This window comes from Paraburkholderia sp. 2C, assembly GCF_054589215.1.
Window position 1 is genome coordinate 1 of record NZ_BAAILL010000015.1, and the last position, 47,490, is coordinate 47,490.

Genomic DNA, 47,490 nt, shown 5'->3' on the forward strand with positions numbered 1-47,490 from the left:
GATGCCTGCTGCCATCGCTTCTTCCACTGCGTACTGGATCAACGGCTTGTCGACGATCGGCAGCATTTCCTTCGGGCTTGCCTTGGTTGCCGGGAGGAACCGTGTGCCAAGACCTGCCACTGGAAAGACTGCTTTTGTAACTTTGAGCATTCGATTACCCCTGGTAATGGACTGACCGGTGCGGTAACCGGCCTTGCCGTGGTGCGAACCGACCCGTCGATGCGGCGCTTGTGGCGCCGCGTCTGTCAGGCCGGCAGGCGCGTCAGCTGCGCTGTCAGCTTGCTGATAGTGGTCTGGTATTCTGCCAGCCTTTTCTGCTCCTGCTCAACCACGGCGGCCGGCGCTTTCGCGACAAAACTCTCGTTTTGGAGCTTCGCGTTACATTTCGATACTTCTGCGTTCAATCTCGCAATCTCTTTTGACAGGCGCTCGCGTTCGGCGGCGACATCGATCTCCACCTTCAGCACGAGCTTGTCAGTTCCTACGATAGCAATTGGCGCGCCATGCGCTTCCTGGTCCAGTTGCGCCTCGTCGTCGATGATGCGTACCTCGGACAGACGCGCGAGCGCCTGCACGTAGGGCGCGAACGTTTTGAGGCGCGCGGCGTTGCCGGTGGCGAGCAGCGGCACCTTCGTGGCCGGCGACAGGTTCATCTCGCCGCGCAGGTTGCGGCACGCGTCGATCGCGGCCTTCAGATCGGCTGCCCACTGTTCGGCGGACTCGTCGATCTTCTTTGCCTCCGTAACCGGATACGGCTGCACCATGATCGATGCTTCGCCTTCGGCCATGCCGGCGGGGTAGGCGTCGGTGAGCGGCGCCACTTTTTGCCACAGCGCTTCGGTGATGAACGGAACGATCGGGTGCAGCAGACGCAGCACTGCCTCGAGCACACGCAACAGCGTGCGGCGCGTGGCGCGCTGCTGTTCGGGCGTGCCGGTCTGCAACTGCACCTTCGCGAGCTCGAGGTACCAGTCACAGTATTCGTCCCAGACGAACTTATATAGGGCATTCGCCACATTGTCGAAACGATAGTCGGCAAAGCCCTTCGCGACATCGGCCTCGACCCGCTGCAGCAGCGATACGATCCAGCGGTCCGCCTGCGAGAAATCCGTATAGCCGCCGGGGCCGCAATCGCCGGGCTGGCATGCGCCCGGCTTGCTGAAACCGCAATCGTGGCCTTCGCAGTTCATCAGCACGAAGCGCGTGGCGTTCCACAGCTTGTTGCAGAAGTTGCGGTAGCCTTCGCAGCGCGCGAGGTCGAAGTTCACATTGCGGCCGAGCGTGGCCATCGACGCCATCGTGAAGCGCAGCGCGTCGGTGCCGAACGCGGGAATGCCCTCGGGGAATTCCTTGCGCGTTTTCTTTTCGATGGTGGCCGCGTTCTTCGGGTTCATCAGGCCCGTCGTGCGCTTGGCGACCAGCGCGTCGAGCGCGATGCCGTCGACGATATCGAGCGGATCGAGCGTGTTGCCTTTGCTCTTCGACATCTTCTGGCCCTCGTGATCGCGCACGAGGCCATGCACGTAGACCGTGTGAAACGGCACCTTGCCGGTGAAGTGCGTGGTCATCATGACCATGCGCGCGACCCAGAAGAAGATGATGTCGAAGCCCGTGACGAGCACCGACGACGGCAGGAATGCCTTCAGTTCAGCGGTTTCGGCCGGCCAGCCGAGCGACGAAAACGGCACGAGCGCCGACGAGAACCAGGTGTCGAGCACGTCCTGATCGCGTGTGAGCGGGCCCGTGTAGCCGCTTTCGGCGGCCTTGTCGCGCGCGCCTTCCTCGCTGTGCGCGACGAACACTTCGCCGTTCTCGCCGTACCACGCGGGAATCTGATGGCCCCACCACAGTTGCCGCGAGATACACCAGTCCTGGATGTTTTCGAGCCACTGGTAGTAGGTGGTGGTCCAGTTCTCGGGCACGAACTGGATATCGCCATGGCGCACGACGTCGAGCGCGGTTTGCGCGATCGACTTGCCCGGATTGAAGGTGCCCTCGGGCGCCGGCTTGCTCATCGCGACGAACCACTGGTCGGTCAGCATCGGCTCGATCACGACGTTCGTGCGGTCGCCGCGCGGCACCATCAGCTTGTGCTGTTTGACCGATTCGAGCAGGCCGAGCCCGTCGAGGTCTTCGACGACGCGCTTGCGTGCCTCGAACCGGTCGAGGCCGCGATACGCTTGCGGCGCGTTGTCGTTGATTTTCGCGTCGAGCGTGAGGATTTCGATTTGCGGCAGCTTGTGGCGCTGGCCGACCTGATAGTCGTTGAAGTCGTGCGCGGGCGTGACTTTCACGACGCCCGTGCCGAATTCGCGATCGACGTAGTCGTCGGCGATCACGGGAATCTCGCGATCGGTAAGCGGCAGCTTCACGGTCTTGCCGATCAGATGTGCGTAGCGGTCGTCTTCGGGATGCACCATCACGGCGACGTCGCCGAGCATCGTTTCAGGGCGCGTGGTGGCGACCGTCAGATGGCCGGAGCCGTCCGCCAGCGGGTACCGGATATGCCACAGATGGCCGTTTTCCTCTTCGCTGACCACTTCGAGGTCGGACACGGCGGTGAGCAGCACCGGGTCCCAGTTCACGAGACGCTTGCCGCGATAGATGAGGCCCTGCTCATACAGGCGCACGAACACGTCGACCACCACGGGCGACAACTTGTCGTCCATCGTGAAGTATTCGCGCGACCAGTCGATCGAGGCGCCGAGGCGCCGCACCTGGTTCGTGATGGTCGAGCCGGACTCGTGCTTCCATGCCCACACGCGCTCGACGAACTTCTCGCGGCCGAGGTCGTGGCGCGACACCTTCTGCGCGTCGAGCTGCCGTTCAACGACGATCTGCGTGGCGATGCCGGCGTGGTCGGTGCCCGGCACCCACAGCGTGTTCTCGCCGAGCATGCGGTGGTAGCGCGTCAGGCCGTCCATGATGGTCTGGTTGAACGCGTGGCCCATATGCAGCGTGCCGGTGACGTTCGGCGGCGGCAACTGGATCGAGAAATTATTGCGGCCCGGCTGCATCGCGGGCGCGGCATAGCCGCGTTGTTCCCATTTGGGGCCCCATTCGGCCTCGATCGTGTGGGGCTCGAAGCTCTTGGCCAGCGTGCTGTCGCTCATTATGGAAGTCTGCCGAAAAATGCGTGAAAAGATGCCCGAAACCTTGAATTATAAAGGCTGCGCGACGTAGCAGGCCGCCACCTGGCCATTCGGCCGAGGGCGCGCTCGCGTCAGGCGGGACTTATAATGGCGCACGGCCTGGTCGCCACTGCCTGATGCGCCGCTTTCCTCGCCGCGCGGTGAGCGTCACGTCCGGACCGCCATTCCCGCGCCGCTGTGCCCTTCGGTTCGCTCATCTGCCCGCTCATCCGTCCGCCCATCCGACATGCCCGATCTGCTCGCCAACCTGAATCCTGAACAACTTGCCGCCGTGACGTTGCCGAACGAACCGGCGCTTATTCTGGCGGGCGCCGGCAGCGGCAAAACCCGCGTGCTGATCACGCGCATCGCCTGGCTGATCCAGCACGGCTACGCGTCGCCGCCCACCGTGCTCGCGGTCACTTTCACGAACAAGGCCGCGCGCGAGATGATGGCGCGGCTTTCCGCGTTGCTGCCGATCGATACGCGCGGCATGTGGATCGGCACGTTCCACGGCCTGTGCAACCGGATGCTGCGCGCGCATTATCGCGACGCGGGCTTGCCGCAGACATTCCAGATTCTCGACACCGCTGACCAGCTTTCGGCGATCAAGCGGCTCATGAAGGGCCTCAATGTCGACGACGAAAAATACCCGGCGAAGAACCTGCAGTACTTCATCAACAACGCGAAGGAGCAGGGGCTGCGGCCGAAGGACGTCGATGCCACCGACAACTTCAACCGCAAGTTCGTCGAACTCTATGAAGCCTACGAGCAGCAATGCCAGCGCGAAGGCGTGGTCGACTTTCCGGAGCTGCTGTTGCGCTGCTATGAGCTGCTTGCGCACAATGCGCCGCTGCGCGCGCATTACCAGGCGCGCTTCAGGCACATCCTCGTCGACGAATTCCAGGACACCAACAAGCTGCAATACGCGTGGTTGAAGGTGCTGGCGGGCGAGCACAATGCGATCTTCGCGGTCGGCGACGACGACCAGTCGATCTACGCGTTCCGCGGCGCGAACGTCGGCAACATGCGCGACTTCGAACACGAGTTCAAGGTCCGCAATCTGATCAAGCTCGAGCAGAACTACCGCTCGCACGGCCATATTCTCGATGCGGCGAACCAGCTGATCGCGCACAACGCACGGCGCCTGGGCAAGAACCTGCGCACGGACGCGGGGCACGGCGAACCGGTGCGCGTCTACGAGGCGGCCACCGATACGCAGGAAGCGAGCTGGATCGTCGAGGAGATTCGCGCGCTGATCAACACGGGCCTGTCGCGCGGCGAGATCGCGGTGCTGTATCGAAGCAATGCGCAGTCGCGCGCGATCGAACACACGCTCGTCAACGTCGGCATTCCGTATCGCGTGTATGGCGGGCTGCGCTTTTTCGAGCGTCAGGAAGTGAAGCACGCGCTCGCGTATCTGCGCCTGATCGACAATCCAAACGACGATACGGCGTTTGCGCGTGTGGTGAACTTTCCCGTGCGCGGTATCGGCGCGCGTTCGATCGAACAGCTTGCGGACGCGGCGCGTCTCTATAACTGTTCGCTTGCGGCGGCGATTCCGTACGTGACCGGCAAGGCCGGCTCGAGCCTCGGCGCCTTCGCGACCCTGATCGCGAAAATGCGCGCGGAAACCCAGCAGATGAGCTTGCCGGAGACGGTCGAACACGTGGTGCGCGGCAGCGGTCTGGCCGATTTCTATCAGAACGAGCGCGAAGGGCAGGACCGTCTCGAGAACCTGCAGGAACTCGTCAACGCGGCGGCCGCGTTCGTTAGCGAAGAGGGCTACGGGCTCGATACACCCGCGCGCTCGATTCCGCTGCGCCCGGGCGCGACCGCCGCGCCTGAGATCGCAGTCGAAACGGACGATCCGGGCAGCGTCGTGCTCGATCCGGCGAGCCTCGCGGACCCCGCGCAAAATCCCGACACGATGACGCCGCTCGCGGGTTTCCTGTCGCACGCATCGCTCGAGGCCGGCGACAACCAGGCGCAAGCGGGCCAGGACGCCGTGCAGTTGATGACCGTCCACTCGGCGAAAGGCCTCGAATTTACGGCGGTGTTTATCACGGGTCTCGAAGAGGGGCTGTTCCCGCACGAAAACAGCGCCATGGAAACGGACGGGCTCGAGGAAGAACGGCGTCTGATGTATGTGGCGATCACGCGGGCCAAGGAGCGGCTTTATCTTTCCTTCGCGCAGAGCCGGATGCTGCACGGTCAGACGCGCTACAACATCCGCTCCCGGTTTTTCGACGAACTTCCGCAAGACACGCTAAAGTGGCTCACGCCGAAAGTCGAGGCCGGCTCACGCTGGGGCGGCCGTTCCGATAACGCGGGTTGGGGCCGCGACTGGTTCGGGCGCTCGAATCGCGAAGGCAGCGGCTACGAGCGCTACGACAGCGGCGTGTCCGCGGCCCCGCTACCGGCCTTCGCGAACGAGCAGCGCGCGGCTGAAACGGGCTTTCGCGTCGGGCAGCAGGTATTCCATACGAAGTTCGGCGAAGGCACGATTACCGCGCTCGAAGGCAGCGGTTCCGACGGCAAGGCACAGGTCAGGTTCAAACGGCACGGCGAGAAATGGCTGGCGCTCGCGGTCGCGAAACTACAGGCGGTGGAATGAGCGAAACGAAGGATGCAGGAACGAAGCAGGCAGTAGCGAAAGGGCCCCGGCCGCTGGCTGTGATGGCGGCGCTGCCCGAAGAGCTGGGCGACCTCGTCGCCGCGATGCGTGCCGAAGGCGATGTGCGCATCGTGACGCACGGGCAGCGCGACTATCACGTCGGCGCCGTGCACGGCGCACCGTGTGTCGTGACGCTGGCGCGCGTCGGCAAGGTGGCCGCTGCTGCAACGGCCAGCGCGCTGATCCACGCGTTCGATGTCGAAGCGGTCGTGTTCACGGGCGTGGCCGGTGGGGTCGGGCGCGACGTGCAGATCGGCGACATCGTCGTGGCGCACACGCTGATGCAGCATGACCTCGATGCGTCGCCTCTGTTTCCGCGCTTCGAAGTGCCGTTGCTCGGCGTCGCGCGATTTGCCGCCGATGCGGCGCTCGCCGAAGCGCTCGCCGTGGCGTGCGAAGCGTTCGTTACGCAGGAGGGCGGGGCGCTGGCCGATCGCTTCGGTACCGCGCGGCCGCGCGTGCATCGCGGTCTCGTGATCAGCGGCGATCAGTTTATTGCGAGCGCGGCGGCGGTCAACGCATTGCGCGCCGCGCTGCCCGATGCGCTCGCGGTCGAAATGGAAGGCGCGGCGATCGCGCAGGTCTGCTACGAATATGGCGTGCCGTGCGCGATCGTGCGCACGATTTCCGATACCGCGGATGTGCACGCGCCGGCGTCGTTCTCGACCTTTCTTGTCGAGATCGCCGGCACGTATTCGAGCGGGATTTTGCGGCGCTTTTTGCAGAGGCGCGGATAAGCGGCTTATCGTGGCGCCACGGGCGGCGCTGCGGCCGAAGCCTGCAGTGCATCGCGAATCTGCTGTAGCGCGGCCGGGTCTTCGATGGTCGGCAGGTCGCCCGGGTCGCGGCCTTCGGCGAGCGCTGCGATCGCGCGGCGCAAGAGCTTCCCCGAGCGCGTCTTGGGCAGCATCGCCACGATGTGCACGCGCGCCGGTCGCGCAATCGGCCCCAACTGACGGTCGACCGTCGCCGTCAGTTCCGCTTCGAGCTTCGCGCGCGCCTCGTCCGACGCGTAGCGATCCGCATCGCGCAGCACCGTGAACGCGAGCGCGGCCTGTCCCTTCAGCGGATCGTTCACGCCGACCACGGCAACCTCGGCCACCGCGTTGTGGCCCGACAGCGCTTCTTCGATTTCGCGCGTGCCGAGGCGATGGCCGGCGACGTTGATCACATCGTCGGTGCGGCCGAGGATCGTCACATAGCCGTTGTCGTCCTGCACGCCCCAGTCGAAGGTCGAGTAGACCGCTTCATCCGGCACGCTCGACCAGTAGGTGTCGATAAAGCGCGCGTCATTGCCCCATACGGTCGACATGCAGCCGGGCGGCAGCGGATACGCGAGCGTAATCACGCCTTTTTCGCCGGGCGCACACCGCTCGCCCGTCACCTCGTCGCGCAGTGTCACGTTGTAGCCGTACACGGGCACGCCCGGTGAGCCGAGTTTCGGCGTGAGCGCTTCGACGCCGCGCTGGATTGCGAGAATCGGCCAGCCGGTCTCCGTCTGCCAGTAGTTGTCGACCACGGGCTTGCCAAGCGACTCGGCGACCCATGCGGCAGTCGGCTCGTCGAGCGGCTCGCCTGCCAGAAAGAGCGCGCGCAGGCTCGACAGATCGGCGGCTTTCATCAGCGCCGGGTCCTGCTTCTTCAGCACGCGCAACGCGGTCGGCGCGGTGAACATCAGGTTGATCCTGTACTGCTCGACGAGGCGCCACCAGATGCCGCCGTCCGGGCGGATCGGCGTGCCTTCGTACATCACGGTCGTCAAACCCGCGATCAGCGGCGCATAGATGATGTAGCTGTGCCCGACCACCCAGCCGATATCGGACGCGGTGAACATCGTGTCGCCGGCGCGGCCTTCGAAGATGTATTCCATCGATGCCGCGAGCGCGACCGCATAGCCGCCGACATCGCGCTGCACGCCTTTCGGACGCCCGGTGGTGCCCGACGTGTAGAGCACATACGACGGCTCGTTCGATTCGAGCCATTCGCACGGCACGTGCGCGTCGAAGTGCTGCTCGCGTAGCGGCTCGTAGTCGAGCAGATACGGCGCGCTGAATTTTTCCGGCGCGAGCTGGCGGTCGATCATCAGCACATGCGGCGTCTTGTGCGCGGCGCGCGACAGCGCTTCGTCGATGAGCGGCGCGTAATCGATCACCTTGCCGCCGCGCGCGCCCGCATCGGCGGAGACGATCAGCACGGGCTTCGCATCGTCGATGCGGGCCGCGAGATTCGGCGCCGCGAAGCCGCCGAACACGACCGAATGAATCGCACCGAGCCGCGCGCATGCGAGCATCGCGAACGCGGCTTCCGGAATCATCGGCAGATAGATCAGCACGCGGTCGCCGCGCGCGACGCCGAGCGAACGCATGACCGCCGCCATGCGGTTCACTTCCGCGTGCAGTTCCGCGTATGTATAGCGGCGCTCGATACCCGTTTCCGTCGAGATATAGATGAGCGCCTGCTGCTGCGGACGATCGGCGAGATGACGGTCGACCGCGTTATGGCACAGGTTGGTGTGGCCGCCGCTGAACCAGCGCGCAAACGGCGGGTTCGAGCGGTCGAGCACGGTATCGAACGGCGTATGCCAGTGAATGCGCGCCGCTTCGTCGCGCCAGAATTCGTCGGGCGCTTCGATCGAACGGCGGTGGAATTCGCGGTAGCGGGTCATCGGCGGCGGTCCTTCGGGCGGGCGGGGCAAGGACAACGGGGTTCCGGCGAACAACGATGCAACCTGCGCAACGGCATGCCGAAGCGTATTGAGCACAGCATAGAGCAGGCATGAACGCTCGGACAACGCGGGTTCACCATGACGCCGCGCAGTGAGAACACAGGGAAGGAGTGTCTGAAATAACTGACATCCGCGCCGGAAACGCGCGAAATGTCAGTGATGTCTGTCACGGGTGGCCGCAATAAAAAGGGCGCCGACGATCAACCATCAACCATCCGGTCAAGCGTTCGCGCGCTTGCCTTCGATATTCGGCAGGAACACCGTAAGAATGCCGATCAGCGGCAGGAACGAGCAGACCTTGTACACATAATCGACGCTCGTTGCGTCCGCCAGCTGGCCGAGCACTGCGGCGCCGACGCCGCCGAGGCCGAACGCGAAGCCGAAGAAGAGCCCCGCGACCATGCCCACCTTGCCCGGAATCAGCTCCTGCGCGTAGACGAGAATTGCCGAGAACGCGGAGGCGAGCACGACGCCGATCACCACCGTCAGCACGCCGGTCCAGAACAGGTTCGCGTACGGCAGCAGCAGCGTGAAGGGCGCCACGCCGAGAATCGACACCCAGATCACGTATTTGCGGCCGATCCGGTCGCCGATCGGTCCGCCGATCACCGTCCCCGCCGCGACGGCCGCGAGGAAGACGAACAGATGGATCTGTGCCGCTTGCACGGTCAGGTGGAACTTGTCGATCAGATAGAACGTGAAGTAGCTGTTGATGCTCGCGAGATAGAAGTACTTCGAGAACACGAGCAGCACGAGCACGCTCATCGCGAAGGCGATCTTGCCGCGCGACAGCGTGGTGTGCGCGACGCCCGCGCGCGCCTTTTTCGCCGACGGGTGCTGCTTGTACCAGCGGCTCACCTGCGCGAGCACGACGATGCCGACCAGTGCCGCAACCGAGAACCACGCGATGCTGCGCTGGCCGTGCGGAATCACGATCAGCGCGGCGAGCAGCGGTCCGAGCGAGGTGCCCGCATTGCCGCCCACCTGGAACAGCGACTGCGCGAGGCCGTGGCGGCCGCCCGACGCCATGCGCGCGACACGCGACGACTCCGGGTGAAACACCGACGACCCGCAGCCGACGAGCGCCGCCGCGACAAGCAGGATGCCGAAGTTCGGCGCAACCGACATGAGCAGCAGACCGGCCAGCGTGAAGCCCATGCCGACCGGCAGCGAGTACGGCTTCGGATGCTTGTCGGTATAGATGCCGACGAGCGGCTGCAGCAACGACGCGGTGATCTGATATGTCAGCGTGATGAGGCCGATCTGTCCGAACGACAGCGCGAAGTTCGACTTCAGCATCGGATAGATCGCGAGGATCAACGACTGGATCATGTCGTTCATCAGATGCGAGAAGCTGATCGCGCCGAGGATCGCATAGACGGTTTGCGGCACCTTGGCGGCGCTGGCCGCGGCGGGCGTGGATGCGCCGCCAGCCTGGGCGCCGGCGAGGGCGCGTTTGTCGAGGCTCGTTTCCATGGGTGGCTTGAGTTGGGGTGGATCGAACGGCCTTCGCAGAGCGGCGATGCCGCTGCAATGCAGACGAAGGATCGTATGCGACGGATTGTAATGTGGCTTGAGTCAGTTGTCCTGCCAAGATTTGTCGCGAATCGGACACGGCTGTGGACACGAGTGCGAGACGGATCAGACACGGATCGGACACGGATCGGACACGGATCGGACACGGATCGGACACGGATCGGACGCATTTTGGACACAAAATTGACACTAACTTGACACGATGGCGACGCCAAAAAGCCCCCCGACCGGCGGCCGACTGCGCGTTAGCCGGGGCTGACCGCCGGATTTTGGCTGTGTATAACACCGCTCGCGCGGCCCACGAGGCGGCGCACAGGTGCGACAGCGGGAACGGGCGCAGCGGCAGGCAAGGGATCTAAAGGCCGCCGCCGCTATTGCCGTCAACCTGTCATGATTGAAAGGCCGCCGGAGCCGACCGTTCCGGCGGTTCGATACGGGGGAACAACGATGAAAACAGTTGCGCTGGGGAATCCGCGTGCCGGGTTGTCGGTGAAGGCGACGTTGCGGCTCGCGTTTGCCGTGTTGCTGGTCGGCACACTCGCCATCGGCATATTCGCGCTGACGCAGATCAGCCGGCTGAACGGTTCGACGCAATCGATCTACGAGCAGGGCTATATCGCGAACCGCGCGGCCGAGGAAGCACGCGGCGAAATGCTGCGCGCGAGCCGCGCGCAAAAAATGCTGCTCACGGCGACCACGGCGAAAGAGCGCGAAGAACTCGGCACGGATGTCGACAAGGGGCTCGGCGCGCTGAACGCGCAGTTGAACACGCTCGGCCAGTACGTGAGCACGGCCGAAGCAGCCGCCCAGCAGAAGAAATTCGCCGCGGCGATCGCCGCGTGGAGCGCGCATCTGCGCGACTTCGTGAAGCTCGTGCAGGCGCAACCGCTCGATCTGTCGCAGATGAACTGGCAGGTCGGCATGCAGGATGTGTCGCTGCTCGTCGAAACGGGCAAGCTCGAAAAACTGGTCGACGGACTCGTCGCGCAGCAGGGCACGGCCGCGAAGGCGACCATCGATGCGTCCACGTTTATCTTCCGCTCGTCGTTCGTGATGATCGCGGCCGCGACGCTCGCGCTGATCGTGCTCGCGTTGGTCATCAGCGAGTGGGTCGTGCGGCGTCTTGCGCGGCAGCTCGGCGGCGAGCCCGTGTACGCGAAGGAAATCGCGTCGCGCATTGCCGCGGGCGATCTATCGAATGCGATTGCGCTGAAAAAGCGCGACACGTCGAGCATGCTGTCCGCGCTCTCCGATATGCAAAGCGGCCTGTCGACGACGGTCGCCGATATCGCCGCGAGCGCCGAGGCGATCGCTTCCGCATCGAGCGAGATATCGACGGGCAATCTCGACCTGTCGCAGCGCACCGAGCAGCAGGCGATGGCGCTCGAGCGCACCGCGAGCAGCATGGAGCAGCTGACCTCGACGGTGCGGCAGAACGCCGACAACGCGAAGCAGGCGCGCACGCTGGCCGACAACGCATCGTCGATTGCCGAGCAGGGCGGCGACGTGGTCGGCCGCGTGGTCACGACGATGAACGAAATCAACGACAGCGCGAAGAGTATTGGCGACATCATCGGCGTGATCGAGGGCATCGCGTTCCAGACCAACATCCTCGCGCTGAATGCCGCGGTCGAAGCTGCGCGGGCGGGCGAGGAAGGCCGCGGCTTCTCGGTCGTCGCCGGCGAAGTGCGCAATCTCGCGCAGCGCAGCGCGTCGGCCGCGAAGGAGATCAAGGGGCTGATCGGCGCGTCGGTCGAGCGCGCGAGCAACGGCTCGCAACTCGCGCAGGACGCGGGGCAGACGATGGATGAAGTCGTCAAGGCCGTGAAGCGCGTGACCGACATCATGGGCGAGATTTCCGCCGCGTCGGCCGAGCAGAGTTCGGGTATCGAAGAGATCAATCTCGCGGTATCGCAGATGGACGCGGGCACGCAGCAGAACGCGGCGCTCGTCGAACAGGCGACGGCGGCCGCGCAGTCGCTCGACGATCAGGCGCGTGCGTTAAAGGAGATGGTGGGCCGGTTCCGGCTGCGTTAGCCGCGCGTGTCAGGGTCTTGGCAGCGCGTCGACGCGCCGCGCCCAGGCCGGCGTCGCGGCCGCGTAGAACGCGTCGAGCGAAGCCAGCGCGCCGGCATCGAGTGCCAGCCCCAGGTGACGCGCCGCCGCATGCAGCGCGTCGAGCGGCCGGCTCGCATCGAGCGCTTGCGCGCCGGTCTGCTTGCTGAGCTTCTCGCCCGCCTCGTTGACGACGACGGGCACATGCAGATACGACGGCGTCGGCGCCCGCAGGCACCGTTGCAGATAAATCTGCCGCGCGGTCGAATCGAGCAGATCCGCGCCGCGCACGACGTGCGTGATGCCGGCATCGGCATCGTCGACCACCACCGCGAGTTGATACGCCCACTGGCCGTCCGCGCGATACAGCACGAAGTCGCCCACCTCCGTCGCGAGATTCTGGCTTTGCGGCCCTTGCCAGCGGTCGTCGAAGCGGATCACGCCGGGTTCGTGCGCGGCGCTATCCGGCACGCGCAATCGCCATGCGCGCGGCGCCTTGCCGTGCAGACCGTCGCGGCAGGTGCCCGGATACGCGAGTGTCGTGTGCCGCGCATGGGCGCGCACGAGCGAATCGGCGATTTCCTTTCTTGTGCAGCCGCACGGGTAGACGAGGCCGGAGGTGGCCTGCAACTGCGCGAATGCGCGCTCGTAGTGCGCCGTGCGGCGGCTTTGCCAGACCGGCGGTTCGTCGGCGCGCATGCCGAAGCGTTCGAGCGCCGCGAGGATAGCTTCCGCTGCGCCCGGTACGGTGCGCGGGCCGTCGATATCGTCGATGCGCACGAGCCAGCGGCCGCCGTGCGCGCGCGCATCGAGCCAGCTGGCAAGCGCGCTGACGAGCGAGCCGAAATGCAGCGGCCCGGTAGGAGAGGGGGCGAAGCGTCCGCGGTAGGTCATCGCCGGGCGGATGCGGCGCCGCACATCGTGCCGGATCGCATCAGGTCGTAACGCATTGCCGCGAGCGCAGGGTCGTGAACGCGACGCCGCGCATCAGGCGGCGCGCGCGCCGTCGCGCTGCGGATGACACGCCGCGCAGGTTTTGCCCGGCACATAGAGCGGCGAGCGCTGCCCTTCGGGCGTGACCACCGCGCGGCAGCCGAAGCATTGCACGGTCGCCGTGGGCGCGAGACTCGGGTCGAGCGCGGTGCGGTAATCGAAGACGAAGCACTCGCCGTGGTAATGCGCGCCGCCCACTTCCTCGAAGTACTTCAGAATGCCGCCTTCGAGCTGATAGACGTGGTCGATGCCGACGTCCTTCATATGGATCGCGGCCTTCTCGCAGCGAATGCCGCCGGTGCAGAACGACACGACCGTCTTGCCTTCGAGGTCCGCGCGATGCTGTTCGATCACCTCCGGAAACTCGCTGAATTTCGTGATGCGATAGTCGAGCGCCCGATCGAACGTGCCGACGTCGACTTCGAATGCATTGCGCGTATCGAGCATCACGACCGGACGGCCTGAGTCGTCGTGGCCGCGATCGAGCCAGCCCTTCAGCGTGCGGGCATCGACCGACGGCGCGCGGCCGAGCTCCGGCTGGATCGCCGGCTTTTTCATCGTAATGATTTCGCGCTTGAGCTTGACGAGCATGCGGCGAAACGGCTGCGTGTCCGACACGCTTTCCTTGAACTGCAGGCTCGCGAACTTGCCTTCGAAGAGCGGATCGTGGCGGATGTAGTCGATAAACGCGCGCACGTTGTCGTGCGTGCCCGCGATAAACAGATTGATGCCTTCCGGCGCGAGCAGGATCGTGCCGCGCAGGCTCAGCGCATTGCAGCGTTCGGTGACGAGCGGACGCCACATTGCGGCCGCATCGAGCGTGACGAACTGGTAGGCGGAAAGATTGAGAATGCTCATGGTTGATTCAAAGGGCTGGCTATCCAGGGCACGGCCAACCCGCAACAGGCAAACCCGTATTATCCCTCATCCCGCGCAGGGGCCGGCAGCCATCGGTGCCCTGATCCGGCGCCCCGTCATCGGACCGCCATTGACGGGCCATTTGGCCTATAACGAACGGCCTATTGCGCAGGGGCGCGAGTTACAATACCGCCCATGTCAGATCCCCGCTTCGTCCATCTTCGCGTCCACTCCGAGTTCTCGATCGCCGACGGCATCGTGCGTCTCGACGACGTGGTCGCCGCCGCGGCAAAAGACGGTCAGGGCGCGCTTGCGCTCACCGACCTCGGCAACGCATTCGGTCTCGTCCGTTTCTACAAGGAAGCGCGCGGCAAAGGGGTCAAACCCATTGCCGGCTGCGATGTCTGGATCACGAATCCGGCCGACCGCGACAAGCCGTCGCGGCTCCTGCTGCTCGTGAAGGACCGGCGCGGTTATCTGAACCTCTGCGAATTGCTGACGAAGGCGTGGCTCACGAACCAGTATCGCGGCCGCGCGGAAGTCGAGGCCGACTGGCTCGAGGGCGGCCTCGCCGACGGGCTGCTCGCGCTGTCGGGCGCGCAGCAGGGCGACATCGGCACCGCGTTCGCGGCCGGCAACGACGAAGCGGCCCGACGTCATGCCGAGCGCTGGGCGCGCATCTTTCCGAACGGGTTCTATATCGAGCTGCAACGTTGCGGGCAGCCGGGCGGCGAAGCGTATGTGCAGCAGGCGGTCGCGCTCGCGGCCGCGCTGAAGCTGCCCGTCGTCGCGACGCATCCGCTGCAGTTCATGACGCCCGACGATTTCACCGCGCACGAAGCGCGCGTGTGCATCTCGGAAGGCGACATTCTCGCGAATCCGCGACGCCCGAAGCGCTTCACGACCGACCAGCACTTTCACACGCAGGATGAAATGGCCGCGCTCTTCGCGGACATTCCGTCCGCGCTCGCGAACACGGTGCAGATCGCGAAGCGCTGCAACCTGACGCTCGAACTCGGCAAGCCGAAGCTGCCGCTGTTCCCGACACCCGACGGCATGTCGCTCGACGACTACCTCGTCCAGCTGTCGAAGGAAGGGCTCGAAAAGCGGCTCGAGCAGCTGTATCCGGACGAGGCCGCGCGCGCCGCGCAGCGCGACACGTACTATCAGCGCCTCGATTTCGAATGCGGCACGATCACGAAGATGGGCTTTCCGGGCTACTTCCTGATCGTCGCGGACTTCATCAACTGGGCGAAGAACAACGGCGTGCCGGTGGGCCCGGGCCGCGGCTCCGGCGCGGGCTCGCTGGTCGCGTACGCGCTCGGCATTACCGACCTCGATCCGCTGCGCTACAACCTGCTGTTCGAGCGCTTCCTGAATCCGGAACGCGTATCGATGCCCGACTTCGATATCGACTTCTGCCAGGAGGGGCGCGACCGCGTCATTCAATATGTGAAGGGCAAGTACGGCGCCGACGCGGTGTCGCAAATCGCCACGTTCGGCACGATGGCGGCGAAGGCCGCGGTACGCGATATCGGCCGCGTGCTCGATCTCGGCTATACGTTTACCGACGGCATCGCGAAGCTGATTCCGTTCAAGCCCGGCAAGCATGTGACGATTGCCGACGCGATGAAGGAAGAGCCGCTATTGCAGGAGCGCTTCGACAACGAAGACGAAGTGCATCAGCTGCTCGAACTCGCGCAACGCGTCGAGGGGTTGACGCGTAACGTCGGCATGCACGCGGGCGGCGTGCTGATCGCGCCCGGCAAGCTCACCGATTTTTGCCCGCTCTACACACAAGGCGACGAAAGCGGTGTGGTGAGCCAGTACGACAAGGACGACGTCGAAGCGGTCGGCCTCGTCAAGTTCGACTTTCTGGGCCTGACCACGCTGACCATTCTCGACTGGGCCGAGCGCTATATCCGCCGGCTCGATCCGTCGAAGGAAAACTGGTCGCTCGCGCAAGTGCCGCTCGACGATCCCGCTTCGTTCTCGATCCTGAAGAAGGCGAACACGGTGGCCGTGTTCCAGTTGGAAAGCCGCGGCATGCAAGGCATGCTGAAAGACGCGCAGCCGGACCGCTTCGAGGACATCATCGCGCTCGTCGCGTTGTACCGCCCGGGTCCGATGGACCTGATTCCGAGCTTCTGCGCGCGTAAGCACGGCCGCGAAACGGTCGAGTATCCGGACCCGCGCGTCGAACCTGTTCTGAAAGAGACCTACGGCATCATGGTCTATCAGGAGCAGGTGATGCAGATGGCGCAGATCATCGGCGGCTATTCGCTGGGCGGCGCCGATCTGCTGCGCCGCGCGATGGGCAAGAAAAAGCCCGAGGAAATGGCGACGCACCGCGAGATCTTCGCCGAGGGCGCCGCGAAGAACGGCCTCACGCGCGCGAAGGCCGATGAAACCTTCGACCTGATGGAGAAGTTCGCGGGCTACGGCTTCAACAAGTCGCATGCGGCCGCGTACGCGTTGCTCGCCTATCACACGGCGTGGCTCAAGGCGCACCATCCGGCCGAATTCATGGCGGCCAACATGTCGCTCGCGATGGACGATACGGACAAGGTGAAAATCCTGTTCGAAGATTGCCTCGCGAACAAAATGGCGGTGCTGCCGCCCGACATCAATCTGTCCGCCTACCGTTTCGAGCCGGTCGCCGAAGCCGACGGCAAGCGCTCGCGCACGATCCGCTACGGGCTGGGCGCGATCAAGGGCAGCGGCCAGAATGCGATCGAAGAGATCCTGCGTGCGCGCGAGGAAAGCCCGTTTACCGATCTGTTCGATTTCTGCGCGCGGATCGATCGTCGCGTCGTGAATCGCCGCACGATCGAAGCGCTGATTCGCGCTGGCGCGTTCGACACGCTGCATGCGAATCGCGCGCAACTGCTCGCCTCGGTGACGCTCGCGATGGAAGCGGCCGATCAGGCGAGCGCGAATGCGATGCAGGCCGGCCTCTTCGATATGGGCGACGATTCGCCGTCGCAGGGCCACGAACTCGTCGACGAGCCGGTGTGGTCCGACAAGCGGCGTCTGCAGGAAGAAAAGAGCGCGCTCGGCTTTTATCTCTCCGGGCATCTGTTCGACGCATACAAGGACGAGGTGCGCCGCTTCGTGCGCCAGAAGATCGGCGAGCTCAAGGAAGGGCGCGACAAGCTCGTCGCCGGCGTGATCTCGTCGTTGCGCACGCAGATGACCCAGCGCGGCAAGATGCTGATCGCGCTGCTCGACGACGGCACGGGCCAGTGCGAAGTAACGATCTTCAACGAGCAGTTCGAAGCGAACAAGCAGCTCTTCAAGGAAGACGAGCTGCTCGTCGTGCAGGGGCAGGCGCGCAACGACGCGTTTACGGGCGGCATTCGTTTCACTGTCGACACGCCGATGGATCTCGGCCGCGCGCGCAGCCGTTACGCGCAAGCGGTGAAGGTGCAGATGAACGGCAACGCGGATGCGCACGCGTTGCGGCGCGTGCTCGAAGCGTACAGCGCGGCGGCCGATGCGGCGCCGGGCACCGGTGACGAGCAGGCCTCCGCTTCTTCTGCTGCGCGCGGGCGCGGCGCAAACGGCGGTGGCCGCGCGCATGGTAACGGCGGTGGTAACGGTGGCGGCAATGGCTACGGCGGCTACGACAATGGCCGCGGCGGCCAACGTGCGTCAGCGCCGGTGCCGAATGGCCTCGCGGTGCAGATCGTCTATCGCAGCGAGCATGCGGAAGGCGAGGTGCGCCTCGGCGATGCGTGGCGCGTGAAGCCGACCGACGAATTGCTCGCCGCGCTGCGCGGCGAATTCGCCGATAGCTCGATCGAAATCGTCTATTGAAGTGCTCGCGTGCACGCGCGGGTGGCGCGAGACGGGTCGCGGCGCGTCTTGCTAGCCGCGCGGCGCTTGCGCATCGAGATGCGCAAGCTTCAGGAACCGGTAGTACACCGTTTCGGCATTGGACACCGCGATCATGAATCCGGCGCGGCCGTCGAGAAAGCCGAGACGCAGCACGTAGGTCCGCACGAACGCCCACGCGCCGCGCGCGAGCGCCTTGCCGAAGCTGGCGCGCTGGCCAGCCGCATGCCGCTGCTTCGCGCCCGCCGTCGAATACGCGTCGAGCTTGCGCAGCACCATTTCGAAGTCTTCATACGAGTAGTGCAGCAGCTTGCCCTTGAGGCGCTCGACCGGCGTGTCGAACACGAGCCGCTCGTGCACGAGGTCGTCGGAGAAACGCGCGGCGCTGCGCCTGAAAAGGCGCGGAATCCAGTCCGGATACCAGCCGCAGTGACGGATCCAGGCGCCGCAAAACGACGACAGCCGGTCAATCGCATAAACGTCCGCGCGCGGCGCGGCGAGCGCGGCCGCAATCGACACCGCCAGTTCCGGCGTGACGACTTCGTCGGCATCGATCGACAGAACCCAGGTGGTCGCGAGCGCATCGAGCGCGCGGTTTTTTTGCGGGCCGAAACCGGGCCAGTCGGTGTCGATCACGACGCGTGCGCCGTGTGCCTGCGCGATCTCGACGGTCGCATCGGTGCTGCCGCCGTCGATCACGACGATCTCGTCGGCGAACGCAACCGACTGCAAGCATTGCGCAAGCCGCGCAGCGGCATTTTTTGTAATGATCGCGACACCGAGAGTGGGTTCGTTCATGCGTGATGGCGGCGTTGGGCGTTCTGGGTCGCAGGGTCGCGCAAGTATACAATGCTGTTTTCATTTGCCGGCCGGCGAACGCACCGCATTTGCGGTGTCGCGTACGCGCAATATGCGCAGCAAGGCCATGGTCGAGCCATGCGCCGGTCCGCTAATCCTGAGGAAGTCTTGAGCGAAAAGCCCACGTTAAGCAAACCGATCGGATCCGGTCAGGCGTCGTCCGCCATGATCGTATGGCGCAAGCTCTGGCCTTACCTGAAGCCGCTCTTCTGGGTCGTCGTCGGGGCGATCGCCGCGATGGCCGCGAGCGCCGCCACCGATGCCGCGATTCCCGCGCTGCTCAAACCGCTGCTCGATCATGGTTTCGGCGCGCACGGCAGCGACCGCGCGAAATGGTTCGTGCCGATGGCGGTGATCGGGCTCGCGCTCGTGCGCAGCACGTCGCAATACGCATCCGGCTATCTGCTCGCGTATGTGTCGAACCGGGTGCTGCTCGACCTGCGGCTCAAGATGTTCGACCGCATGATTCACACCAGTGTCGCGTTCTTTCAGCGCGAGACGGCGAGCACGGTGATCAACGCGATCGTGTTCGAGGTCAACCAGATTCTGAACGTGCTGCTGGGCGTGCTCGTCACGCTCGTGCGCGATTCGCTGACTGTGCTGTTCCTGCTCGCCTACCTGTTCTATCTGAACTGGCGGTTGACGCTGATCGTCGCGGTGTTGCTGCCGACCATCGGCTGGCTCGTCGGCAAGATCAACCGGCGCCTGCGGCGCCTGAACCGCGAGCATCAGCTGCTCACCAACGAGCTGTCGTACATCGTCGAAGAAACGGTCGGCGGCTATAAGGTCGTGAAGGTGCACAACGGCGAGCAGTACGAGATGGACCGCTTCTCGGCAATGAGCAAGCGTCTGCGCGGCTATTCGATGCGGATGCAGGTGTCGGGGGGGCTCGCGCAGCCGCTTACGCAGTTCCTCGCGTCGATCGCGCTGGCAGTCGTGGTGACGATTGCCGTGGTGCAATCGACGGCCGACCAGACGACGGTCGGCGGCTTTGTCGCGTTCGTCACGTCGATGCTGCTGATCATCTCGCCGCTCAAGCATCTGATGGACGTCAATCAGCCGCTGCAGCGCGGCATGACCGCCGCGGAGCTGATTTTCGGGCTGATCGACGAGCCGCCCGAGCCGGCCGGCGGCGGTCTGCCGCTCGACCGCGCGAGCGGCGAGGTCGAGTTCCGCGACGTGTCGTTCGCATATGGCACGAGCGGGCCGATGCAGCGTCAGACGCTCGAGCAGGTGTCGTTCAAGGTCGCGCCCGGCGAGATGGTCGCGCTCGCGGGGCCGTCGGGCAGCGGCAAGACCACGCTCGTGAACCTGCTGCCGCGCTTTTTCGATCCGTCGAACGGCGAGATTCTCGTCGATGGCGTGGCGCTGCCCGAATACGGCATTCACGCGCTGCGCAGCCAGATCGCGATGGTGAGCCAGGATGTCGTGCTGTTCAACGACACGATCGCAAGCAACGTCGCCTACGGGCAGACGCCCGATCGCGAGCGCGTCGTGTCGGCGCTGCGCGCCGCGAACCTGTGGGATACGGTCGAAGCGATGGCGAACGGCATCGATACGCTGGTCGGCGACAACGGCATGATGCTCTCGGGCGGCCAGCGCCAGCGCCTTGCGATTGCGCGCGCGATTTACAAGGACGCGCCGATCCTGATTCTCGACGAAGCGACCTCGGCGCTCGATTCCGAATCGGAGCGCCATGTGCAGGCGGCGCTCGAAACGCTGATGAAAGGCCGCACGACGCTCGTGATCGCACACCGGCTGTCGACGATCGAGCGCGCGGACCGCATTCTCGTGATGGAGGCGGGGCGCATCGTCGAACGCGGCACGCATCGCGAACTGCTGATGCAAAACGGGCTCTATGCTCATCTGCATCGGATCCAGTTCCAGCAGAACGCCGCGTGACCATGAAAATCGGTATCTCCAGTAACGCGCTGAAACATAGCGGCGGGCTCGAGCGTTACGCGATGGATCTGGTGCGCGGTTTCGTCGCGGCGGGTGTGACGCCGGAGTTTTTTGCGCGCCGCTTCGACCCGTCGTTGCCGGAAGCCGCGATGGTCCACGCGCATCGGATCAACGTGTCGCTGCTGCCGGGCAAGTGGCGCGACGGCTGGTTTTCGCGTGCCTTGCGCGCGGCGCGGCGCAAAGCCGGCGTCGATGTGCTGATCGGCGTCAATCGCGTCGACTCGTCGGAAATCGCGATTTGCGGCGGCACGCACCTGGGCTTTCTGCGCGCGACGGGGCGACGGCACAAAGGCTCCGACATCCGGCAGATCGCGCTCGAGCGCAGCCAGTACGACCATTCGAAACTGATCGTCGCGCACTCGCCGTTGATGCGTGACGAACTGCGCGAACTGTATGGCGTTGCCGATGCGAAGATCGACGTGATGTATCCGCCGGTCGATGACGCGCGCTTCTCGCCGGTCGGCGCGGCTGAGCGCGCGGCGTTGCGCCAGCGGTTCGGCTTTGCCGATCACGAGATCGTGCTGCTGTTTCCGTCGAGCAGTCACGAACGCAAGGGCTTGCCGCTGATCGAGGCCGCACTGCGCGAACTCGACGCGCCTTTCGTGCTGGCCGTTGCCGGGCGCCCCCCTGAGCGCGTAGACGCGCGCGTGCGCCATCTCGGCTACGCGAAAAATATCGAAGACTGCTACCGCGCCGCGGATTTCACGATTCTCGCGTCGAAGTACGAGCCGTTCGGCCTTGTCGGCATCGAATCGGTGATGTGCGGCACGCCGGTTATCTTCCCGACCACGCTCGGCTGTTGCGCGGCGATCGCGCCGCACGCGAAACACACATTCGAACCGAACGACGCGGCCGACCTGCGCGCGACGCTCGAGCGGATCGCACAGCAGCGTGCGCAAGCGGGCGCTGGGAGTTCGGCCCCGGCCGCCGATGTGGCGCGCGGTGGCGTGCTTTACGACACGCGCATCGCGAGCCATGTCGATGCGCTGCTGCGCGCCGCGCAGCGCATCGTCGAGCACCGCTGATTCGCGCTGATTTCCGCCGCTTCGCGAGACTTTCCGCCGCTTTTTCCACCGCTTTTTGCCACCGCTTCTTCCTCCAGGCGAGACGGCGTCGGCGCTCGTTTCGAGCCCCTGCCCAAGTCGGGGATCGCGCAGGCCGCATGTTATGATCGGTCGTTCGTGTTTCGGCCTTGTTCCGGTTTGTCGTGCCGGCGAATTCGACGCTACGTTGCATGTTGTTTCGCAAGTTCCGTCGCGCTTATTTCGTCAGGCTTAACTCGTCATGCCGTCGCGCTAACGGACCGGCCGAACTTCGAATTCCGCTGTAAAAATGTGCCGACTTTTTGGGTTATACCCGGTCGCATGGCGCGTGAAGCGACCGTTCAGAATGAACCGCTGAAGAAGTAAGCAGGGGAATGCGGCTTCTTGCCGGATAACGGCGTACAGCAAGATGACAGGCGGGATGAACTCGCCGATACCCCGATGAGTCGACTAGCTGGACGTATCCGAATTTTTGCACGCGCGCTGCCGCGGCTCCTCGCGAAGCCGCTGCGCCGCAGACCGTTGCGTCCGCAACGGATTCTGATCGCACATCATCTATTGCTCGGCGACACGTTGCTGCTCGCGCCGCTGCTCGCGAAACTGCGCGCGCAATACCGCGACGCGGAAATCGTGCTCGCGTGCCCGAAGGCGATCGTGCCGCTCTATGCGGGACGGCCGTATGACGTGACCGCGTTGCCGTTCGATCCGCGCGATCTCGACAGCGTGCGCAACGTGCTTCGATCGGGCCCGTACGATCTCGGCATCGTGGCCGGAGACAACCGGCATAGCTGGCTCGCGCTTGCCGCCGATTGCCGCTGGATCGTCGCGCATGCGCACGATGTGCCTGCATGGAAAAACTGGCCCGTCAACGAAGCCGTGCCCTACCCGGACGCACCGGCCGCGTGGGCGGACCTGGCGGCCGACCTCGTCCCGGGCGACGAGCCGCAAGCCTATCGTCCGGACGATTGGCCGGCGCCGCCGCATGTCGAACTGCCTCATGCCGATCTGCTCGCGCGGCCGTATGTCGTGCTGCATCCGGGCGCGAGCACCGCGGTCAAGCGCTGGCCCGATGCGCGCTGGCTCGAGGTCGCACAGTTCGTCGAAGCGCTTGGGCTTATGCCGGTATGGAGCGGCGGGCCCGGCGAAGTCGAACTGATTCGCACGATCGACCCCGATCCGCGTCATCCGAATCTCGCGGGCAAGCTGGGACTCGGCGAACTGTGGCATCTCTTTGCCGGCGCGAAAGCGATTGTTTGCCCCGATACAGGCGTCGCGCATCTGGGGCGGCTGATCGGCGTGCCGACCATCGCGCTGTTCGGTCCCGGCAATGCATCGATTCACGGCGCCGGCCGATACTGGCGCAATGTGCCGTTCGTCGCGATCACGATCGCCGACATGCCGTGCCGCGATGAACCGTATATTTTTCGCCGCAGGGTCGAGTGGGTCCGGCGTTGCGATCGCAACGCGGCCACCTGTGTCGCGTGGCGTGGCGACCACGCTGACTGTATGGGCCGGCTGTCCGTCGCCGCGGTGTGCGACGCGCTGCAAAATGTTCTGGTGAAGCTGCAATGAGCCTGATCGCGGCGCGCGTCGAGCGCGCACTCTGGATCGCATGCCCGGTGCTTCTGTTCGTCGTGATGTTCGCGCACATGACGGCGATCGTTTACATCGCGCTAGTCGTGCTGGCGGTCGGCACGCTGGCCGCCGCATGGTCCGCGTTCCGTACGGGCGGCGTACGGCATCTGAAGTGGCCGCTTGCGCTGCCGATCGCCGCATGGGCCGCGTGGACGCTTGCGTCCATCGGCTGGTCGTTTGCGCCGTCGGTGAGCCTGCACGCGTGGTTCGACGAAGTGTTCTATCCGCTCGTCGCATTCTGGGCGTTCTGGGTGCTCGGCAAGAAGACCGCGCACCCCGAGCGGCTCGTGTTCGTCGCGTGGCTCGCCTGCGCGGTGCTCGTGCTGACGAGCATCGTCTACTGGGGCCGTCTGCAGCCGCCGACGGCCGATACCTTTCTGTTGCACTACTACGCGCGCGTCGGCCACACAAGCACGCTCGCGATCTTCGCGCTCACGCTGTTTGCCGGCACGCTGCTGGCGCGGCCGCGCTGGCGCGCGGTGGGCGCGCTTGGCATCGTGCTGTGCCTCTTCATCGGTCTCGCGACCTTGAACCGCTTCTTCTGGCCCGCGGTCGCGGTGACGCTTGCGATCGCGTTCTATCCGCTCTATCGCCGGCATCTGGTGCTGGCCGCGGTGTCGCTCGTGATCGTCGCGGTTGCGGGGCTCGGCACGCTCGAACTCAGTTCGCGTCTCAGAATCGGTGAGGCGATGGTGCAGGCGCCGCGCAACGCGCTCACGATCGACGGCCACGCGATCTACCTGCCGCAAGCGCTATCGGGCATCGACGACACGATGGCCGGCGACACGCGGCCGCGCTTGTGGGCGTTCTATACGTCGGCGGCGAAGTCGCATGAGTGGCTGGGCATCGGTTTCGGCAAACCGCTGCCGGGCCTCGCGTATCACAGCGTCATGCCCGATGCGTTGCTGAAGTTCGAGCCCGTGGCGCTCACGCATGCGCACAATCTGTTTCTCAATACGTGGCTGCAAACCGGCGTGATCGGGGTGGCGCTGCAAATCGTGCTCTTCGCGGCCTTGATCGCGCGCTTCTGGCAGTTGCGGCGTGTGAACCTGTGGTTATGCACGGCTGGCGTCGCACTCGTCGTTGGTATGATTACAAAAAACATAACCGACGATTTCATGTGGCAGACGACCATGCTCGCGTTCTGGTCGTTCGCAGGCCTGATGCTCGGCTGCGGCGAACGGCAGCGCGACGGGCGTGGGCATAGGCCGCGGGCATTGCGCGACACCGGCTGACCTGTCCGCGGTACGACCGCGCAGGCTGCGGGTCATACACGGGATAGGTGTGACAGGATGGTTGACGACTATAACGACAGGACGCCGGTCCCCGGCCGTGCCGATGCCGCATCCCATGCGCGCCAGCGGCCACTTCGGATCCTTTTTCATATCAACGACTTCGGCAAAGGCGGGACGGAGACGTCGCTGTTGTCGTGGCTCAATGTGCTCGACCGGCGGCTTTTCGCGCCGAGTGTGTCGGTCGGCTATCCGACCGATGAACTCGCGTTCTGGCGCGCGAAATCGATTCCGCACGACGTGCCGGTGCACGTGCTCGCGCCGTCGAAATGGATGCATGCACTGCATAACACCGCGCGGCTGCGTAAGATGCGCCCGGCCGAAAAGCTCGTGCACAAGGTGGTCAAGTACGGCGCGGTGAGGCCGCTCGCCGCGCGGCGCTTTCGCGAGCTGGTGCGCGAGCACGACGTCATCTGCGATTTCGATTTTTCCTTGCGCCACCTCGCGGGGCACGGCGGTGTGCCGTGGTTCGGCGTCAGCCATTTCAGCCTTGCGACGCGCCTTGGCAACAAGAGCGCGCGCTACCTCGAGCGGCGCGTCAGACAGTACCGCCGTTATGCGGCGATCGCGGTGCTGACGCCCGATATGGAGCGCGAAGCGCGGCAACTATTCGGCGCGTATCCGTTGCGGATCGCCGAATTGCCGAACGTGATCGACATCGAGGCGATTCGCCGCGAAGCGCGCGCGCCGATCGACGACCGGCCGGCCGCGCCCTATATCGCGTCGGTCGCGCGTCTCGACGAAGGACAGAAGGATCACGCGACCTTGCTGCGCGCGTACGCGCTGCTGCGCGAGCGCGGACATGTCGCGGCGGACCTCGCGCTGTTCGGCGAAGGCCCCGACCGTGGCGTGCTCGAGCAACTCGCGCACGAACTCGGCATTGCGGCGCATGTTCACTTCATGGGTTTTCGCTCGAACCCGTTTCCGTATATCCGGCAAGCGGAAATGCTCGTGCTGAGCAGCCGCTACGAAGGGTTGCCGATGGTGTTGCGCGAAGCGATGGCGATCGGCACGCCGGTGCTGTCCACCGATTGTCCGACCGGACCGCGCGATCTGCTCGACGGCGGGCGCGCCGGCCTGCTCGCGCCAATGGGCGATGCGGCGGCGCTCGCGTATCAAATGCAGCGTCTTCTGACCGACCGCGCGCTGCGCGAGACGCTGATCGCGAATGGCCTCGCGAAAGCGGACACGTTCGCGCCGAAAGAGGCCAACAGCCGGATGCTGACGCTCGCGCGGATGCTTTCGACCGAACGCGAAAGGGCAACCGCCCGCGAAGCGTAACAAGCTCGCACGAGTGACACGCTCGGGCGCCTGCCTACACACCGCTCGTCACGAGCGATAACACCGACAGATCGGGATGCGTGCCGTCGATAATGCCGCGGCCGACGTTGACGGCTTCGTCGAACGCGTCTCGCGCTGTCGCGAACGCGTCGTCGCCGTCCGCATGAAACGGCACGGTATGGCCGGGCAGCGCGACCTTCGCGCCGGGATGGCAAACGTAGCCGATGTACGTATAGCGCGCGGGCTTGCGCTCGTCGGTCGACGCAAAGGCCGTGGTGTTCGCGAGGTCCGCAGTGTGTTTGAGGCGCGTCGATACGTGAATCTCGAACCCTTCGTACTCGACCGCTTCATGGTCGACCGTTTGCGAGCTGACGTTATCATCGGACATGGTGGCCTCGCTACGAGCGTGATGGTGTGCAGCGGTGCTGCCAGCGAGTGCGGTCAATGCCGATGCCGCATCCGTTCCCACAGGTGGCGGCGATCGAAGCGGCCTTCTGTGCGGCCGGCCGTTTTGCCGCGATGGGTTTCGCGCCTCAATTGATGTGTGAGAAGAATTGCCGCGAAAGCGATGAGCACCACTGCTATCACGACGCTTACCATTGATTCAGCCATGGCAGCCTCCGTTTGATTCCGATCACATCTAAAAGTCTAGGTGATCCCGGTGATCCTCACGGCCCGTGTGTGGCGGCGCTGCTGTTCCCAAAATGTAACGGCTTGTAACGTCTACACGCAGCGGGACGAAATTGCCCGGTCGGCGTCGCGGGCGGCGCCGCATTCAGCGTTTCGGACGGCGCTCGTCCGCGAGCAGCGCCTCGAGCCCGAACAGCCATGCGATACCGAGCGTAAGAAGCCCGACGGGCGTCGGCTCCGGTTCGGCCTTGGCTTCAGCGTCGTGCGCCAGTGCCGGCGTGGCCAACGAACCGAGGCGCGGACCGAAACCCGGCGCTTCGGCAGTGGAGTCTTCGATGATTTCGATACGGTCGGCGTGCATGGCGGTGGTCCGGCGTGCTGTGTGGTATGCCGATACAGCAAGCGCTGTGCCATCGCGCTGAACGCCCCGTCTGGCGGCGTTATGCGGTAACCGAGGTCGCGTCCTATGCCATCCGGCCGAGGCGAAGTTCGCTTTTACCGTAGCTACAATTGGAGCTTGCCACACGCCATTTTTAGTAGCTACAATATATGCAAATGCACGTCACGTACGACTCGTTGAAGAACGAGAGCAATGTCGCCAAGCATGGCGTCGATTTGTCGTCTGCCTCGTTTCTCGACTGGTCGGAGGTGATGGCTTGTGTCGATACGCGCCGCGATTACCTTGAAGTTCGGGAAATCGGCTACGGCATGATCGGCGAACGTCTTTTCTGTGTCGTCTTCACGCAGCGCGACGACGCGATGCATATCATCAGCCTGCGCAAGGCGAACCAGCGAGAGGTCAGAAATTATGTCGAGCAAATCGAAGATCGTCATGCCGACGCCGGATGAAGATGAAGCGATCAACCGCGGAATCGCGGCGGACCCGGACACCTTCGAAGTCCCCGCCGAAGCATTCAAGCAAATGAAGCCGCTCGGGTCGCGCGGGCGGCCGCGTCTGGTGTCGCCGAAAGTGCTCGTGTCGATCCGTTATGACGCGGACATCATCGAACGCTTTCGCGCAACCGGCGAAGGCTGGCAAACGCGAATGAACGATGCGTTGCGCGATTGGCTGCGCGAGCATCAGCCGCTGTAAGTCGTGGGTTGAAGCCGTGGTTGAAGCCGTGGTTAAAGGCGCGGGTGAATCCGTCCGGGGGGCTACATCAGCACGATGTCGTACTGCTCCTGGCTCAGATTCGATTCCACCTGCAGCGACACCGGCTTGCCGATAAAGTCGATCAGCATCGCGAGATGCTGCGACTCTTCTTCGAGAAACAGGTCGATCACCTGCTGCGACGCGACCACGCGAAACTCGCGCGGATTGAATTGACGCGATTCGCGCAGAATCTCGCGCAGCACGTCGTAGCAGACGGTGCGCGCGGTCTTCACCTGCCCCTTGCCCTGGCAGACGGGGCAGGGCTCGCACAATACATGCGCGAGCGACTCGCGCGTGCGCTTGCGCGTCATCTCCACCAGCCCCAACTGCGAGAAGCCGTTCACGGTCACGCGCGTGCGATCGCGCGCGAGCGCCTTCTTCAGTTCGGACAGCACCTGGTCGCGATGCTCGACGTTCTCCATATCGATGAAATCGATAATGATCACGCCGCCCAGGTTGCGCAGCCGCAGTTGCCGCGCGATCGTATGCGCGGCTTCGAGGTTGGTCTTGAAGATCGTATCGTCGAAGTTGCGCGCGCCGACGTACCCGCCGGTATTCACATCGATGGTCGTCATCGCCTCGGTCTGGTCGATGACGAGATATCCGCCCGATTTCAGATCGACGCGCCGCGATAACGCGCGCTGAATTTCGGTCTCGATGTTGTAGAGGTCGAACAGCGGCCGCTCGCCGGTGTAGTGATGCAGCTTGGCCAGTACCGCGGGCGTGAACTCCGTCGCGAATTCCGAGAGCATCTGAAACGTCTCGCGCGAGTCGACCTGAATGCGCGTCGTATCGTCGTTGACGAAATCGCGCAGCACGCGTTGCGCGAGATTCAGGTCCTGATACAGCAGGCTCGTGGGCGGCAAGCGCTGCGATTGCGACTGGATGGTCGTCCACGTCTTGCGCAGATAGGCAACATCCGCGGCAAGCTCTTCGCTCGTCGCATCCTCGGCGATCGTGCGCACGATATAGCCGCCTTTCTCGTCGACCGGCAGCACCGACGTGAGCCGCGCGCGGATCGCTTCGCGCTCGGCTTCGCTCTCGATCTTCTGCGAGATGCCGATATGCGGTTCCTGCGGCAAATAAACGAGCGTGCGCCCGGCGATGCTGACCTGCGTCGACAGCCGCGCGCCCTTCGTGCCGATCGGATCCTTGACCACCTGCACCATCAGCGTCTGGCCTTCGAAAACAATCTTTTCGATCGGCTGATGCGGCACGTTCTGCTGTGCCTCTCCCGCGATGCGCGGATGCCAGATATCGGCCACGTGCAAAAACGCGGCGCGCTCGAGACCGATATCGATAAACGCGGATTGCATGCCGGGCAGCACGCGCACGACCTTGCCGAGATACACATTGCCGACGCGCCCGCGCGACAGCGTGCGTTCGACATGAAGCTCCTGTACGGCGCCTTGCTGGACCAACGCGACACGCGTCTCCTGCGGCGTGACGTTGATCAGGATCTCTTCGTTCATGGTGTTGTTCTAGAAGTCGATGCGCGCCGCACGTAGCAGCGCGGCGGTCTCATAAAGCGGCAAACCCATGATACCCGAATAGGACCCGTCGATATGTTCGATGAACTCGGCGGCGCGTCCCTGCACGCCGTACGCCCCGGCTTTGCCGAGCGGCTCGCCGCTGGCCGCGTAGCGCGTCAGGGCATCGCGCGTGACCGGCGCGAAACGCACGCGCGACGCGGAGAGCACGGCGGGCAACTGCACGCCTGCCGCATCGACGACCGCTACCGCGGTCAGCACTTCGTGGTCGCGGCCGGCAAGGCGCGCGAGCATCTGGACCGCATCGTCGGCGTCGCGCGGCTTGCCGAGGATCGCATCGTCGATCGTGACGGTTGTATCGGCAACCAGAATCGGCGCGGCGGCGCGGCCGCTCGCTTCGAGGCGCTCGCGCGCAGCGCGCGCCTTCGCCACGCAGACGCGCATCACATAATCATGCGCGCGCTCGCCGGGCAGCTCGGCTTCGAGCGCTTCGGCGTCTTCGTCGGGACGCGGCAGCAGCGGTTCGAAACGCACACCGAGTTGCAGCAGCAGCTCCTGCCGGCGCGGACTTTGCGAAGCGAGATAAACGAACGGATACAGAGCGTTGGACGACGTCGGCATGAATGAATCCTGGCAAATGGGCTAAGGCGGGTTCAAGCGGGCATAAGCGGGCTCAAGCGGGCATAAGCGGGCTCACGCAGTCACGCAGGCAACAAGTCTCGCAATGCGCTGCGTCGCCCACCGGCCTCGCACACTCACGCGCGATGGTACGGATGATTCTGCGTGATCGTCCATGCACGATAAAGCTGTTCGGCAAGCAGCACGCGCACCATCGCGTGCGGCAGCGTGAGGCTCGACAGCCGTAACAGGAGGTCGGCGCGCGCCTTGAGCGCGGGGTCGAGGCCGTCGGCGCCGCCGATCAGAAACGCGACGTCGCGGCCGTCCTGCTGCCAGCCGGGCAGGGCGGCGGACAGCTGCATCGTGGTCCAGTCCTTGCCGCGTTCGTCGAGCGCGACGATGCGCGCGTTTTTCGGCAGCGCCGCTTCGATGCGTTGCCGTTCAGCGGCCATCACGCTGTCGGCGGGGCGCCCCGACGAGCGCTGCTCGGGTTTGATTTCGCGCAGTTCGATGCGCAGTTCGGGCGGCATCCGCTTCGCGTATTCGTCGAAGCCGGCGGCGATCCAGTCGGGCATCTTGTGGCCGACGGCGAGGATATGCAGTTTCATCGGGAAGAGGCGTGGCGGCGCGCGTCGCAGGCACGCGCAAGCCGTGCGATGCCGCTAGCGGCGGCGCGCGGGCGCACGGCGTGCCGGGGCCGGACGCGCAACGGCCTCGTCTTCCTCGTCTTCATCATCGGTGACGCGCGCGCCGCCGAACGGGCTCGCATTGGCCAGCTTGACGCGCACCGGCTTGTCGCCCCAGATTTCCTCGAGGTTGTAGTACTGGCGCAGCGCCGGCTGCAGGATATGCACGACCGCGTCGCCGCAGTCGACCAGCACCCATTCGCCGATGTCCTCGCCCTCGGTGCTGACGATATCGCCGCCTGCCTCTTTCACCTTCTCGCGCACGCTGGACGCGAGCGCTTTCGTCTGCCGGTTCGACGTGCCGCTCGCGATGATCACGCGGTCGAACAGCTCGGTCAGGTGGCTGGTGTTGAACACCTTGATGTCTTGTGCCTTGACGTCCTCGAGCGCGTCGACGATCGTGCGTTGCAGCTTGCGTATATCCATTTTTACGATTGGTAAAGGTGATGTTGAACAATATAGTCCCACACCGGGGCGGGAACCTGGCTTTCCGGGCCGGTGGTGGCTTTGCCGTTTGCGTCGTTTATGTCTTTCGCGTCGTTTGCCGTCGTGCCTGCGGCGTCGTTTGCTAACCGCGAGCGTTCGTCGAGGTGTGTTTTCAGCTGCGCGCGGATATCGGTTGCCGATACGTCGAATGCGAGTGTCGTATCGATGAGCAAACGGCCTGCCGGGGTGGCGCGCAGGACCTCGGCACTGGCTGCGCGGGCGGCGATCGCCGCGGCGACGGTCGGCGAGGTTGCCGACGGATCGAAGCCCGGCCGTGTCGCCGCGCAGATGTGCGCGTAGTCGAACAATTGCTGCCAGTCGTGCCACGTATCGAGGCGCACGAGCTGGTCCGCGCCGATCAGCAGCGACAGCGATGCGTCCGCGCCTTCGCGCTCGCGCCAGCGGCGCAAGGTGTCGACCGTATAGGTCGGGCCGTCGTGTTCGATCTCGTCGGTTGCGACCGCGATCGCTACGCCTGGCAGGTTCAGCGCGCCGGCCGCGGCGCGCGTCATCGCGAGACGATGCGGTGCGGACGATACGCCGGCCTTCTGCCACGGTTGCCCCGCGGGCAGCAGGATCAGCTCGGTCAGTTGCAGCACATCGGAAAAACGCCGGGCGAGCGCGAGATGGCCGTTGTGGATGGGGTCGAACGTGCCGCCGAGCACGCCGACGCGGCGTGACAGCGGCTTGCCCACCTGAGGTGACAAATCAGGTGGCACATCAGGTGACAAATGAGGCGACCGGCGAGGTGACCCGCGCGGCGGCCGATCCGGCGATCCATGCGGCTGTGGCGCCATCGTGGACGGCGCGCCTGTTTCGTTCAGACCCATTCGCGCGGTACGAGGAAATCGGTGTAAAGGCGCGCCTCGGGCGTGCCGGGCTCCGGCTGCCAGTCGTAGCGCCAGTTTGCGCCCGGCGGCATCGACATCAGGATCGACTCGGTACGCCCGCCGCTTTGCAGCCCGAACAGGGTGCCACGGTCGAACACGAGATTGAATTCGACGTAGCGGCCGCGCCGGTACGCCTGGAACTCGCGCTGTGCCTCGCCGTAGGGCGCGTTGCGGCGCTTCTCGATGATCGGCAGATACGCATCCAGAAACGCGTCGCCGACGCTCTTCGTCATCGCGAACGATTGCTCGAAGCCCGGCTCCGCGTAATCGTCGAAGAAAATGCCGCCGATGCCGCGCGCTTCGTTGCGATGCTTCAGGAAGAAGTAGTCGTCGCACCAGCGCTTGAAGCGCGGGTACAGGTCCGCACCGAACGGCTGCAGCGCGTCGCGGCAGGTGCGGTGAAAGTGCACGGCGTCTTCTTCGTAGCCGTAAAAGGGCGTGAGGTCCATGCCGCCGCCGAACCAGAACACCGGCGCTTCGCCTTCCTTCGTCGCGACGAGCATCCGCACGTTCATATGTACGGTCGGGCAGTACGGATTGTGCGGATGCAGCACCAGCGAGACGCCGGCCGCTTCGAAGCCGCGGCCCGCCAGCTGTGGGCGCAGCGCGCTGGCCGACGCGGGCAGCGCGTCGCCGGCGACATCCGAAAAGCCGATGCCCGCGCGCTCGAAAAACCGGCCGCCCTCGAGGATGCGCGTGCAGCCGCCGCCGCGCAGCTTGCCGCCGGGGGCACGCTGCCAGGTGTCGGTTGCGAGCGGAACGCCGTCGAATGCGCCGAGCGCATCGGCGATGCGGGTTTGCAGGCTCCGCAGCCAGCTGCGCACGGCCACTGCGTCGAAAGTCGAATCTGTCATCGGTCTGTGGAGGCCGCGTGTGATGCCGATCGCGGCGGATTGTTCGTCAAAAGGAAAAGGCCGAATCCCCGGCAAAGCCGGGGCCACGTCGGCAGGCAACGCGCCGTATTCTGTCATGCGCATGCCCACGATGGACGCGAAACGGCGGGTTCACGGGAGCCACGGCGCTCAGCGGCGCGCGCGCCGCGCGGATCGCAACCCGTTCATCGCACGAATGAGCGAAGTTTAGCGCCCCCGGGGCGGTCGGACACTCGTGGGGTGGCGAACCGCCGTGGTCGCGCGGCCGCGAAGAAACGCGGGACCGACTGCCCGGCGTTCTACCGGGTTTGCTCGCGCCTGCTAGTGCTTGCGATTCACTGCGCGATAACCGATATCGCGCCGGTACTGCATCCCGTCGAACGAAATCTGGTTGATCGTTTCGTACGCGACCGACTGCGCGCTGCGCACCGAATCGGCGAGGCCGACCACGCACAGCACGCGCCCGCCCGACGTGGCGAGCTTGCCGTTCGCGAGCGTCGTGCCGGCATGGAACGTCACCGCATCGGCCGTTTCGGCGGGAATGCCGTTGATCCGGTCGCCTTTGCGCGGCGTGTCCGGATAGTTGTGCGCGGCGAGCACGACGCCAAGCGCCGTGCGGCGGTCCCATTCGAGCTCGACCGTATCGAGCGTGCCGGCGATCGCCTGTTCGACGACCTTCGAAAAATCGCCCTTGAGACGCGCCATGATCGGCTGCGTCTCCGGGTCGCCCATCCGGCAGTTGAATTCGAGCGTCTTCGGGTTGCCCTGCGCGTCGATCATCAGGCCCGCATAGAGAAAGCCGGTAAAGCGGATGCCTTCCTTTTCCATGCCGCGCACGGTCGGCAGAATGATTTCGCGCATCACGCGCGCATGCAGCTGGGGTGTAACGATCGGCGCGGGCGAGTAGGCGCCCATGCCGCCGGTGTTCGGGCCTGCGTCGCCGTCGGAGAGGCGCTTGTGGTCCTGGCTCGAGGCGAGCGGCAGCACATGCTTGCCGTCGACCATCACGATAAAGCTTGCTTCTTCGCCCGCCAGAAACTCTTCGATCACGACGCGTGCGCCGGCATCGCCGAGCTTGTTGTCCGACAGCATCATGTCGACGGCCGCGTGCGCTTCTTCGCGTGTCTGTGCGACCACGACCCCCTTGCCCGCGGCCAGACCGTCGGCCTTGATCACGATCGGCGCGCCTTTTGCGTCGATATAGGCGTGCGCGGCGGCGGTATCGGCAAAGGTTTCGTATTCCGCGGTCGGGATCGCATGGCGCTTCATGAACGCCTTCGCGAAATCCTTCGAGCTTTCGAGCTGCGCGGCCTCGCGCGACGGTCCGAAGATCTTGAGCCCGCGCGAGCGGAACAGGTTGACGATGCCGGCCGCGAGCGGCTGTTCCGGCCCGACTAACGTAAAGGCGATCTGTTCCTTCTCCGCGAAGTCGGCGAGTGCGTTCAGATCGACGATGTCGACGTTGCGCAGACGCTCGTCCTGCGCGGTCCCGCCATTGCCCGGCGCGACATAGACGAGCTGGACCCGCGGCGACTGCGCGAGCTTCCACGCGAGCGCATGTTCGCGACCGCCGGATCCGACGACGAGTAACTTCATGAGATTCCCCGAATACTATCAACCATGAACGGCCGGCAAAAGGCTGCTAGTGCGCGGCCGGCCGTGAATACCTGCAAGATTCGCATAACTCGCATCGAACGCCTGTGACGAAGGCAACACAAATCGCCAAACCGAACGCCGGGCCGCCGCCCGTGGCTGAACGGCGGCGCGGCCGGCACTGCGTCACGCTTCGACGATCGCCGCGTTCGTGTACACCTCTTGTACGTCGTCGAGATTTTCGAGCGCATCGAGCAGTTTCTGCATCTTTACCGCGTCGTCGCCGGTGAACTCGACCTCGGTCTGCGGCTTCATCGTGACTTCGGCGAGTTCGGCCTTGAAGCCAGCGGCTTCGAGCGCGGTTTTGACCTTCGGGAAGTCGTTCGGCGGGCACAGCACCTCGATACTGCCGTCGTCGTTCGTGACGACGTCGTCGGCGCCCGCTTCGAGCGCTGCTTCCATCAGCTTGTCTTCGGCCGTGCCCGGCGCAAACAGGAACTGGCCGACGTGATCGAACATGAACGACACCGAGCCGTCCGTGCCCATATTGCCGCCGAACTTCGAAAACGCGTGCCGCACTTCGGCGACCGTGCGCGTGCGGTTGTCGGTCATCGTGTCGACGATGATCGCCGCGCCGCCGATGCCGTAGCCTTCGTAGCGGATTTCCTCATAGTTCGCGCCGTCGACGCCGCCGGTGCCGCGCTGGATCGCGCGGTTGATATTGTCCTTCGGCATGTTCGCGTCGTATGCCTTGTCGACCGCGAGCCGCAGACGCGGGTTCGAGTCGATCTCTCCGCCGCCCATGCGTGCGGCAACCTGAATTTCCTTGATGAGCCGCGTCCAGACCTTGCCCTTTTTGGCGTCGGCTGCTGCTTTCTTATGCTTGATGTTGGCCCATTTCGAATGACCCGCCATACTTTTCTCCAGCGCGCGCGCCAGCGGGGCGCACGCATGTGCAATGTGTTGTCGCGTGTTGGTGTGCAATGTGGGCGCGTTTCGCGAGGCGCGCCTGAGTGTGCACCGAGCTCCATGGGCACTCATTGGCCACTTTGTTGACCACTCATTGGCCCGATTCGCCCGAGGTCCGCTCAGTGTCCCATATGCCGCACCCTGCAGACGTGAGAGCGCGATGTGCGAGGCGATTCAGGCAGGGTGAGCCGCTCGATAAGCAGACTGCGATTTTATCATGCCGCCGATGCGCGGCGAATGCGTCGCGCGGCTGCGGCGCCCCTGTGGCGCGCGGGCGGCGCACGTGGGGCAGCGCGAAACGGCCGACGGAAGGCGCTGTGCGGGGCCGCTAGTTCTTGGTGCCGAACAGCCGGTCGCCGGCGTCGCCCAAACCCGGGATGATGTAAGCGTGCTCGTCCAGATGCGAATCGAGCGACGCGACAAAGAGCTTCACATCGGGATGCGCGTCATGAAAAACCTTGACGCCTTCGGGCGCCGCGACGAGCGCAAGAAATGAAATATTCTCGCCGGCCACGCCGCGGCGCTTCAGCACATCGACCGCATGGACCGCCGAATAGCCGGTCGCGACCATCGGGTCGCACAGAATGAAGATGCGGTCTTCGAGATCGGGCAGCCGCACCAGATATTCGACCGGCCGATGGTCCGTATCGCGGTATACGCCGATATGGCCAACCCGCGCCGATGGAATCAGTTCCATGAGCCCATCCGACATGCCGACGCCCGCGCGCAGCACCGGCACGATCGCGAGCTTCTTGCCGGCGATCACCGGCGCATCGACCTCGACAAGCGGCGTGGTGACGCGGCGCGTTGTCATGGGCAGGTTGCGCGTGATCTCGTAGCCCATCAGCAAGGTGATTTCGCGCAGCAACTCGCGGAACGTGCGCGTCGACGTATCGCGGTCGCGCATATGCGTGAGTTTGTGCTGGATCAGCGGGTGATCGAGGATAAACAGATTGGGAAAACGGCTGTCCTGTGTCATGGCGCGGCGCGAGGCGAAGGGATGGAAGACGGACCGGGAGACCGATGCGCCACTCGCGCAAGTTTACCGAAAGTATTGGCAGAAGAAACCCAGGATTTCCAGAACCGGCCATTCGCCTCATTCGGCCCATTCTTCGATCCGATTGACCGGATAAGGCGGCGTCGGCAGCCTGGCGTCGATTCTTCTAGAATCGGGGCAGTCGCGGCCGACCGTCATCGGGACCGCCCGTCGCGCATAACAAGCAATGCGTATCAACAGGAGAGACGCGTCGAGACACGCACCAGGAGACGCATCAAGAGACGCATCGAGAGACGTACCAGGCGGCATTCAACGAGGAGACTATTTCATGGATCTGGGAATCGCAGGGCGCACGGCGCTGGTTTGCGCGGCGAGCAAGGGGCTTGGCCGCGGCTGCGCCGAGGCGCTGGCGGCCGAAGGCGTGCATATCGTGATCCTCGCGCGCACGGCCGGGACGCTCGAGGAAACCGCCGAGGTAATCCGCGCCACCGTCGCCGCAACAAGCGGCGCGAGCGTGAAGACCGTCGCTTGCGACATCACGACGCCGGAGGGCCGCGCCGCTGCGCTCGCGGCGTGTCCGCAGCCCGACATTCTCGTCACCAACGCCGGTGGTCCGCCGCCTGGCGACTTCCGCAGCTTTACGCACGACGACTGGATCGGCGCGCTCGAGGCGAACATGCTCACGCCGATCGAGCTGATTCGCGCGACGATCGACGGCATGATCTCGCGTGGCTTCGGGCGCGTGGTCAACATTACGAGTTCGTCGGTGAAGGCGCCGATCGATGCGCTCGGTCTCTCGAACGGCGCGCGCTCGGGCCTGACCGGGTTTGTCGCCGGTGTCGCGCGCAAGGTCGCGCCGCACGGCGTGACGATCAATAATCTGCTGCCCGGCGCATTCGACACGGATCGCATCGCGGCGACGATGGCGGCACAGATGAAGGCGCACAACATCACCATGGACGAAGCGCGCACGCGGCGCGTGGCCGGCATTCCGGCGCGCCGTTTCGGCACATCGGACGAGTTCGGCCGCACCTGCGCATTTTTGTGCAGCGTGCATGCGGGCTATATCACGGGGCAAAATCTGCTGATCGACGGCGGCGCCTATCCGGGCACTTATTGAGCCGGCAATGAACGCGTAATGAGCGGGTAATGAACGTGCAATACGAACGTGCAATACACCGCAACCACATTCAAGCCACGGTATTCAAGGCGACGCATTCAAGTGACAATAATCACGGAATAACAAGGGGGAACCGATACATGACAGCACGCATCGCACTGATTGCCCACGATCATAAGAAGGACGACATCGTCAAACTCGCCGGCGAATATGCCGGGACGTTAAAGCGCTGCGATCTGCTCGCGACCGGCACGACGGGGGCGCGCGTAACGGCGGCGCACGGGCTCGAGGTGGAACGGATGCTGTCCGGCCCGAACGGCGGCGATTTGCAGATCGGCGCGCAGCTCGCCGAAGGCCGCGTCGACATGGTGATTTTTCTGCGCGACCCGATGACGCCGCAGCCGCACGAGCCCGATATCAACGCGCTCGTGCGCGCGTGCGACGTGCATAACGTGCCGTGCGCGACGAATATCTCGACCGCACGGATGATTCTCGATGTACTGACGCTGCGCATGACGCAGCATGTCTGAACGAGCAGGACGAACTGGAGAGCAGCAACGATGGTCAAGGCGATACGATTCGACAGGACAGGCGGCCCCGACGTGATGAAGTGGGTCGACGTCGACGTGGGCGATCCCGGCGCGGGCGAAATCCGCATCAAACAACATGCGGTCGGCCTCAATTACATCGACGTGTATTTCCGCAACGGCCTGTATCCGTTGCCGCTGCCCGGCGGCCTCGGCATGGAAGCCGCCGGTGAAGTCGTCGCGGTCGGCGAAGGCGTCACGCTGTTCAAGGAGGGCGATCGCGTCGCCTATGCGGAGCGTCCGCCGGGCGCGTATGCGCAGGAGCGCGTGATGCCGGCCGCGAAGGTCGTGAAGATTCCCGATGCGATCGGTTATGACGAGGCCGCGTCGGTCATGCTGCAAGGCCTGACCGCGCAATACCTGCTGCGCCGCACGTACCGCGTGCAAGCCGGCGACACGATCCTGATCCAGGCGGCCGCGGGCGGCGTGGGCCTGTTTGTCTGCCAGTGGGCGAAGGCGCTCGGCGCGACCGTGATCGGCACGGTCGGCTCGGACGAAAAAGCGGAAATCGCGAGGGCGCACGGCTGCGACCACCCGATCGTCTACACGCGCGAGAACTTTACGAAGCGCGTGCGCGAAATCACGAACGGCGCGGGCGTGCCGGTCGTCTACGATTCGATCGGCAAGGATACGTTTATCGCCTCGCTCGATTGTCTCGCGCCGCTCGGCATGTTCGTCACGTTCGGCAGTTCGTCGGGCCCGTTGCCGCCGATCGAGTCGCAGGAACTCGCGAGCCGCGGCTCGCTCTTTTTCACGCGGCCGACGCTCTTTTCCTATATCGGCAAGCGCAGCGACCTCGAAGCGATGTCGGCGGAACTGTTCGACGTGCTCGTCTCGGGCAAGGTGAAGACGAGCGTGAACCAGCGCTACGCGCTCGCCGATGTCGCGAGGGCGCACGAAGACCTCGAAGCGCGGCGTACGACAGGCTCGACGATTCTCGTGCCCTGATCACAAGAAAACCGCATAAACGCGATTAGCGCCGTGTTAAAGGTTCTTTAGCCGATCCTTACTTTTTTACCGGGCGCCGCCGTACCGTGCGGCGCCTTGTGCCGCGGGCCTCGCGCGCCCGCGCGGCCGCCGCGGCAGAACTTTCAAAGCCGTTCCATGTAACCGTGGAACGGCTTTTTGTTTACGCGTTTTTTATACCGTTCCAACAATCTTTGACCAGGCCTTTATCTGAATCGGCATAACGTTCCGCATCCATAGCCAACAATGGGGAACATGAAATGGATGTGCTGTATGTCGGGGGCCTCGTGGTCATCACGGTGCTCACCTTCGGGCTCGTCGCCGGCTGCTCGAAGCTGATGCAATTCCGGCGGGGACAAGGAGCGCGCTCATGAACTGGATCCTTTGGCTATCCGGCGCCGCGACGGCGTTCCTCTTCGTTTATCTGGTCTATGCGCTGCTGCGCGCGGAGGACATTGAATGAACGCCAACAATGTCTTGCAGGTGACGGTTTTTATCGTCGTCCTGCTCGCGCTGTCCGTGCCGGTCGCGGGCTATATGACGCGTGTCATGGATGGCACGTCGCGTGTCGTGCGCTGGTTCAGCCCGCTCGAGAAGCTGCTGTATCGCATCGCCGGCGTCGATCCGTCGGCCGAGATGGGCTGGAAGCAATACACCATCGTGACGCTCGCATTCAACGTGCTCGGCCTCGCGGTCCTGTATCTGATCCTGCGTGTGCAAGGCCTGCTGCCGGGCAATCCGCAAGGGCTGGGTGCGATGACGCCCGACGGCGCCTTCAACACCGCGATCAGCTTCGTGTCGAACACGAACTGGCAGGACTACTCGGGTGAGCAGACGGTCAGCTATCTGACGCAGATGCTCGGCTTCACCGTGCAGAACTTCCTGTCGGCGGCGACCGGCATTGTCGTCGTGATCGCGCTGATCCGCGGCTTCGCGCGCCATTCGGCCAAAACCATCGGCAACTTCTGGGTCGATATCACGCGCGTGACGATGTACGTGCTGATCCCGATGTCGGTGATCATTGCCGTGGTCCTCATGAGCCAGGGCGTGATCCAGAACTTCAAGGCCTACGAGGATGTGCCGACGCTGCAGACCACCACGTATGCGGCGCCGAAGCTCGACGCGCAAGGCAATCCGGTGAAGGACGCGAAGGGCAATCCGGTGACCGTCGATACGCCGGTCACGAAGCAGACGCTCGCCATGGGCCCGGTCGCCTCGCAGGAAGCGATCAAGATGCTCGGCACGAACGGCGGCGGCTTCTTCAACGCGAACTCCGCGCATCCGTATGAGAACCCGACACCGTTCGCGAACTTCGTCCAGATGATTTCGATGCTGATCATCCCGGCGGCGCTGTGTCTCGTATTCGGCCGGATGATCGCCGACAAGCGTCAGGGCGTCGCGCTGCTCGCTTTCATGACGATCGCGTTCGCGGTGTGCATCGCCGTCGAGATCGGCTCCGAGCAGGCCGGCAACCCGGCGTTCACCGCGCTGCACGTCGATCAGACCGCGAGCGCGCTGCAGTCGGGCGGCAACATGGAAGGCAAGGAAACGCGCTTCGGTATCGCGCAGTCGGGCATCTTCGCGGTCGCGACCACGGCGGCTTCGTGCGGCGCGGTCAACAACGCGCACGATTCGCTCACGCCGCTGGGCGGTCTCGTGCCGATGCTGTTGATCCAGCTGGGCGAAGTGATCTTCGGCGGAGTCGGTTCCGGTCTCTACGGCGCACTCGCGTTCGCGCTGCTGGCGGTGTTCGTGGCGGGCCTGATGATCGGCCGCACGCCCGAATATGTTGGCAAGAAGATCGAAGCCTACGAGATGAAGATGGTGTCGATCGTGATCCTGCTGACACCGCTGCTGGTGCTGGTCGGCGCGTCGATCGGCGTGCTCACGGATGCGGGCAAGGCCGGCGTCCTGAACCCCGGTCCGCACGGCTTCTCGGAAATCCTCTACGCGTTCAGCTCGGCCGCGAACAACAACGGCAGCGCCTTTGGCGGCCTGACGGTGAGCACGCCGTTCTACAACGTGTTCCTCGGCATCGCGATGTGGTTCGGCCGCTTCGGTTCGCTGATCGCGGTGCTGGCGATCGCCGGCTCGCTCGCGGAGAAGAAGCGCCTTGGCGTTACGGGCGGCACGCTGCCGACGCATGGTTCGCTCTTCGTCGTGCTGCTGCTTGGCACTGTGCTGCTGGTCGGCGCGCTGACCTACGTCCCGGCGCTCGCGCTCGGTCCCGGCGTCGAGCAGCTGATGATGGTTCTCGGCCATTGATGGCGGGGCTCGCAGACAGAATTATTCGAGGAAGAAATGACTGAACATTCCGCAACCCGGTCCATGTTCGACCCGGCGCTGATCCGCCCGGCGATCGTGGACTCCTTCAAGAAACTGACGCCGCGCACGCAGTTCCGCAACCCGGTGATGTTCTGCGTGTATGTCGGCAGCATCCTGACCACGATTCTGTGGGTGGCTGCGCTCGCGGGACAGGCCGAGGCGCCGGCGGGCTTCATTCTCGCCGTGTCGCTGTGGCTGTGGTTCACGGTGCTCTTCGCCAACTTCGCGGAGGCGCTCGCCGAAGGCCGTTCGAAGGCCCAGGCCGCGTCGCTGCGCAGCGCGAAGAAAGACGTGATGGCCAAGAAGCTCAACGAGCCGCACCCGAAGGCGCCGATCCGCATCACGACGGCCACCGATCTGCGCAAGGGCGATGTCGTGCTCGTCGAAACGGGCGACACGATTCCGGCCGACGGCGAAGTGATCGAAGGCGTCGCGTCGGTCGACGAGTCGGCGATCACCGGTGAATCCGCGCCGGTGATCCGCGAGTCGGGCGGCGACTTTTCGTCGGTGACGGGCGGCACGCGCGTGCTGTCCGACTGGATCGTCGTGCGTGTCACGGCGAATCCGGGCGAAGCGTTTCTCGACCGCATGATCGCGATGGTCGAAGGCGCGAAGCGTCAGAAAACGCCGAACGAAATCGCGCTTACCATTCTGCTCGTCGCGTTGACCATCGTGCTGCTGCTCGCCACGGCCACGCTGCTGCCGTTCTCGATGTACGCGGTCGACGCGGTCAAGGCAGGCCACGTCGTCACGATCACGGTGCTGGTCGCGCTGCTCGTCTGCCTGATTCCGACGACGATCGGCGGTTTGCTCTCGGCGATCGGCGTGGCCGGCATGAGCCGCATGATGCAGGCGAACGTGATCGCCACCTCGGGCCGCGCGGTCGAAGCGGCCGGCGACGTCGACGTGCTGCTGCTCGACAAGACCGGCACGATTACGCTCGGCAACCGCCAGGCATCGGCTTTCGTGCCGGCGCCGGGCGTAACCGAAGAAGCGCTCGCCGATTCCGCGCAACTCGCGTCGCTCGCCGACGAGACGCCGGAAGGCCGCAGCGTCGTCGTGCTCGCGAAGCAGCGCTTCAATATCCGCCAGCGCGATATGGCCGCGCTGCATCCGACTTTCATTGCGTTCAGCGCGCAGACGCGCATGAGCGGCGTCGACCTCGCGGAGCGCGAGATCCGCAAGGGCGCCTCCGATGCGGTGAAGGCTTACGTCGAAGCGCGCGGCGGCCGTTTCCCGGCTGAAGTGCACAACGTCGTGACCGAAGTCGCGCGGCGCGGCAGCACACCGCTCGTGGTCGCCGAGAAGGGCGAGCACGGCGCGCGCGTGCTCGGCGTGATCGAGCTGAAGGACGTCGTGAAGGGCGGCATCAAGGAGCGTTTTGCCGAACTGCGCAAGATGGGCATCAAGACCGTGATGGTGACCGGCGACAACCGGCTGACCGCCGCGGCGATCGCGGCCGAAGCGGGGGTCGACGACTTCCTCGCGGAAGCGACGCCCGAAGCGAAGCTCGCGACGATCCGTGCGCATCAGGCCGAAGGACGCCTGGTCGCGATGACCGGCGACGGCACGAACGACGCGCCGGCGCTCGCCCAGGCCGACGTCGCGGTCGCGATGAACACCGGTACGCAGGCCGCGAAGGAAGCGGGCAACATGGTCGACCTCGACTCGAATCCGACCAAGCTCATCGAGATTGTCGAGATCGGCAAGCAGATGCTGATGACGCGCGGCTCGCTGACCACGTTCTCGATCGCCAACGACGTTGCGAAGTACTTCGCGATCATTCCGGCGGCATTCGCTTCGACGTATCCGCAGCTGCGCGTGCTCGACGTCATGCACCTCACGACTCCGGCCTCGGCGATTCTCTCGGCGGTGATCTTCAACGCGATCATCATCGTGCTGCTGATTCCGCTCGCGTTGAAAGGCGTCAAGTACCGGCCGATCGGCGCCGCATCGCTATTGCGCCGCAACCTGCTGGTGTACGGCCTCGGCGGCATCATCCTGCCGTTCCCGTGCATCAAGCTGATCGACATGGTGATCGCCGCATGCGGCTGGGCCTGATGCGCGCTACGTGTTGAATTGAGGAAACCATCATGAAATCCATGTTTCGTCCACTGATCGTGCTGTTCGTCGTGCTCACTGCGATCACCGGTCTCGCGTATCCCGCTGTGATGACCGGCATCGGCCAGGCTGTGTTCAACCACGAGGCGAACGGCAGCCTGATCGAGCAGAACAGCAAGGTGGTCGGCTCCGCGCTGATCGGCCAGCAGTTCGATGCGCCGAAGTATTTCTGGGGGCGCCTGTCGGCCACGAGCCCGAACCCGTACAACGCGAGCGGTTCGAGCGCGTCGAACCTCGGTCCGTTGAATTCGTCGCTGACCGATAACGTGAAGGGCCGCCTCGATGCGTTGAAGGCAGCCGGCACCGATATGTCGCAGCCGGTGCCCGTCGACCTCGTGACCTCGTCGGGCAGCGGTCTCGACCCCGAGATCACGCCGGCCGCGGCCGCTTACCAGGTCGCGCGTGTCGCGAAGGTGCGCAACCTGCAGCCGGCCGACGTGCAGGCGCTCGTCGACCGTTACACGATGGGCCGCCAGTTCGGCATCTTCGGCGAGCCGCGCGTGAACGTGCTCGAGCTGAACCTCGCGCTCGACGCGATGCAGCACGGCTGATCCATTGAACTGCTGTGAGGGCGGGGCGGCGCTCAAGCGGGCGCCGCCCCGATCGTCTTTGTGGCGCGGTGTTTTTTTATCCCGTCTTAACCGATGCACGACGCTCGTTTGCGTGCATTGCACCTGGCGTGTCACCATGAGCGAATTACGTTTGCATGGCGGCCTCGACCTTCCGATCGAAGAGCCGCTTCAAGCATGAACCGACCTGATCCCGACGAGTTGCTCGGCAAACTGCAGCGCGAAGAAGAACGGCGCCAGCGCGGCAAGCTGAAGGTATTTTTTGGCGCTTCCGCCGGCGTCGGCAAGACCTATGCGATGTTGCAGGCCGCGCGGCGGCGCAAGGAAGAAGGCATCGATGTCGTGGTCGGCATTGCCGAAACGCATGGCCGCGCCGAAACGGCCGCGCTGCTCGAGGGGCTCGACGTGTTGCCGCTCGCGCGGATTGCCTATCGCGGGCGGCAGCTCGGCGAATTCGATCTCGACGCGGCGCTCGAACGCAAACCGCAACTGATTCTCGTCGACGAGCTCGCGCATTCGAACGTGACCGGCGCGCGGCATGCGAAGCGCTGGCAGGACGTCTACGAGCTGCTCGACGCGGGCATCGACGTTTATACGACGGTCAATGTCCAGCACCTCGAAAGTCTCAACGACGTGGTCGGGCAGATTACCGGCATCCGCGTCTGGGAGACCGTGCCCGACCGTGTGTTCGATCGTGCCGACGAAGTCACGCTCGTCGATCTGCCCGCCGAGGAACTGCTCGACCGCATGCGCGACGGCAAGGTCTATCTGCCGCAGCAGGCCGAGCGCGCGGTGCGCAACTTTTTTCGCAAGGGCAACCTGATCGCGCTGCGCGAGCTCGCGCTGCGGCGCACCGCGGACCGCGTCGACGCGCAGATGCGCGAGTACCGCGCGGACCGCTCGATCCAGCATATCTGGCAGGCGCGCGAGCGGCTGCTCGTGTGCGTGGGGCCGGGGCCGGAGGCACCGATGCTCGTGCGCGCGGCCGCGCGACTGGCAGCCGCGCTGAAGGCCGACTGGATCGCGGTTTACGTCGAAACACCGAAGCTGCAGCGGCTTCCCGACGAGCGCCGCGAACGCACGCTCAATGCGCTGCGCCTCGCGGCCGAACTCGGCGCGGAAACGGCGACGCTCGCCGGCGCCGATGCGGTCGCGACGCTCGCCGGTTATGCGCGCGTGCGCAATGTGTCGAAGCTCGTGGCGGGCGGCTCGTCGCGCATCGGACTTTCGCGCTGGCTGCGGCGGCCGTTCGGCGAGCGCCTTGCCGAGCGCGCCGACGATCTCGACCTCACGCTGATCCGCGCGATGACCGAGCGCGGCAGCGCGCGCGAGATCGCGCGTGAAGCGGGACGTGAAGCGGGGCAGGACGCCGACGCAAGCGCCTGGCGCGACGCGCTGCGCACCGCGCGCGAACGGCGCTCGCCGCGCAGCGCTTACGCGTGGGCCGTTGCGATTTGCGCGGCGGTCACGTTTATCGCGAGCCTTCTGATCGGCCATATCGATCTCGCGAACCTCGTCATGCTGTACCTGCTCGGCGTGATATTCACCGCGGTGCGGCTCGGGCGCGGGCCGGGCGTCGTGCTGTCGTTCCTGAGCGTCGCCGCGTTCGACTTCTTCTTCGTGCCGCCGCGCATGTCGCTGTCGGTCACCGATACGCAGTATCTGCTGACCTTTCTCGGCATGCTGCTCACGTCGCTCGTGATCAGCCATCTGACATCGAGCCTGCGCCGCGAGGCGAGCGTCGCGCAGCGGCGCGAGCAGCGCACGGGCGCGATGTACGCGATGGCGCGCGAACTCGCGGCCGCCTTGACGACCGAACAGATCATCGGCATCGGCAGCCGCCACGTGAGCGAGGTGTTCCGCGCGCGCGTCGCCATCCTGCTGCCGGACAGCGCCGATCAGGTCAAACAGAAGGTCGACGATCCGGACCAGCAGATCATGCTCGACGGCGCGGCGCTCGATGTCGACGTCGGCCAGTGGGTGTACGACCAGCAGAAGCCCGCGGGGCACGGCACCGACACGCTGCCGGCCGCGCTCGCGCTGTATCTGCCGCTGAAGGCGCCGATGCGCACGCGCGGCGTGCTGGCGGTGAAGATGCAGGACGAGCGCGAGCTCGACGTGCCCGAGCAGCAACGCATGCTCGAGGCGTTCGCCGCGCAGATCGCGCTTGCGCTCGAGCGCGTGCACTACGTCGAGATCGCGCGCGACGCGCTCGTCAACATGGAATCGGAGCGGCTGCGCAACTCGCTGCTGTCGGCGATTTCGCACGATCTGCGCACGCCGCTCACGACCATCGTCGGCTTCTCGTCGATGCTCGCGCAGGCGCGCGCCGCGCAGAACGCGGCGGAAGGCGCCGCCGCGCATGCCTCGTCCGAAGATGCGCTCGAAGAAACGACGCACGCGCAGTCGCGGGCGATCGACGACCTCGTCGATGCGATCCACGAAGAATCGATGCGCATGGCCGGCATCGTGACGAACCTGCTCGATATGGCGCGGCTGCAGGCGGGCGGCCTGCAGTTGAACCGGCAATGGTCGCTGCTCGAAGAAACGGTGGGCGCCGCGTTGCGCACGTGCCGGCGCGTGCTCGAGCGCCATCCGGTGCAGGTGCAGCTGCCGCCCGATCTGCCGCTGCTGCAGCTCGACGCCGTGCTGATGGAGCGGCTCTTTGCGAATCTCTTCGAAAACGCTGCGAAGTACACGCCGGCCGATACGCCCTTGGTCATCGGCGCGCAGCGGATCGACGAGGACGGCAAGCCGTTTGTGCGCGTCACCGTCGACGATTCCGGGCCGGGCCTGCCGGCCGGCATGGAGTCGCGTATCTTCGAGAAATTCACACGCGGCGAGAAGGAATCGGCGAAGCCCGGCATCGGTCTCGGGCTCGCCATCTGCCGCGCGATCGTCGACGCGCATGACGGAAGGATCGGCGCCGCCAATCGCATCGCGCCGGACGGGCATATCGAGGGCGCGCGCTTCTGGTTCACGCTGCCGGTCGAGACGCCGCCGCCGGTGCCGGAGGCGCTTGAAGAAGAGTCTGAAGAAGACAACGGGGCCGACGAGGCGGGGCGTGCCGATCCGTCGGGCGGCGCGCCGTCGGGCGGCGGTTCGTCGGGCAACCGCGAGCCGGCCCCGACAACGACAACACTAGCGAAACCTACCCATGAGTGACCCGAGTATCACGGTCGTACTGATCGAAGACGAAAAACAGATTCGCCGTTTCGTGCGCGCGTCGCTGGAGGGCGAGGGCATCGTCGTGCACGACGCGCAGACCGGCAAGCAGGGGCTTGTCGAAGCGGCGACGCGCAAGCCCGACCTCGTGATCGTCGATCTCGGCCTGCCCGATACCGACGGCCTCGACGTGATCCGCGAACTGCGCGGCTGGAGCGACCTGCCGGTGATCGTGCTGTCCGCGCGCACGCAGGAAAGCGAGAAGGTGGCGGCGCTCGACGCGGGCGCCGACGACTATCTGACCAAGCCGTTCGGCGTCTCGGAGTTGCTCGCGCGGATCCGCGCGCACCTGCGCCGGCGCAACCAGGCG

40 protein-coding genes are annotated in these 47,490 nt (G+C 65.0%); 22 read left to right on the plus strand and 18 right to left on the minus strand.

Translation table 11 applies throughout. The features are described from left to right. Both ACYPXD_RS03295 and ACYPXD_RS03300 read right to left on the minus strand, forming a co-directional pair. Positions 1-150, minus strand: a 150-nt coding sequence (locus ACYPXD_RS03295; RefSeq protein ID WP_459707630.1) for a sugar phosphate nucleotidyltransferase, incomplete at its 3' end; no start/stop codon positions are given. 95 nt (positions 151-245) lie between these two features. Beyond that, entirely contained in the window at positions 246-3,113 is a 2,868-nt protein-coding gene (locus tag ACYPXD_RS03300; RefSeq protein WP_459707421.1) for a valine--tRNA ligase, read from the minus strand. 265 nt (positions 3,114-3,378) lie between these two features. Here ACYPXD_RS03300 and ACYPXD_RS03305 point away from each other — a divergent pair, with 265 nt between their 5' ends. After that, the gene (locus tag ACYPXD_RS03305) at positions 3,379-5,748 is read left to right on the plus strand and encodes a UvrD-helicase domain-containing protein (RefSeq protein ID WP_459707424.1); all 2,370 of its coding nucleotides are present in this window, start codon (positions 3,379-3,381) and stop codon (positions 5,746-5,748) included. Beyond that, positions 5,745-6,545 carry a 5'-methylthioadenosine/adenosylhomocysteine nucleosidase gene (locus ACYPXD_RS03310; protein WP_459707426.1) on the plus strand — a complete coding sequence of 267 codons (801 nt, stop codon included), beginning with the start codon at positions 5,745-5,747 and terminating at the stop codon, positions 6,543-6,545. The genes ACYPXD_RS03305 and ACYPXD_RS03310 overlap by 4 nt, the downstream gene beginning before the upstream one ends. A 5-nt stretch (positions 6,546-6,550) precedes the next feature. On the opposite strand, the gene ACYPXD_RS03315 is transcribed toward ACYPXD_RS03310, so the two are convergent. Then, a complete protein-coding gene (locus ACYPXD_RS03315; protein WP_459707429.1) occupies positions 6,551-8,473 on the minus strand; it encodes a propionate--CoA ligase in 1,923 nt (640 codons plus the stop codon). Between the two features lie 279 nt (positions 8,474-8,752). Then, positions 8,753-10,009: an MFS transporter gene (locus tag ACYPXD_RS03320; RefSeq protein ID WP_459707432.1), complete on the minus strand. Its 1,257-nt coding sequence runs from the start codon at positions 10,007-10,009 to the stop codon at positions 8,753-8,755. Between the two features lie 507 nt (positions 10,010-10,516). Here ACYPXD_RS03320 and ACYPXD_RS03325 point away from each other — a divergent pair. Then, the gene (locus ACYPXD_RS03325; protein WP_459707434.1) at positions 10,517-12,106 is read left to right on the plus strand and encodes a methyl-accepting chemotaxis protein; all 1,590 of its coding nucleotides are present in this window, start codon (positions 10,517-10,519) and stop codon (positions 12,104-12,106) included. A 9-nt stretch (positions 12,107-12,115) separates the two neighbouring features. Here the strand turns inward: ACYPXD_RS03325 and gluQRS are convergent, their stop codons facing one another. Beyond that, a complete protein-coding gene (gene gluQRS / locus ACYPXD_RS03330) occupies positions 12,116-13,018 on the minus strand; it encodes a tRNA glutamyl-Q(34) synthetase GluQRS (RefSeq protein WP_459707436.1) in 903 nt (300 codons plus the stop codon). 93 nt (positions 13,019-13,111) lie between these two features. Further along, entirely contained in the window at positions 13,112-13,975 is an 864-nt protein-coding gene (locus ACYPXD_RS03335; RefSeq protein WP_459707438.1) for a sulfurtransferase, read from the minus strand. A gap of 186 nt (positions 13,976-14,161) precedes the next feature. Here ACYPXD_RS03335 and dnaE point away from each other — a divergent pair, with 186 nt between their 5' ends. Next, the gene (gene dnaE / locus ACYPXD_RS03340; RefSeq protein ID WP_459707633.1) at positions 14,162-17,794 is read left to right on the plus strand and encodes a DNA polymerase III subunit alpha; all 3,633 of its coding nucleotides are present in this window, start codon (positions 14,162-14,164) and stop codon (positions 17,792-17,794) included. A 51-nt stretch (positions 17,795-17,845) separates the two neighbouring features. Here the strand turns inward: dnaE and ACYPXD_RS03345 are convergent, their stop codons facing one another. After that, positions 17,846-18,610, minus strand: coding sequence for a glycosyltransferase family 2 protein (locus tag ACYPXD_RS03345; protein WP_459707441.1), 765 nt, complete (start codon positions 18,608-18,610; stop codon positions 17,846-17,848). A 168-nt stretch (positions 18,611-18,778) separates the two neighbouring features. Between ACYPXD_RS03345 and msbA the strand changes: the two genes are divergently transcribed. From msbA to ACYPXD_RS03370, 5 genes are all read left to right on the plus strand, one after another. Continuing rightward, the gene (gene msbA, locus ACYPXD_RS03350) at positions 18,779-20,572 is read left to right on the plus strand and encodes a lipid A export permease/ATP-binding protein MsbA (protein WP_459707444.1); all 1,794 of its coding nucleotides are present in this window, start codon (positions 18,779-18,781) and stop codon (positions 20,570-20,572) included. 2 nt (positions 20,573-20,574) lie between these two features. Beyond that, complete coding sequence (locus tag ACYPXD_RS03355; RefSeq protein WP_459707636.1) at positions 20,575-21,657, plus strand: glycosyltransferase family 4 protein; 1,083 nt, start codon at positions 20,575-20,577, stop codon at positions 21,655-21,657. Positions 21,658-22,116: 459 nt separating this feature from the next. Then, positions 22,117-23,247, plus strand: a complete 1,131-nt coding sequence (locus tag ACYPXD_RS03360; RefSeq protein ID WP_459707446.1) for a glycosyltransferase family 9 protein — start codon at positions 22,117-22,119, stop codon at positions 23,245-23,247. Next, a complete protein-coding gene (locus ACYPXD_RS03365; RefSeq protein ID WP_459707449.1) occupies positions 23,244-24,545 on the plus strand; it encodes an O-antigen ligase family protein in 1,302 nt (433 codons plus the stop codon). Before ACYPXD_RS03360 ends, ACYPXD_RS03365 begins: the two co-directional genes overlap by 4 nt. Positions 24,546-24,602: 57 nt before the next feature. Then, positions 24,603-25,883 carry a glycosyltransferase gene (locus ACYPXD_RS03370; RefSeq protein WP_459707451.1) on the plus strand — a complete coding sequence of 427 codons (1,281 nt, stop codon included), beginning with the start codon at positions 24,603-24,605 and terminating at the stop codon, positions 25,881-25,883. A gap of 34 nt (positions 25,884-25,917) precedes the next feature. Here the strand turns inward: ACYPXD_RS03370 and ACYPXD_RS03375 are convergent, their stop codons facing one another. Continuing rightward, positions 25,918-26,271 (minus strand): hypothetical protein, encoded by a 354-nt coding sequence (locus tag ACYPXD_RS03375; RefSeq protein ID WP_459707454.1) that lies wholly within the window; start codon positions 26,269-26,271, stop codon positions 25,918-25,920. Between the two features lie 56 nt (positions 26,272-26,327). On the opposite strand from ACYPXD_RS03375, the gene ACYPXD_RS03380 reads away from it, so the two are divergent. Beyond that, positions 26,328-26,486, plus strand: a complete 159-nt coding sequence (locus tag ACYPXD_RS03380; protein ID WP_459707456.1) for a hypothetical protein — start codon at positions 26,328-26,330, stop codon at positions 26,484-26,486. 172 nt (positions 26,487-26,658) lie between these two features. Here the strand turns inward: ACYPXD_RS03380 and ACYPXD_RS03385 are convergent, their stop codons facing one another. Next, positions 26,659-26,874 carry a hypothetical protein gene (locus ACYPXD_RS03385; RefSeq protein ID WP_459707459.1) on the minus strand — a complete coding sequence of 72 codons (216 nt, stop codon included), beginning with the start codon at positions 26,872-26,874 and terminating at the stop codon, positions 26,659-26,661. A 194-nt stretch (positions 26,875-27,068) separates the two neighbouring features. Here ACYPXD_RS03385 and ACYPXD_RS03390 point away from each other — a divergent pair, with 194 nt between their 5' ends. Together ACYPXD_RS03390 and ACYPXD_RS03395 are read left to right on the plus strand one after the other, a co-directional pair. Next, positions 27,069-27,362, plus strand: a complete 294-nt coding sequence (locus ACYPXD_RS03390) for a BrnT family toxin (protein ID WP_459707638.1) — start codon at positions 27,069-27,071, stop codon at positions 27,360-27,362. Then, on the plus strand, positions 27,322-27,606 hold the full coding sequence (locus tag ACYPXD_RS03395; protein WP_459707461.1) for a BrnA antitoxin family protein: 285 nt from the start codon (positions 27,322-27,324) through the stop codon (positions 27,604-27,606). The genes ACYPXD_RS03390 and ACYPXD_RS03395 overlap by 41 nt, the downstream gene beginning before the upstream one ends. A gap of 62 nt (positions 27,607-27,668) precedes the next feature. Here ACYPXD_RS03395 and rng read toward each other — a convergent pair whose 3' ends face one another. The 9 genes from rng to upp all read right to left on the minus strand — a co-directional run bounded on the left by rng (position 27,669) and on the right by upp (position 36,249). Next, the gene (rng, locus tag ACYPXD_RS03400; protein WP_459707464.1) at positions 27,669-29,138 is read right to left on the minus strand and encodes a ribonuclease G; all 1,470 of its coding nucleotides are present in this window, start codon (positions 29,136-29,138) and stop codon (positions 27,669-27,671) included. A 9-nt stretch (positions 29,139-29,147) separates the two neighbouring features. Continuing rightward, a complete protein-coding gene (locus tag ACYPXD_RS03405) occupies positions 29,148-29,777 on the minus strand; it encodes a Maf family protein (RefSeq protein ID WP_459707466.1) in 630 nt (209 codons plus the stop codon). A 134-nt stretch (positions 29,778-29,911) separates the two neighbouring features. Beyond that, positions 29,912-30,382 (minus strand): 23S rRNA (pseudouridine(1915)-N(3))-methyltransferase RlmH, encoded by a 471-nt coding sequence (rlmH, locus tag ACYPXD_RS03410; protein WP_459707468.1) that lies wholly within the window; start codon positions 30,380-30,382, stop codon positions 29,912-29,914. A 54-nt stretch (positions 30,383-30,436) separates the two neighbouring features. After that, positions 30,437-30,886, minus strand: coding sequence for a ribosome silencing factor (gene rsfS, locus ACYPXD_RS03415; RefSeq protein WP_459707471.1), 450 nt, complete (start codon positions 30,884-30,886; stop codon positions 30,437-30,439). 2 nt (positions 30,887-30,888) lie between these two features. Beyond that, positions 30,889-31,629, minus strand: coding sequence for a nicotinate-nucleotide adenylyltransferase (locus ACYPXD_RS03420; protein WP_459707641.1), 741 nt, complete (start codon positions 31,627-31,629; stop codon positions 30,889-30,891). Positions 31,630-31,766: 137 nt separating this feature from the next. Continuing rightward, on the minus strand, positions 31,767-32,690 hold the full coding sequence (gene hemF, locus ACYPXD_RS03425) for an oxygen-dependent coproporphyrinogen oxidase (RefSeq protein WP_459707473.1): 924 nt from the start codon (positions 32,688-32,690) through the stop codon (positions 31,767-31,769). A 339-nt stretch (positions 32,691-33,029) separates the two neighbouring features. Continuing rightward, positions 33,030-34,304, minus strand: coding sequence for a phosphoribosylamine--glycine ligase (purD, locus tag ACYPXD_RS03430; protein ID WP_459707475.1), 1,275 nt, complete (start codon positions 34,302-34,304; stop codon positions 33,030-33,032). A 183-nt stretch (positions 34,305-34,487) separates the two neighbouring features. Then, positions 34,488-35,216, minus strand: a complete 729-nt coding sequence (locus ACYPXD_RS03435; RefSeq protein WP_459707477.1) for a YebC/PmpR family DNA-binding transcriptional regulator — start codon at positions 35,214-35,216, stop codon at positions 34,488-34,490. 382 nt (positions 35,217-35,598) lie between these two features. Then, positions 35,599-36,249, minus strand: coding sequence for a uracil phosphoribosyltransferase (gene upp / locus ACYPXD_RS03440; protein WP_459707479.1), 651 nt, complete (start codon positions 36,247-36,249; stop codon positions 35,599-35,601). A gap of 346 nt (positions 36,250-36,595) precedes the next feature. Here upp and ACYPXD_RS03445 point away from each other — a divergent pair, with 346 nt between their 5' ends. From ACYPXD_RS03445 to ACYPXD_RS03490, 10 genes are all read left to right on the plus strand, one after another. After that, positions 36,596-37,387: an SDR family oxidoreductase gene (locus tag ACYPXD_RS03445; RefSeq protein WP_459707481.1), complete on the plus strand. Its 792-nt coding sequence runs from the start codon at positions 36,596-36,598 to the stop codon at positions 37,385-37,387. Positions 37,388-37,527: 140 nt separating this feature from the next. Next, on the plus strand, positions 37,528-37,917 hold the full coding sequence (locus ACYPXD_RS03450; RefSeq protein WP_459707483.1) for a methylglyoxal synthase: 390 nt from the start codon (positions 37,528-37,530) through the stop codon (positions 37,915-37,917). 30 nt (positions 37,918-37,947) lie between these two features. Then, positions 37,948-38,922, plus strand: coding sequence for a quinone oxidoreductase family protein (locus ACYPXD_RS03455; protein WP_459707485.1), 975 nt, complete (start codon positions 37,948-37,950; stop codon positions 38,920-38,922). A gap of 278 nt (positions 38,923-39,200) precedes the next feature. After that, positions 39,201-39,314, plus strand: a complete 114-nt coding sequence (locus ACYPXD_RS03460; protein ID WP_075157633.1) for a potassium ABC transporter ATPase — start codon at positions 39,201-39,203, stop codon at positions 39,312-39,314. Continuing rightward, positions 39,311-39,403 (plus strand): K(+)-transporting ATPase subunit F, encoded by a 93-nt coding sequence (kdpF, locus tag ACYPXD_RS03465; protein ID WP_075157632.1) that lies wholly within the window; start codon positions 39,311-39,313, stop codon positions 39,401-39,403. The genes ACYPXD_RS03460 and kdpF overlap by 4 nt, the downstream gene beginning before the upstream one ends. Next, the gene (kdpA, locus tag ACYPXD_RS03470; RefSeq protein WP_459707489.1) at positions 39,400-41,205 is read left to right on the plus strand and encodes a potassium-transporting ATPase subunit KdpA; all 1,806 of its coding nucleotides are present in this window, start codon (positions 39,400-39,402) and stop codon (positions 41,203-41,205) included. Before kdpF ends, kdpA begins: the two co-directional genes overlap by 4 nt. A gap of 36 nt (positions 41,206-41,241) precedes the next feature. Further along, on the plus strand, positions 41,242-43,326 hold the full coding sequence (gene kdpB, locus ACYPXD_RS03475; protein WP_459707491.1) for a potassium-transporting ATPase subunit KdpB: 2,085 nt from the start codon (positions 41,242-41,244) through the stop codon (positions 43,324-43,326). A gap of 32 nt (positions 43,327-43,358) precedes the next feature. Next, on the plus strand, positions 43,359-43,937 hold the full coding sequence (gene kdpC, locus ACYPXD_RS03480; RefSeq protein WP_459707493.1) for a potassium-transporting ATPase subunit KdpC: 579 nt from the start codon (positions 43,359-43,361) through the stop codon (positions 43,935-43,937). 195 nt (positions 43,938-44,132) lie between these two features. Further along, positions 44,133-47,120 carry a DUF4118 domain-containing protein gene (locus tag ACYPXD_RS03485; protein WP_459707495.1) on the plus strand — a complete coding sequence of 996 codons (2,988 nt, stop codon included), beginning with the start codon at positions 44,133-44,135 and terminating at the stop codon, positions 47,118-47,120. After that, positions 47,113-47,490, plus strand: a 378-nt coding sequence (locus ACYPXD_RS03490; RefSeq protein ID WP_459707498.1) for a response regulator, incomplete at its 3' end; no start/stop codon positions are given. The genes ACYPXD_RS03485 and ACYPXD_RS03490, both read left to right, overlap by 8 nt.

Bases quoted from the DNA above. Each gene is read 5' to 3' on its own strand.
- ACYPXD_RS03300 (WP_459707421.1), bottom strand. From the start codon at position 3,113: ATGAGCGACAGCACGCTGGCCAAGAGCTTCGAGCCCCACACGATCGAG.
- ACYPXD_RS03305 (WP_459707424.1), top strand. From the start codon at position 3,379: ATGCCCGATCTGCTCGCCAACCTGAATCCTGAACAACTTGCCGCCGTG.
- ACYPXD_RS03310 (WP_459707426.1), top strand. From the start codon at position 5,745: ATGAGCGAAACGAAGGATGCAGGAACGAAGCAGGCAGTAGCGAAAGGG.
- ACYPXD_RS03315 (WP_459707429.1), bottom strand. From the start codon at position 8,473: ATGACCCGCTACCGCGAATTCCACCGCCGTTCGATCGAAGCGCCCGAC.
- ACYPXD_RS03320 (WP_459707432.1), bottom strand. From the start codon at position 10,009: ATGGAAACGAGCCTCGACAAACGCGCCCTCGCCGGCGCCCAGGCTGGC.
- ACYPXD_RS03325 (WP_459707434.1), top strand. From the start codon at position 10,517: ATGAAAACAGTTGCGCTGGGGAATCCGCGTGCCGGGTTGTCGGTGAAG.
- gluQRS (WP_459707436.1), bottom strand. From the start codon at position 13,018: ATGACCTACCGCGGACGCTTCGCCCCCTCTCCTACCGGGCCGCTGCAT.
- ACYPXD_RS03335 (WP_459707438.1), bottom strand. From the start codon at position 13,975: ATGAGCATTCTCAATCTTTCCGCCTACCAGTTCGTCACGCTCGATGCG.
- ACYPXD_RS03345 (WP_459707441.1), bottom strand. From the start codon at position 18,610: ATGAACGAACCCACTCTCGGTGTCGCGATCATTACAAAAAATGCCGCT.
- ACYPXD_RS03355 (WP_459707636.1), top strand. From the start codon at position 20,575: ATGAAAATCGGTATCTCCAGTAACGCGCTGAAACATAGCGGCGGGCTC.
- ACYPXD_RS03360 (WP_459707446.1), top strand. From the start codon at position 22,117: ATGAGTCGACTAGCTGGACGTATCCGAATTTTTGCACGCGCGCTGCCG.
- ACYPXD_RS03365 (WP_459707449.1), top strand. From the start codon at position 23,244: ATGAGCCTGATCGCGGCGCGCGTCGAGCGCGCACTCTGGATCGCATGC.
- ACYPXD_RS03370 (WP_459707451.1), top strand. From the start codon at position 24,603: ATGGTTGACGACTATAACGACAGGACGCCGGTCCCCGGCCGTGCCGAT.
- ACYPXD_RS03375 (WP_459707454.1), bottom strand. From the start codon at position 26,271: ATGTCCGATGATAACGTCAGCTCGCAAACGGTCGACCATGAAGCGGTC.
- ACYPXD_RS03380 (WP_459707456.1), top strand. From the start codon at position 26,328: ATGCCGATGCCGCATCCGTTCCCACAGGTGGCGGCGATCGAAGCGGCC.
- ACYPXD_RS03385 (WP_459707459.1), bottom strand. From the start codon at position 26,874: ATGCACGCCGACCGTATCGAAATCATCGAAGACTCCACTGCCGAAGCG.
- ACYPXD_RS03390 (WP_459707638.1), top strand. From the start codon at position 27,069: ATGCACGTCACGTACGACTCGTTGAAGAACGAGAGCAATGTCGCCAAG.
- ACYPXD_RS03395 (WP_459707461.1), top strand. From the start codon at position 27,322: ATGTCGAGCAAATCGAAGATCGTCATGCCGACGCCGGATGAAGATGAA.
- rng (WP_459707464.1), bottom strand. From the start codon at position 29,138: ATGAACGAAGAGATCCTGATCAACGTCACGCCGCAGGAGACGCGTGTC.
- ACYPXD_RS03405 (WP_459707466.1), bottom strand. From the start codon at position 29,777: ATGCCGACGTCGTCCAACGCTCTGTATCCGTTCGTTTATCTCGCTTCG.
- rlmH (WP_459707468.1), bottom strand. From the start codon at position 30,382: ATGAAACTGCATATCCTCGCCGTCGGCCACAAGATGCCCGACTGGATC.
- rsfS (WP_459707471.1), bottom strand. From the start codon at position 30,886: ATGGATATACGCAAGCTGCAACGCACGATCGTCGACGCGCTCGAGGAC.
- hemF (WP_459707473.1), bottom strand. From the start codon at position 32,690: ATGACAGATTCGACTTTCGACGCAGTGGCCGTGCGCAGCTGGCTGCGG.
- purD (WP_459707475.1), bottom strand. From the start codon at position 34,304: ATGAAGTTACTCGTCGTCGGATCCGGCGGTCGCGAACATGCGCTCGCG.
- ACYPXD_RS03435 (WP_459707477.1), bottom strand. From the start codon at position 35,216: ATGGCGGGTCATTCGAAATGGGCCAACATCAAGCATAAGAAAGCAGCA.
- upp (WP_459707479.1), bottom strand. From the start codon at position 36,249: ATGACACAGGACAGCCGTTTTCCCAATCTGTTTATCCTCGATCACCCG.
- ACYPXD_RS03445 (WP_459707481.1), top strand. From the start codon at position 36,596: ATGGATCTGGGAATCGCAGGGCGCACGGCGCTGGTTTGCGCGGCGAGC.
- ACYPXD_RS03450 (WP_459707483.1), top strand. From the start codon at position 37,528: ATGACAGCACGCATCGCACTGATTGCCCACGATCATAAGAAGGACGAC.
- ACYPXD_RS03455 (WP_459707485.1), top strand. From the start codon at position 37,948: ATGGTCAAGGCGATACGATTCGACAGGACAGGCGGCCCCGACGTGATG.
- ACYPXD_RS03460 (WP_075157633.1), top strand. From the start codon at position 39,201: ATGGATGTGCTGTATGTCGGGGGCCTCGTGGTCATCACGGTGCTCACC.
- kdpF (WP_075157632.1), top strand. From the start codon at position 39,311: ATGAACTGGATCCTTTGGCTATCCGGCGCCGCGACGGCGTTCCTCTTC.
- kdpA (WP_459707489.1), top strand. From the start codon at position 39,400: ATGAACGCCAACAATGTCTTGCAGGTGACGGTTTTTATCGTCGTCCTG.
- kdpB (WP_459707491.1), top strand. From the start codon at position 41,242: ATGACTGAACATTCCGCAACCCGGTCCATGTTCGACCCGGCGCTGATC.
- kdpC (WP_459707493.1), top strand. From the start codon at position 43,359: ATGAAATCCATGTTTCGTCCACTGATCGTGCTGTTCGTCGTGCTCACT.
- ACYPXD_RS03485 (WP_459707495.1), top strand. From the start codon at position 44,133: ATGAACCGACCTGATCCCGACGAGTTGCTCGGCAAACTGCAGCGCGAA.